Genomic DNA, 57340 nt, shown 5'->3' with positions numbered 1-57340 from the left:
AATGCCAAGTATCTGGCCGCCAGCCGGAAAGCCGGGGACGTGGCAGGTGGGCTGGGTGCCATTTCAAAGTCGCTGCGCGTGCTGCTGCAATCGGCCATTCTTGCCGTCGGCGCGTACCTTGTGATCAGGCAGGAGGCTACGGCCGGGGTCATGATTGCCAGTTCGATCATGATGGGGCGTGCGCTGGCTCCGGTCGATCTGGCCATTTCAAGCTGGAAACCCTTCCTCATGGCGCGCGAGGGTTGGGCGCGGCTGGAGGACCTCCTGGGAAAGGTTCCTGAAACCGCTCCTGTTATGCCAATGCCTGCACCTGAACGCGAACTCCGCCTCGAAGGCGTGACAATCGTTCCGCCCGGCGAAAGGAAGCCGACCGTGACCGGCCTTGCGTTTGCCGTTCAGGCGGGAAGCGCACTCGGGATCATCGGTGCATCGGGTTCGGGCAAGTCGACACTCTCGCGCGCCATCGTCGGCGCATGGACGCCGGTCGCCGGAAAGGTTCGCATCGACAGCGCAAGCCTCGATCAATGGGACCGGGAAGCGCTAGGCCGTCATATCGGCTATCTGCCGCAAGGTGTTGAACTGTTCGACGGCACCATTGCCGAAAACATCGCTCGTTTTGAAGATAATCCTGACCCTGAGGCTATTGTCACCGCGGCGAAAGCAGCGGGCACGCACGAACTGATCCTCCGATTTGAGCACGGCTACGAAACTCCGATTGGTGAGGCCGGATCGGCACTTTCCGCCGGGCAGCGCCAGCGTATCGGTCTTGCCCGTGCTCTTTATCGAGACCCTTTCCTTGTTGTGCTGGATGAACCCAATGCCAATCTCGATGCGGAAGGCGAGGCTGCGGTTGTCAAGGCGATCGCCTCCGTGCGCGAGCGCAAGGGCATTGCGGTTGTCGTTGCCCATCGGCCGAGCGCCATCCGCGCCGTGGATTTGGTGTTGGTGATGGAAGGTGGACGGCAGCGAGCATTCGGTGCGCGTGATGAGGCGCTTTCCAAAGTCTTGAAGAGGGCAGCGATGGCATCAGGCGCTGGGGTCAAGGCCATCGAGTCTACACAGGATAACGAGCGCGCTGACATGGAGGATCCCGGTGTCCGGCATTCATCAGAACAATGACGTTTCCAGGTCCATTCGCCGGCACCTGGTGGCGGGCCTGCTGGCGAGCGTGATCTTTGTGGGAGGAGCCGGAGCCTGGGCGGCCTTCACGAATCTCTCCGGCGCGGTTGTCGCGTCCGGACACTTTGTCGTCGATTCCTATGTGAAGAAGGTGCAGCACCCGACCGGCGGGGTGGTGGGAGAAATCCTGGTGAGCGAAGGTGATAAAGTAAAAGCCGGCGACATCCTCATGCGGCTCGACGCCACCCAGACGCGCGCCACTCTCGCTGTAGTCACCAAGCGGCTCGATGAGCTGGCCGCCAACCTGGCACGACTCGAAGCTGAGCGTGACGATCTGGCGGAGATCGCCTTCCCGGACTGGCTGCTCGCCCGCAGAGATGTTCCGGACGTAGCTTCGGCAGTACATGGCGAGACGCGGCTGTTCGAATTCCGCAGACAATCCCGCGACGGAAGGCAGGCGCAGCTAGCGGAACGCATCACTCAATATGAGCACGAGATCGAGGGGCTCAAGGCGCAGGCAATCGCTTGTGAGAAAAGCACCGAGATCCTCCAAAAGGAAATTGCTGCCCTGAGTGGGCTGCGCGACCAAGGCATTGTCTCGGACCAACGCTTGAACAGTCTGAAGACGCAGGTTGCCACTTTCGGCGGCGAACGCGGTGAGAAGATTGCACATCAGGCACAGACGGCAGCCCGCATAGCCGAAACGCGCCTGCAGATCCTGCAGATCGATCCGGATTTCAAGACGGAAGTCGGCCAGGAGCTCAGAGAGGTTCAGGCGCAGGTTGGGGAGTATGTTGAGCGCAAGGTGGCGGCTGAACAGGAACTGCGACGGATCGATATTGTCGCGCCGCAGTCAGGCGCCATTCAACAACTCGCAGTTCATACGGTCGGAGGAGTGATCACGCCCGCCGATCCGATTATGCTAATCGTGCCGGAAGGCGACGATCTTGCGCTTGAAGCACGAATCACCCCGAAGGACATCGACCAAATCCAGCTTGGTCACAAGGCCGTGCTGCGGATGTCAGCCTTCAATCTGAGGACCACGCCGGTATTGAACGGATATGTCAGCCGGATCGCAGCCGATCTGGCGACGGACGAAAAAAACGGCGTTTCGTATTACCTGGTGCGTCTGTCGGTTCCGCATGCGGAACTGACGAAGCTCAAGGACCTGACGCTCGTGCCCGGCATGCCGGCCGAAGCGATGATCCAGACGGGCGAGCGTACGGCGCTTTCTTATTTTGTGAAGCCGCTGTCGGACCAAATCAGTCGCGCATTCCATGAGGAATGAAAGTAACCACAGAAACATTTTGTTGGTATTCTTGTTGGTTGTTACGCATGCATGAGAGTCATAACCGTCTGAAAACACAGCCATACTTTCCTCAGTTGGATTCCGCCTCTGACTCAGATTCGTGGTTCCACGGTCATTTTGCCCTTCCAAGTCGCCGACCATTCAGTTCTTGGCCTCGAGCGCATTAAGATACCCATCATCGTACACAAAGGCTGGAAAAGAGTCCGGTGTCTTGAGCGATCCTGAGGTCTGGAGACCTAGGGTGAGCCTGCAAGCACAGGGCTAGGACATGATTGAGCGTCTGCAATATTCGGACAGGTACATAGGAAGACAGGCAGGCGTCAAAAACGCGCTTTCAACGCGCTAAACCGATGCTACGCACCCCGAGCGTCTTGCCGCCCTCGCTCCCGCCGGTAGGAATCAATCGCGAGCAGGCTGCGACGTTCATCGGCGTAAGCTCAACGACCTTTGATGAAATGGTCCAGGACGGCCGGATGCCCCAGCCACGAATGCCGAGCAAGGGGCGCATTGTTTGGGACGTCGAGGAACTTGTATTGGCCTTTCGAAAGCTCCCTCACCGCCAAATCGGAGGAGCACCAAAGCTTGACGAAGATTCGCCGCCACTAGACAATCCTTGGGATCGAAAACCACGAACATGACGGATGAGCCCGTGAAAATCGATCTTAAGGGCGTAGTGAAGGACACTGATCGCCACGGCAATGATCGGTACTATTTTCGCGCACCGGGTCGGAAGAAGGTCCGGCTCCGTGAACCGACCGGCAGCGACGAGTTCCTCGAGGAACTGCGGTGCGCGCGCGCCGAGGTCACTTATGTTCGGCCCGGCACTCTTCCCGAGATTTGCCGGCGCCTCCCCAAGGCTTCCGAGCCAGCGAAGAAAGGCACGTTGCTGTGGCTTTGCCAGGAGTATTACCGTCGGGGCGGCACGGAAATCACCCAAGACACTATGGCGCGCCGACGAGCAATTCTGGAGCGCGTATGCGAATTACCTCATCCCCTCGAAGGTGACCCGGATCCTCAGTATCCCACCAAGGGATCTCTGCCATTCGCCGGTATGAAACGGTCTCATGTTAAGGAGATCAGGGACACCAGGCTCGACGCCCTTGGCGCGGCAAACAATATCGTAAAAGCCATCAGCGCGATGTTTGAGTGGGCAAAGGACACAGAGATTCCGGGCGTCGACTCCAATCCCGCCCGCGGCATCAGACGGCTAAAGAGCGGCGACGGCTGGCACCCATGGGACGTGTCGGAGATCGTTCAATATGAGAAGCGGCATCCGCTGGGTACCGCAGCCAGACGTGCGCTCTCGACCTTCATGTTTACTGGCCTGCGGTTGTCCGACGTCGCGATCTTCGGTCGACAGCACATCACGCTCGTCTACAACGAGGAGACCGAGCAGTGGGAGAAGTGGATCAGAATTAAGCCTGGGAAGACCAGTCGTAACAAGGATGCGGTGTTGGTGGAGCTCCCGCTTCTGCCCGAACTAGAGGCGGAACTTGAGCACACGCCCTCCGACCAGATGACCTTCCTGGTCAATGAGTATGGTCGCCCGTTCTCGGAGAACGGTCTGGGCAACAAGATGCGCCAGTGGTGTGATCAAGCTGAGCTGCCGCACTGCAGTGCTCATGGAATTCGCAAGGCCGGCGCGACGATCGCCGCTGAGAACGGCGCGACGCACGAGCAGCTGAAGGCGATATATGGGTGGACTACGTACCAGCAGCCCGACCACTACATCAAGAAAGCGCGTCGCCGGAAGGTAGCGAGAGCGGCGAAATACCTGCTGGTTATCGATCGAAAAGAGAACAAAATTGTCCCACTTTCTGCGGGGGTTGAAAGAGGTGGGACAAAAATGGCCAAAAAATCCAATTAAATCAACGGCCACAAAAGCCAATGGTGGGCCCGGAGGGACTCGAACCCCCAACCAAGCGGTTATGAGCCGCCGGCTCTAACCATTGAGCTACAGGCCCCACGGCGCTGGATTAGTGTTTTTCCCTGAACCGCACAAGGCTTTCCCTGGGCTTTCCGAGCAGACGTTCCAAGGGGCTGGCAGAGATCGCCCAAATCAGCCCATATTGATAACCTATTGCACGTCGCCCATTGGACGCCGCCCAACACTCGGCCGTCTTGGGATCGCAGATCGAGGAGATTTCATGACCAGACGTATTTTGCCCCTGGCAATTGCCGCCGCAATCGCATTTCCGGCGATCGCCGGCGCCGCCGATTCACCACCGCCGCCGCGTATCGTCGTCACCGGCGAAGGCGAGGCGGCGATAGCACCCGATCTGGCTCTGCTGACGCTCAGCGTCATGCGCGAGGCCAAGACGGCACGTGCTGCGCTCGATGCCAATAACGACGCCATGGCCGCGGTGATCGCCGCGATGAAATCGTCCGGCATCAAGGAGCGCGATCTGCAGACCGCGGGCATCCAGATCAACCCGCGCTATAACTACACCAACAAGCCCGACGGCAGCCAGGAGGCCGAGCTTGTCGCCTACCAGGTGACCAACACGCTTTCGGTGCGCATCCGCGACATCGACAAGACCGGCGACATTCTCGACAAGGCGGTGTCGCTCGGCGTCAACCAGGGCGGCGGCATCTCCTTCTCCAACGACGATCCGGCGGCAGCCGTCACCGAGGCCCGCAAGAAGGCTGTCGCCAATGCCATGGCCAAGGCCAAAACGCTGGCCGAAGCGGCGGGCGTGGGCATCGGCCGGGTCCTGGAAATCACCGACCAGAATTTCGCACCACCGCCGATGCCGATCAACGCCAAGGCATTCGATGCCGCCGGTGCGTCGGTCCCGGTGCAAGCCGGCGAAAATTCCTATACCGCACAGGTGACGGTGACTTTCGAATTGAAATGATCATCGCTTGCAGCATAAAAAACCCCGGAGGATCGATCCTCCGGGGTTTTTTTGAGCCACGCTTTCCGTCCTGGCGGAAAGGGCTCCGCTACTCTACCGGCTGCAAGTCAGCCGGCCGCAGGCCCAAGACCTTAGCGATAGATGATCGGACAGCCGCGCTCATTAGCGAATACGATCACGACGCGGTCGCCATACTGGCGGCCGGCGACCTTGACCGTGCGGCGGTTGATGTCGATGATGCGGGCGCGGTGCAGGCCCATGCGTTCGGCCTTGTCGATGGCACGCTCCGGCGAACAGGACCGGCGCCAGCCGCCATGACGGCGGTGTTCGCGATAGTAACCATCATCTTCGTCGCCGGTATAGACGCCGACGCGCGGATCCTGGTTATTGCCGAAGCCGAGATAGATGCTGTCAGCATGAGCGGGGATGGCAGCAAGTGTGCCAAGGCCGACAAGAGCCGAAAGAGCAGCCGTCTTGATGGTATTGAACATTGTGTCTCTCCTTGTTGAGGGTTTCAACCCGTTTTCGTCGAACCGATGCGAGGAGAATGCACCCGTCTGTCTGAATTTTTTGCGAACCGGCCGTTCATCTCCAGTTCATGAGGCAGAACCGGAATAGTCTCTCTCGCTTCTGGAACCGGTGCGATGGACGGCGGATGGGCAACGTCCGTTTTGCCGTCGGTTCCGGATTCTCGATTTCGCGGTAAAATCCTAAGGCTCGTCTGCGAGCATATGGTCGAAATAGTCGTCCGGCTCGGCAAGGTCGGTCTCGCTGGCGCTGACCCGGCCGCGCATCGAGATGCCGGCCTCGTGCACGGTCTCGTCGCTTCCAGACACCAGCCTGTGCCACCAATAGAGATCGCGGCCCTCGGCGACCAGCCGGTAAGCGCAGGTCTTGGGCAGCCAGCTGATGGTGCGCACATTCTGCGGCGTCAGCCCGACGCAATCCGGAACACGCGCCAGCCGGTTGGCATAGTCGGAGCAGCGGCAGCTTCCAGCGTCGAACAGCCGGCAGCCGACGCTGGTCCAGTAGATCTCTCCGGTGTCCTCGTCTTCGAGTTTGGACAGGCAGCATTTACCGCAACCGTCGCAGAGTGATTCCCACTCGGCCGGGGTCATCGCCTCGAGGGTCTTGGTCTTCCAGAACGGCTTTTCCATCGGCGGCATGTGGCCCTCGGACGCTTCAAGGTCAAGCACGGCAACCGTGCACCCTCGTCCGAACGATACGCCGGGACCATACGCCGGAACATACGCCAGGACCATACGAATGACATGAAGTCGCCTTCAAAACGCCGGTCAATCGCCCTGTGCCACAGCTAGAACCTACAAACAGGAACCAAACATGGTTGCTGAAAGTTTGGGCAGGGATGGGACGCCACAAGGAGTGTTTATGATGAAACGCCAACCACGGATTCTGGCAGGCACGGCGCTTGGCCTGTTGATGGCGTCCGCGCCGTTAGGCGCGTTCCCGCTGCAAGGCAATGCCGCATTCAGCCCCGTGCAACGTACCGCAGCGCCGCTCATCCCAGTGCAATCGAGTTGCGCCGAGGGCGAGTCGGCGGAGGCCTGCGCGCAAAGCCAGCAGGCAGAGCAGCCCAGAAAGAAGAAGCGCGACCAGCAGCAGCAAACGGAATCCGCTCCGGCCGAGCAGGCGGCTCCGGCCGAGTCCGAGCAACCCCGCAAGAAGCGGCGCAATCAGCAGCAGCAAACAGAATCCGCTCCGGCCGAGCAGATCGCTCCAGCCGAGTCCGAGCAACCCCGCAAGAAGCGGCGCAATCAGCAGCAGCAAACGGAATCTGCTCCCACCGAGCAGATCGCTCCGGCCGAGACCGAGCAGCCCCGCAAGAAGCGGCACAACCAACAGCAGCAAACGGAATCTGCTCCCACCGAGCAGATCGCTCCGGCCGAGACCGAACAGCCCCGCAAGAAGCGGCGCAATCAGCAGCAGATCGAAGCGGCCCCATCGGAACAACCGGCCGAGCAGGCAGCGCCGGCAAACGACAACCAGCCCAACGTCAATCCGCGCAAGAAGAAGCAAAAACAGAACCAGCAGATCGAGGCTGCCCCGGCAGAACAGGCTCCGACTGTCGAGCCCGGACAAAAGCCGGGCAAGCGCAAGAAGCCTGCTGAATTGACCGGACCCGCCACGGAGCCGGAAGGCCAGCCGGCGCCGACCAATAAGGAAGCGACCCCACAGGCCCAACCGGCTCCGACGGAGCAGCAGGCCGCTCCCGTCCAGGACGAACAGCCCCAGGACAAGATCAAGAAACGTGGCAAGAGGCCTGTCGGCGAACAGCCGGTGACAGGAGAGCAACAGCCCTCGACCGGCGAACAGCCTTCGACTGGCCAGGCCGCGCCGGTCCAGGGTGAAAATCCGGTCCAGGGTGAAGCCCAGGCCAATCCGAACGAGGCACCTGTTCTGGACAGCCAGAAGGATGTCTTGCGCAAGCGCAAGGGTGGCAAGGAGCGCGGCCAAAATGCCGGCAAGCAGCAGGGCAACCAGCCCGCCCAGCAGGGCGAGAACCAGGCGGAAGCCCCGAAGCCGGCTCCGGTCGAGGAGGGACCGCCACCCACCGACGACCGGGCAGCCCAGCAGGAGATCAAGCCTGAAAAGATCGCTCCGGTGACCGAGGAAAAAGGCAAGCGTGTCGAGCGTGCGCCGGACATCGAGGATGTTCGCCGCCGTCCGCGCCCCCAGGGCGCCAACGTCGTCAGGGAATTCGGCGACCGCGTCATCCTCCAGTTCAACAACCAGACGTTCGTGGAAAGCAGCGATGCCCCGCGCATGCATCGTGGCGCCAGGAATGTCTATTATGAGGACCTGTCGGGCGATCGCACCCGGGAGATCGTCGAGCGCGACAACGGTGTCCGGATCGTCACTATCCGCAACCGCTACGGCGACGTCATCCAGCGTTCACGCATCGCGCCTGACGGGCGCGAATATGTGCTGAGCTATGTCGACGAGCGGAACTATGACTATGATGCAGACTGGCGCGACCCGGGCGACGACCTGCCGCCGATGCGCCTTACCATCCCGCAAGAGGAATACATTCTGGATTCCGAAGAAGTCGAGGATCCGGACGACTACTATACCTTCCTCGAACGGCCGCCGGTCGAGAGGGTCCAGCGCCTCTATTCGATCGACGAGGTCAAGCGCTCGGCCCGCGTGCGCGACATCGCCCGCCGCATCGACCTCGACACGCTCAACTTCGAATTCGGTTCGGCCTCGATTTCCGACACCGAGGTCCAGAAGCTGGAGGGTGTTGCCAACGCCATGGACAAGCTGCTGAAGCAAAACCCGGCCGAGAGCTTCCTGATCGAGGGCCATACCGACGCTGTCGGCACACCGGAAGCGAACCTTGCTCTGTCCGACCGCCGCGCCGAGGCGGTCGCCGAAGCCTTGACCAACGCCTTTGGCATCCCGCCGGAGAACCTGACGACCCAGGGCTATGGAGAGGAGTATCTCAAGGTCAACACGTCGGGACCCAACCGCGAGAACCGCCGCGTCGCCATCCGCCGGATTACCCCCCTGGTGGCGCCGGTGGCCAGCGCCCAATAAATCGGAATGTGAACCGCGCGATTTGATCAACCATTGAATCGCGCGGTCATCAATCTTGAAACGCGTGGTTACCAATCCCAGATTCTGGACAGGGCGTTCCCTGCCCTGTCCCGACTCCAGCGGGACACACGAGCCCCGCCGGTTCCCCTCCCCGGCGGGGTTTCGTTTTTTTGGAACCTTGCAAACAGCCGCAGCCTGCCCGAAATACGGCACTCCGACAACGGAGCCCGAACCGCCGCATGAAGCGCCTCGAACTCGCCATCGAATCGATCATTCTCGCCTCGCGCTGGCTGCTGGTCGCCTTCTATCTCGGACTGGGTGCGGCACTTGCCATCTATGCCGTGTCCTTCGGCAAGAAGCTGTTCGAGTTCGTTCCCGTCGCCTTCACGCTCGATGATACCGACACCATCCTGAAAATGCTCGGCCTCATCGATGCCGCGCTGGTCGCCTCACTGGTGGTGATGGTGATCATCTCGGGCTACGAAAACTTCGTCAGCCGCTTCGATGAAAATGACGGCAAGGTGCATTGGCTGGGCACGATCGATGTCGGCTCGCTGAAGGTCAAGGTCGCCTCGACAATCGTAGCGATCTCCTCGATCCACCTCTTGCAGGTGTTCCTGAACTCGGTCTCCTACACGACCGACCAGCTGATGTGGCTGACCATCATTCATCTGGCCTTCGTTCTCTCGGCACTGATGCTTGCCTATATCGACCGGCTGATGGGTCTTGGCAAAGCCAAGAAAGCCGAGGAGTGAGCACGCGTCTGTGCCGGTCTTTTAAGAGATGCTTCTGTAGCTAGATACTTTTCGTCAGTAGATACCTTTGATTTTGGTATCCGTCCGGCCGAACACCTCGTCCGGCACAAAAAAGTCGCCGGCGAGCGGGCCTGTCGCACCCGGCGCATAGGCCGAGAAATCGCTGACGCCCTCAGCGCGCAGCACTTCTTCGTCAATGTAGAAATTGCCGGTCGTCTCACGCGACGGCCTGACCAGGATGGCGTATGCCGCATCGGCCATGATGTCGGGCGAACGGCTCATCGCCGCCACCGTCGCTCCGCCCAGGAGGTTGCGCACCGCCGCCGTGTCGATGGTCGAGATCGGCCATAGCGAATTGACCGCGATGCCGTCCCTGGCGAACTCGGCGCTCATGCCCAGCGTGCACATCGACATGCCGAACTTCGCCATCGTGTAGGCGACATGGTTCTTGAACCACTTGGCCTTCATGTCGAGCGGCGGCGCCAGATTCAAGATGTGAGGATTTTCCGCTAACCTCAAGTGCGGAATGCACATTTTGGAGACGAGAAAAGTGCCGCGCGTGTTGATCTGGTGCATCAGATCGTAGCGCTTCATGTCAGTCTCCAGCGTGCCGGTGAGTTGGATGGCGCTGGCGTTGTTGATGCAGACATCGATGCCGCCGAACCTCTCCACGGTCTTGGCGACGGCTTCGGCGACCTGTGCTTCATCCCGAATGTCGCACAGCACCGGCAGCCCCTTGCCGCCGGCCTGCTCGATCTCTTGCGCCGCCGTGTAGATCGTCCCCGGCAGCTTCGGATGCGGCTCGGCGGTCTTGGCCGCGATCGTCACATTGGCGCCGTCGCGCGCGGCGCGCAGCGCAATCGCCAGCCCGATGCCGCGCGACCCGCCGGAGATGAACAGCGTCTTTCCCTTGAGCGACATCCTCGCGCCTCCCTGCAACATGAAAGACACGATCCTTGCGCGGCTGAGAACCGCCGCGCAAGGCCCAACACACCGGATGCGGGTTACGCTGCGTCGGCCTTGAGACAATCTGAGCTAGACCAGCACCAGGCCCTGCCGCATAGCGATGGCGATCGCATCGGTGCGGTTGGCGGCACCGAGCTTCGTCAGGATCGCTGCGACGTGGAATTTCGCCGTATGCACGGAGATGTTCAGCCGCCGCGCGATGACCTTGTTGGGCGCGCCTTCGGCGAGCAGTGCCAGCACCTCGCTTTCGCGCGGCGAAAGCGTCGGCCGGACGATCTGCTCGTCTGTCAGTTCCTCTTCGAACCGGTCGCTGTCATGGAAGGTCAAATCGTGATGCCGATCGGATAGAGCATGGCTGTCACGCGAAATCCGGTAGCCCGCCGCCGCCAGCCGCGCGGCGGCGGCGATCAGCAACTCGTCCGCTTGCATCGGCAGCACGGCAAACACTGTATCGGCCGGCCGTTCACGGGCCGCTCGCGGCGATAGCAGCACGCGAGGCATCGCCGCGTCGAAGAGACCGCCTTGTAGCCCATGATCATCGACGATGGCGACATCCGCCGCCCCACGCCCGTCGACTTCGCCCGCCAGAACCGGCCGCAGATCATCGGTCGCAGCGAGAGCCGCGGACAGACTTCGCGCGCGCTCGACGTCACCGAGCGCGATCAGCACCGTCAGCCGTCTGCCAGCGACCTCACCGCTTACCATCTATCCCTCAGCTCAGTGGCTTTTCACCGATAGTCAGGGAGACTTCACGGTTCTCGCCGCCGCGCACCACGCCGAGTGTCACCAAGGCACCGGCGCTGTCCGGCCCGAGCTTGCGGATCAGCTCGCGCGGGCCATGCACCGTCTCTGCGTTCCACGACACGATGATGTCGCCGAGACTGAGACCGGCTGCTTTCGCCGGCCCGTTATCGTCGAGGCTCATCACCATGGCGCCCTGTGTATCACCATTGCGGACCGGATGCAGGCCGGCGCCAAGATAGCCGCGCGCCACATGACCCTTCTCGCGCAGCGTCGTGACTGCCCGTTCGATCGTTTCGTAAGGCATCACCAGCGCCCGCCGGCGTGGCCCGAACAGCAGCATGCCGATCAGTCCACCCTTAGCGTCGAGCACAGGGCCACCCTCGAAACGGCCGCCGGCATTGACGGCAAGGTTGATGCGCCGGTCGATCGTGCCGCCGCGCATTGAACGCCAAGCCGGACCGACCTCGCCGACCGTGCCGAAGGTAGCGAGCGAGGTGCCGTCGCTATTGCCCGCGACGACCGCCAGATTGCCCGGCCGCACCGCATCCGCCTTTACCAGTGACGGCACGCTCGGCGCGCCGGCCGGCTTCAAAACGGCCGTTCCGGTGGACGGGTCGCGGCCGACCAGTTCGGCCTTGACGGCTTCGCCCGAAGAAAACGTCAGCTCGATCTCCTCGCCGGCCTCGACCGCCTCCTCGGCAGTGACGAAATAGCCGTCCCGCCAGTGGAAAGCAGTTGACGTCCGGTGGTGCGTCGCGAAGCTGGCCGTCGCTGGTGCCGCGGCTGCCGCGATGTCGGCAATGGCGTCGGAAAACGTGCTCAGATTGAAATCGCTCATGATTTGTCTCCTGGGTTCTTCGTGACCCAGATATCGCCCCGCAGAGCGTTGGCGGATACTCGCCTGACGGCTAGTTGGGCATTTGACTGGCCATCTGGTCAGGTCGCGGCCGGTCCGGCCGCTCCGCACATATAGGCATTGTTCATCTTGTTCCAAAAAAGCTACGGAGCCCTCAGATGGCCCTGCCCGCCCAGCAATTGCAATATGACGATGGCCTTCTCGATGCCTATTCGGCGACGGTCGCCGATGCCGTCGACCGTATCGGGCCCGCCGTCTGCCGCATCGAGCGCGTCGGTGGCCCGGGCGGCCATGGCTCAGGCTTCGTCATCGCGCCGGACGGGCTGGTCGTCACCAACTTCCACGTCGTCGGCGATGCGCGCAGCGTGCGCGTATCAATGCCGGACGGCGCCTCCAGGGAAGGCCGCGTGCTCGGCCGCGATCCCGACACCGACATTGCGCTGGTGCGCGCCGACGGCAACTTTGCCGACGTTGCGCCGCTTGGCGATTCCAAGCGTTTGAGGCGTGGCCAGATTGCAATTGCCATCGGCAATCCGCTCGGCTTCGAATGGACCGTCACCACTGGCGTCGTCTCGGCACTCGGCCGCTCGATGCGTGCCTCCACCGGCCGGCTGATCGACGACGTCATCCAGACCGACGCCGCGCTCAACCCCGGCAATTCCGGCGGACCGCTGGTGTCCTCGGCCGGCGAGGTGATCGGCGTTAACACCGCGATGATCCATGGTGCACAAGGCATCGCCTTCGCGGTTGCCTCCAACACGGCCAATTTCGTCATCTCGGAAATCATCCGCTTCGGCCGCGTGCGCCGTGCCTTCATCGGCGTTTCCGCCGACACCACCAACCTGCCGCGCCGCGCAGCCCTTTTGTCGCAAGTATCGAGCAGCACGGCGGTGCGCCTGCGCAGTGTCGAGAAGAACAGCCCGGCGGACAAGGCCGGCCTCAAGGAAGGCGACATTATTGCCGCTATCGACGGCCGCCCGGTCACCGGCGTCGACGATCTGGTGCGCATGCTCGACGCCGAGCGCATCGGCCACGAGACACTGTGCACGGTGGTGCGCCGCTCCGGCATCACTCAGGTCACGGTGATGCCGTTGGCGCGGGCGAGTTAGCGCGCCGCAGCACCCTGCGCATATAGCGCCAGGAATTCTGGGCTCGGCGGGATCGGCCTGATCACGTCGATCAGCACGCCGTTGGGATCCCTGGTAATGAAATGGCGCTGGCCGAAGGGTTCGTCGCACAGCGTTCGCAGGATCGGAAGGCCAGCGGCGGTGATCCGCTCATAGACGGCATCCGGATCCCTGACCTCGAAATTGATCAGCAGACCGGACGTGCGGCCCCGCGCTTCCTCCGGGATCGTCTCATGATCGCCCTGGACGATGCCGAGGTTGACGCGGCGATCTTCGGCTGAGCGCAGATGCACGTACCAGTCGGCCTCAAACAGCCGCTTGAAGCCGAAATGCGCAACATAAAAGGCCGCCGTGCCGGCAACGTCGCTCGTCATCAGCACCGGATAATAGCTCGTCGTCCTCATCTTTCCTTCTCCCGGCGAATAACATACAGTCTGCATGTAAATCGCATTAACATACAGGCTGCATGTATGCAACCGGGGTCCGCTCGTCGCTCCAACCGTGATCGCACCGAGGCGACACGCGCCGAGCTCATCGCCGCGGCGCGCAAACTGTTCACCGAAAAGTCCTATGCCGAAACCGGCACACCCGAGATCGTCGCCGCTGCCGGCGTCACACGCGGCGCGCTCTATCATCACTTTGCCGACAAGCAGGCGCTGTTTGCCGCTGTGGTCGAACAGGAGGCGCAAGCCGTCTCGGAAGAGATCGAACGCGCGTCACCGCCTTCGCTATTTGCCCGCGATGCGCTGATAGCCGGCTCGGATGCCTATCTGGCTGCCATGCGTGCGCCCGGCCGCACGCGGCTCTTGCTGCTTGATGGCCCGGCCGTGCTCGGCCGCGCCGCCATGGATGCGATCGACAATCGCCATGGCAACCGTTCGCTGCGCGAGGGCCTTGTCGCCGCAATGCGCTCGCACTCCATGACGAGACTGCCTGTGGAAACACTGACCGCTTTGCTCGCCGCCGCCTTCGACCGCGCAGCGCTCGCTATCGAAACTGGAGCATCGATCGAGGACTATCGCGCCGTTCTCATGGCGCTGATCGACGGCCTGTCTCCGGCTCCCCCTCAGGCACCTCACCCGGTTCGAACTCGTTGAAACAGCCTAGCTGGCGCTTGAACTGGTCGATCAGCCAAGCGGCCGCCGGTTTCGGGCTGCGATCGGCGCGGTGCATGGCATAAAGCGGCGAGCGGACTTCGCTGTAAGGCTCGAGATCGAGTTCGACGAGCCGGCCGTTCGCCAGATCATCGGCAATCAGCCATCGCGGCAGCCCACCCCAGCCCAGCCCCTCGCGCATCAGCACGTGCTTGGTGCGCACATCCGTCAGCCGCCAAGTGCGGTAGGCGAAGACGCCATAGTCGCGCCCGCGCGTACGCTCGGACTGGTCCGAGACGACCAGTTGGATGTGTTCGCGGACATCCTCCAGCGCAACTGGTCTTGGCAGCAGCGCCAGCGGGTGATCAGGCGCTGCGGCTGGCACCAGGGAGAAGAAACCGATGCGCAGCAGATTCACGTCCGCCTCGCCCAGAAGCCCTCCGATGCCGAGATCGGCCTGTCCGCCGACAACATGATCGAGGATAAGGCCAAGCGAGCCGATATGCAGACGCAGTGTCACTGCCGGGAACTGCGCCTCGAATGCCTTTAGCACCCGAACCAGCACCGGCGACGGTAGCGTCACGTCGACCGACAGCGCAACTTCCGCCTCCAATCCCTGCCGGTATCCGTCGACACGCGAGCGGATGCGTTGCAGCACGCCGACCATGCGCCGCGCATCTTCCAGCGTCGCCTTGCCGACATCGGTCAGTTGCGGCTCACGCGTGCCCTCACGCTCAAACAGCTTCAGCCCAAGCTGCGCTTCGAGGTTGGCAATGGCGTAGCTGATGACCGACTGCGCGCGGTTGAGCTTACGGCCGGCAGCCGAGAAGGAACCGGTGTCGGCCACCGCAACCAGGATCTGCAGTTGGTCAAGCGTCGGGTTGGGCTGCATCTTTCAATCCACAATTTAGATGGATCATATACAAAATATACCAGTTTTTCAAATGAGTCTGCGCACACATATTTGCCGGGAGATTTTAATCCAACCCTGGAGAGTCACCATGTCCATCCTTCTTGTCACATCCAGCCCACGCGGCGCCGCCTCGCACTCGACCCGCGTCGCCAACGAACTCGCCGACAAACTGCTTGCCGCCGATCCTTCGGCCAAGCTTGTCGCCCGCGACCTCGTCGCCAACCCGCTGCCGCATATCGACCCCGACTATTCGACCGGCATCTATACGCCGGCCGAAGCGCGCACCCAGCGCCAGGCTGAGGTCGTCGGCGTTTCTGATACTGTACTGGACGAGCTGTTTGCGGCCGACACCGTCATTCTCGCCACCGGCTTCATCAACTTCAACATCTCGTCGACGCTGAAATCCTGGGTCGACCACGTCGCCCGCTCCGGCAAAACCTTTGCTTATGGCGATGCTGGCCCCAAGGGCCTCGTCACCGGCAAGAAGGTCTATATCGTGCTGGCTTCGGGCGGAATCTATTCCGAAGGTGCGGCCGTGCAGTTCGATCACGCCATTCCCTACCTGCGCAGCGTGCTCGGCTTTCTCGGCATGACCGATGTCGAGGTCATCCGCATCGAAGGAGTCGGCATGGGCGCCGACGCGGTGGCAGCAGCGCTGGCCAAGGCCACGGCCAAGGTCAATGCCATTGTGGCTGCGACCGGAAATGCCGAGCGCGTCGCCACCGCGGCGTAACGCGTCAGCATCGTCTGAATTGTACAAGGGCAGGCGCCCGGCGCCTGCCCTTGTTTCTCGTTAGCGACAGCCTGTCGTGGGCCACACAACCGCCATTGGTTATTCCGCTTGTCTGCGCTATCGGTCGCTGATGTTCCTGTCTGTTGCCACAACGCACCGTCCGGCCACCGATCTCGGTTTCTTGCTGCACAAGCATCCGGATCGCCTGCACAAGACCGACCTGTCTTTCGGCAAGGCGTGGCTGTTCTATCCCGAGGCAACCGAAGACCGTTGCGAGGCTGCACTCCTGCTCGACGTTGACCCGGTGGGACTGGTGCGAGGCAAGGGCCAGGCAGATGGCTTGCTCGACCAATATGTGAACGACCGGCCTTACGCTGCATCATCCTTCCTGTCGGTGGCGCTGAACAAAATGCTGCGGCCGGCGATGACCGGTATATCGAAGGAGCGCCAGGAACTAGCCGACAGCGAACTGCCGCTGGAGGCCGTGGTTACTCCACTGCCGATGCGCGGCGGTGAGGCTCTGGTTCGAAGTTTGTTCGAACCCTTGGGCTGGACAGTCGATCTGACGCCAATCGAAGAAATCGGGACTGCAGCCGAGCCCCGATACGGCCATCTGAAGCTGACCGGCACGGGCCGGCTCAGCGCCTTGTTGAATCACCTCTATGTGCTGATCCCGGTGATGGACGATGCCAAGCATTATTGGATCGGCGAAGCAGAGATCGACAAGCTGCTGTCCAGGGGAGAGGGCTGGCTGGAAAACCATCCGGCCAAAGACCTGATCGTGCGCCGCTATCTTGGCAATCGCAGGGCTTTGGCCCGCATCGCCCTGGAGCGGCTGGCTCCCGAGACGGCTGGCGAGGCACAATCTGCCGAGCTGCGCGTTACGCCCGAGGAAGCGCTGGAGACGCCGATCCGGCTCAACGATCTGCGCATGGAAGCTGTGGTCCAGGCCATTCAGGCGACGGGGTCAACCTCGATTGCAGATTTGGGATGCGGCGAAGGCAAGCTGCTCGGTCGGCTCGTGCGCGAGCGATGGGTGCATAAGCTGTTCGGGCTCGATCCGGCGGTGCGCGAACTGGAATGGGCTGCAAAGCGTCTCAAGCTGAACGAATTAGGCGGGCCGCCCGAGGGCCGGGTCACGCTGCTGCATGGATCGCTGACCTACCGGGACAGCCGTTGGGCCGCAGCCGACGTCGCTGTTCTGGTCGAGGTTATCGAGCATCTCGACGAGGACAGGCTGCCCCTGGTCGAACGCATCGTTTTCGGTGAGAAGGCGCCCAAATCCGTCATCGTGACCACTCCGAATGCGGACTACAACGCTCTGTTTCCAAGACTGGCCCCCGGCGCATTTCGCCATCCCGATCACCGTTTCGAATGGAGCCGGGCTCAGTTCCAAGCCTGGGCGGCCAAAATCGGCGAGATCTATGGCTATGCAGCCACCTTCAGCGGTATCGGAGCCGAGGACGCTACCCTCGGCGCCCCCACACAGATGGCGGTGTTCACCCGATGAGAGAACCCGACAAGACCAACCTCACCATTCCTGACTTCGCCCTCGTCGTGCTGATCGGCTCGACCGGATCGGGCAAGTCGACTTTTGCCGCCAAGCATTTTCTGCCGACCGAGATCATCTCCTCGGACCAGTGCCGGGCGCTGATCTCCGACGACGAAACGGACCAGGACGTCTCTGCGGATGCCTTCGATCTGGTTCGCGAAATAGCCGGCAAACGGCTTAAACACCGCAGGCTGGGCGTCATCGACGCCACCAATGTGCGAGCCGCCGACCGCAAGGCCTGGATTGAGCTGGCGCGCAAGTGGCACGCTTTGCCCGTCGCCGTGGTCCTCGATCCAGGCGTCGAGGTGTGCGTCGCACGCAATGCGGTGCGGGCCGACCGGCCGTTTGGCGCCGGGGTCGCCCAGCGCATGACAACCGAGATTCGCAAGGGTCTTGGCGGCCTGCAACGCGAGGGCTTCCGCCAAGTCTGGAAGCTTACCAGCGAGGCCAGCATCGACGCGGCCGAGGTGTCGCGACAGCCGTTGTGGACCGATAAGCGCGACGACCATGGCCCCTTCGATATCATTGGTGACATCCACGGCTGTTCGGATGAGCTTCATATCCTGCTCGCTCGATTGGGCTACAGCATCGCCTGGTCCGAGCATCAGGGCGACCGAACGGTCATCGTGGTCCCACCAGAGGGCCGCAAGATCGTCTTTGTCGGCGACCTCGTCGATCGCGGCCCCAACTCGCCCGACATATTGCGCATTGCCATGAGCATGGTCGCGGCTGGAACCGCATACTGTGTCCAGGGCAATCATGAACGCAAACTCAGCCGCTGGCTAGAAGGCCGCAAGGTCACGGTCGCCCACGGCCTCCAGCAGACTGTCGATCAGCTAAGTGCACAGGACCGAGGCCTGCGCGAGGCGCTGCCGGCCTTTCTCGACGGCCTGCGCAGCCATGTCTGGCTCGATGGCGGAGGTCTCGCCGTCGCCCATGCCGGCCTCAAGGAAGAGATGGTCGGACGCGGTTCCGGCGCCGTGCGCGAGTTCGCTCTGTACGGCGAGACCACAGGCGAGACCGACGAGTTCGGGCTGCCCGTCCGCGCCGACTGGGCCGCGGCCTATCGTGGCAAGACGGCCATAATCTATGGACATACGCCCACGCTATCGGCTGAATGGGTCAACAACACCCTGTGCATCGACACCGGATGCGTATTCGGCGGCAAGCTGACGGCCTTGCGCTGGCCGGAACGCGAACTGGTCGAGGTGCCGGCAATCCAGACCTGGTCGGAGCCGATACGTCCGCTGGGCAGGCCCGGTCCGGACAAATCGGCACAGGCCGACGCCGACGGCGTGCTCGATTATCAGGACGTCTCCGGTCGCCGTTGGATCGAGACCGGACTGAGGGGCCGGATTGTCGTGGCCGAGGAGAATGCGTCGGCAGCACTGGAGGTGATGAGCCGCTTCGCGCTCTCGCCGCAATGGCTGATTTATCTGCCGCCGACCATGTCGCCGTCCGAGACCAGCAGCCAGGACGGCTGGCTGGAACGTCCGGAGGATGCCTTCGCTTACTTCCGCGAGCGCGGCGTTGCGCAGGTCGTGTGCGAGGAGAAGCATATGGGTTCGCGGGCAGTGATCGCGCTCTGCCGGAACGCGCAGGCGGCACGCAGCCGCTTCGGGGTCCCTGGCGACGAAACCGGCGCAATCTGGACCCGCACCGGACGCTCCTTTTTCAACGACAGTGCCATGACGGAGGGCCTGCTCGCCCGTCTCCGCGCCGAGGTCGACACGGCGGACCTGTGGAAGGAATTGAACAGCGACTGGCTGCTGCTGGACACCGAGATAATGCCTTGGTCGGCCAAAGCCGGCAGTCTGATCGAAAGCCAGTATGCGCCTGTGGCCACATCCTCTGCCGCCGGTCTCAAGGCCAGCAGCGAGGCGCTGGCCCGTGCGATGGCGCGCGGCGTCGATGCAGCCGGCCTGAACGCACGCCTTGAAGACCGGGCCGTCCGCGCAGCCAAATACGCCACCGCCTGGGCGCCCTACGTATGGCCAGTTTCGGGCGTCGAGGACCTCAAGGCCGCGCCTTTCCACCTGCTGGCCAGCGAGGGACGTGTTTGGTTTGACCAGGACCATGTCTGGCACATGTCGCTCGCGGACCGTCTGGCTGCCCATGGTGGCGTGGTCACGCCGACTCGATGGCGTATGGTTGATCTGGCCGACGGCAGCGCGTGTGCCGAGGCCATCGCCTGGTGGGAGACGCTGACTGGCTCAGGCGGCGAAGGCATGGTGGTCAAACCACGCGACTTCGTCAGCCGTGGCAAGAAGGGGCTCATCCAGCCTGCGTTGAAGGTCCGCGGCCCGGAATATTTGCGCATCATCTATGGTCCCGAATATGACGCGCCCGACAATCTCGTCCGCCTGCGAGAACGCGGCCTGGCCGGCAAGCGCAGCTTGGCGCTCAGAGAGTTCGCGCTTGGTCACGAAGCGCTAACGCGATTTGTCGCCAAGCAGCCGCTACGCCGGGTTCACGAGTGTGTCTTCGCCGTGCTGGCGTTGGAAAGCGAGCCAATCGACCCAAGGCTGTAGTAGTAGCCGATCTACCCGAAGATCTTTTCGCCTTGCTCGTCGACCAGTTGGATGCCCTTTTTGATCGAGATGTCGACGGCGTCATCAAGCCCGGCAAAGCGGTCGGCGCGGATGAATTTGTGCTCCTTCATCACGCCGTCGATCTCCTTTGAAACCACGCCGCAGGTCTGGTACTGGCCCTCCGCCTTGTAGGGCGTGGCGCTGATCAAAAATCCCTTGTGCTCGATCTGCTTTGCCGGCGCCGCTGTCTTTGGCTCGGCGGCTTCGTTGCCTCCGCCGAAAAGACGCTTCAGAAAAGACATGGGGTATCCTCCAACGGCAATCATCCTGCACCACATAGCGCGGTGCAGGATGATTTTCAGTACCGGTCCTTGGCCGAGCGGGCAAGGGCCGCAGCTGGTTTGGCACTCAGAGGTCAGTCGCGCGACAACGCTTCCAAGGCCTCTGCGGCAGCTTCCAATATGCTGATTGCCTCGGCCTGCTTTGCTTCAGGCGCATCGACGATTTCGCCGAGCGCGGCGCGTAGCCGGTGGCGCACGGCGCGAAACTCGTCGCGCTTTTCCGAGCGGCCGCGGCCGCGGCGGCCACCGTCGCCGTCATCGTTCCAGCCGAACCAGTCGCGCGCCTTCGCCATCTTGCGGCCGAAGCGCTCGAGATGTTCGAGCACGTGGTCGATCATCTCGCGATTTTCGTTGAGGTGCGCCTGCCCAGCCTCGGTGATTGAAAACACCTTCTTGTTGCCTTCCGCCGCAGAAACGGCGTAGCCGGCCTCTTCCAGGAAGGTCAGCGTCGGGTAGACCACGCCGGGGCTCGGGCTGTAGAAGCCGCTGGTGCGCTCCTCCAGCGCCTTGATGATGTCGTAGCCGTGCCGCGGCGCCTCGGCCAGCAGCGACAGCGTGATCAGCTTGAGGTCGCCGTCAGCCAGCATGCGCCCGGCGCGGAACATGTCGCCCGGCCCGCCGCGTCCGCCGCCTCTCATGCCATGCCCGAACGGGCCGAAGCCGCCGCGTCCGCCGAACTTGCCGGCCATATGCATGAAAACGCGCTCGGCGTGTTCGCCAAAACGATGATGCCCGAAATGATTGCCTTTGTGCATTGCCTGCTCCTTGAGTTATGTCTTAAGATATATCTCAATTAGATACCCATAGCGACCGAGTCAAGATATATCTTACGATGTATCTGAAAATAGCGCCGGCAGGATTGATTTCGCGCGAGAAGCGCAGCTAGGAAGCGCGTGAGGGCCGAAGGCCACTCCCTAAGCGTCTGACGTGAAGCAACGCATCCACCCTCGGTCGTTCCGGGCAGTGACGCCGAAGACCGGCGAATGGATGCCAAAGCGACGGACCGGATGCTTCAGGGAAAATCCCAGATGATTGTGAAAACCTCGCGCAGAAAGCTGCCAGCGCACTATGCCGCCATCGTCAGCCCGCTGGTGCTGTCGTTGCTGATGACGTTCATCGTGTCGTTTATCTCGACACTGAAAAGCCTTGGCTTCCAGCCCGATCTGCCGGCCACCTGGCTGACAGCCTGGGGCCTGTCCTGGCTGGTGGCATTTCCCACGCTGCTGCTGGTGCTGCCGGCGGTGCGCCGCATCGTTGGCTGGCTTTGCGAGCCTGTGGCTCGATAGCCGGCCATACGAAGGCTTGGAAACAATCTCGTGGCTTTTGGTGCCAAGTGAACTGGCACCGTCACCAGCGGCGTTTGCGCCGATTCCAGGCATAGAGCAGATCAGCAAAACGATCATAGGCATAGCGCGTCAACGGCAGCGCGGCGGGATTGCCGAACAGCGTCGCCAACCAGCCCTCGCCCGGCGTTATCAGCCACACCGCAACGGCAACATCGGCGCCGACCAGCAATTTGCCGTCGGCGTCGGTCGCATGCAGCCGGCGCCGGATATCCTCCAGCCCGATGCCGTAGCGGGCCAGCGCCGTCGGTTCGGCATTGATGTCGCGAAATTCGATCCGCCCGGCCTTGACCGCCTCGATCAGCCGCCGCTTCTGCCGGCTGATGCCGGCATCACAGACCGGACAGCGCGTATTATACCAGACGGTCAGCAGAGGCTTGCTCATGTTTCGAAACGGCACCAGAGGGACGCGCACCGACTATCCGGCAAACGCCGTTGCGCCGCAACGCAACACGACACCCGCGAAATGGCCAGGCCTGGAGTGCAACCTACCCGAGCGAGGTGATGATCTCGCGATAGGCATCCTCCGGGAAAGCCTTGAGCGTCCGCGTCCTGACGTTGCCGCCCGTCGCCAGCATCAGCGAGAAACGGGCGAGCACCGCATCGTCGGGCGCTTCGACCACCGCCACCATGTCGCAATCCCCCATGGTGAGATAAAATGCCTTGAAGGACCCGCCCATGTCTCCCAACAGCTTTTTGGCGGCATCGAGCCGCTTCGGCGACTCGCGCACATTTTTGGCGCCTTGCTCCGTCCAGTTGATCAGCACGATGTAAGTTGTCATGGCACACCTCCCTCCGGAGCCACGGAGCACGGCGTCCAACCGCCGGGGCGGGCATCCGGGGTTGTCGCCCAGAGAATGCATCCGTCGCGGAATTATCCTCCCACGACCGGTGCACCGCAAGAACAACCGGCCGGATGATAAAATTAAAAAGGCGCCGGATGGCGCCCTCTGAATCGTTCGGTCATTCTTGAGTGTCAGCTCCTCAGACGGTTCCGAGCATGCTCGAGCACGACGTCAGCTATCGACCGTCCTGATCAAGCCCTGCTCTGACAGATCGATTTTGTCCTTCAGAATGTATCTGTGGCCAAGGCCAACCGAATTTTCCGGAAGTCCCAGATAGGCGGCGAGTTCCTCATGGAGGTCGAGCGGAGCCATGTACTCTTTCGCTCCATCCATTCCCAATATCTGAAGCAAATCGTCAGGCGCGGCCTGCTTGCCGATCATAGCCAGCAAGGCGGGAGCGTCTTCCAGCCGAGGACGCATGTCCTCATCGTCAGGGTCACTCATCTCCATGCCCGGACAGGAATTGTAGCGCGATTGGAGAACACCGTGCTTTGCCGCCCAGAGGTTTAGCTGTTCCTCATCATAGACGGCAATCGCGATGCCGATGCAGGTCAGATCGAGGGTCAGGCTCTGAAGCAAGGATTCAATCCAGCGCGGGTCGAGCTGGTCTGTGTAACGGTCGGAGAAAGTGGTCCAACCATTCTGTTCGGTTGTGACGAAGGCGTCGATGGTCTTCGTCCTCAGCCAGTTGACCAACGCTTCTTGCGTTGGCCCCTTTATGCTGACGGTTCCGTAGGTCGCGCCCACCTAAAAATCCTCAGCTGTCGAGGAAGCTTCTGAGCTTGCGCGAGCGGCTCGGATGCTTGAGCTTGCGCAGCGCCTTGGCTTCGATCTGGCGGATACGCTCGCGGGTGACCGAGAACTGCTGGCCGACCTCTTCAAGCGTGTGATCGGTGTTCATGCCGATGCCGAAGCGCATTCTGAGCACGCGCTCTTCGCGCGGCGTCAGTGAGGCCAGCACGCGCGTCGTCGTCTCGCGCAAATTGGCCTGGATCGCCGCGTCGATCGGCAGGATCGCCATCTTGTCCTCGATGAAATCGCCGAGATGCGAATCCTCCTCGTCGCCGACCGGCGTTTCGAGCGAGATCGGCTCCTTGGCGATCTTCAGCACCTTGCGCACTTTTTCCAGCGGCATGGCGAGCTTTTCCGCCAGTTCTTCCGGCGTCGGCTCGCGGCCGATCTCATGCAGCATCTGGCGCGAGGTGCGCACGATCTTGTTGATCGTTTCGATCATGTGCACCGGAATGCGGATGGTACGCGCCTGGTCGGCGATCGAACGGGTGATCGCCTGCCGGATCCACCATGTCGCGTAGGTCGAGAACTTGTAGCCGCGGCGGTATTCGAATTTGTCGACCGCCTTCATCAGGCCGATATTGCCTTCCTGGATCAGGTCGAGGAACTGCAGGCCGCGATTGGTGTATTTCTTGGCGATGGAGATGACGAGGCGCAGATTGGCCTCGACCATTTCCTTCTTGGCGATCGCGGCTTCGCGCTCGCCCTTCTGCACCTGGTTGACGATCTTGCGGAATTCCTGGATCGAAATCGCCGTCTCGGTGGCGAGGTTCTGGATCTCGGCGCGCAGGTCGCGGATGGCGTCCTTCTCGTTCTTGGTGAATTCCTTCCAGCCGCGCGAGGTCAAATTGCCGATCGAGCGGGTCCAGTTCGGATCGAGCTCCGAGCCCTGATATTCCTTGAGGAATTCCTCGCGGCGCACACCATAGCTTTCGGCCAGCCTGAGCAGCTTGCCTTCGTTCTGCACCAGGCGCTTGTTGATGTCGTAGAGCTGCTCGACCAGCGCCTCGATGCGCGCCGTGTTCAAGGACAGCGACTTCACCGCCTTGATCAGTTGGTCCTTCAGCTCCTTGAGCCGGCGGTCCTGACTGGGGGACAGCGTGCCGGCGGCGGCCAGCCGGTTCTCGACCTGCTGGTCCTGCAGCTTGCGCAGTTTCTTGTAGGTGTCGGCAATGACGTCGAGCGTCTCCATCACCTGCGGGCGCAGTTCCGCTTCCATCGCCGCCAGCGACAGGCTCGCCTCGTCATAGTCTTCCTCGTCGTCGTCCACCAGGCCACGGGTGTCGCCGCCGACATTGGTGATGTCGTCCTCGTCCTCGCGCGAACGGCGCGACTTTTCCTCGGTCTTGGCTTCCTCGATACGCTCGACAACCGGCGCCTGCTTGGCCTCCGGCCCGGCATAGGTCGCCTCGAGGTCGATGATCTCGCGCAGCAAGATCTTCGATTCGTTGAGCTCGTCACGCCAGATGATGATGGCCTGGAAGGTCAGCGGGCTTTCGCACAGGCCCGCGATCATCGTCTCGCGGCCGGCCTCGATGCGCTTGGCGATCGCGATTTCGCCCTCGCGCGACAGAAGCTCGACTGAGCCCATCTCGCGCAGATACATGCGGACCGGATCGTCGGTGCGGTCGGTCGGCTCTTTCTTGGTCGTGGTGGCAGCGACGGCGGTGCCGGTCTGCTCGGCCAGCTCGTTGGCGTCTTCCTCGGCGTCAGCGGCGGTATCGGCGGCTTCGGGCTCCTCGCCCTGCTCGTCGTCCTCGACCACGTTGATGCCCATGTCGGAAAGCATGGCCATCGTGTCCTCGATCTGCTCGGAGGTCACTTCCTCCGAGGGCAGCACCGAATTCAGCTCGTCCATGGTGACATAGCCGCGCTTCTTGGCGGCCTTGATCATCTTCTTGACAGCATCGTCGGAAAGGTCGAGCAGAGGGCCATCAGTCGCGGCCTCGCGTTCGGTCTCGACTTCTTCCTTTTCTTTTGTCGCCATAGTCTTTATTTTCTCCAAGCGGCTGAGTATCAAAGCCGCGTAAGCTGCCGGTCCGGTCAAATTGGATGCGCTCCTTCCAGAACGCGCTTTACCGGGCCAGTAACTGCATCTCTCGTTAAGTCCAGATTAACCCTGATATCTGTGGCAAGCTGACTGCCTGTCCAGTGATCAGTACCTTACATCGCTGCATTCCCGTCGATGCCGGGGCGGGTTAACGTTTCGAATCGACCTGATTCCGCCATTCTGCCGGAAGGTCAAGCGCCTCTCGCATGATTCGCATGAAAAAAGCGAATCAATTACCCGACTTAGAGCACCGCACGCTTGATTCAACGCGCAAGCACGTCCTTACATTTCAGTCTTCTGGACATTTCAGTCTTCTGGAGGCTTCGATCTAAACGCGCCCAGCCCTGCCCGACGATACGCCAAACCCTTCGATCAGCGCTTCCGTTGCCTGCACATCACGAAATTGCGCCTGGATTTCGACCAGGTGCCGGTAGTTTTCGTCCGTGGGATCGCTGGCGAGCGCTGCTTCCGCCTGCTTCAGCTCCTTATGTAAGGTGCGCGCGCTGCGCTGCAAGTGGAGAGCCTGGCTGAACGCGTCGCGAGCATCGTCGAGTGCTGCCGTTTCCAGCGCCGGCCATTGCCGCGCACGTTTGATCAGCGCCACCGCGCGCTGCCAGATCTCACCGCAGCCGGCCCGCTCGATCGTCGCGATCACTGCGTTGCGGTCGTTGGCCATATCATGCGCCATGGCGTCGAGGATGGCCGCATGCAGCCGCTTCAGATCGGAATTGGCGAGATCGAGGAACTCGACATGGGCGAAATTCTCGTCGATCAGCACGGGATGGTTGACGAGGGCCGCAATGATCGTCGCCTCGCGCACCGACATGCCCTCGCCGCCGCGTTTGACCAGCGCCGAGCGGCCGAGGCTTTCGGTGATCGCGGTGCGCCCACCGGCACCGCCGCCACGTGCAAACTGCCCGCCGGGTGCTGAGGCCCTGCCCTGAAAGCGCTCACCGGGCCGTCCGTCCTGACGTCCCTGGCGTCCGCGCTGGGTCCCGAAGAAGCTCTGTACCCGCTCGCGCATTTCCTGTTGGTAATGATAGCGAAGGCTCTCGTCGCGGATGCGGCTGGTCAGTTCGCGCAGCGTCTTTTCGAGCTCCGCCCGCCGTTCCGGCGTGTCGAAGATGCCGCCGGCGGTCTCGCGCATCCACAAGAGGTCGGCCAGCGGCCGCGCCTCGGAAAGCACGGCGCGGAATGCGTCCGGCCCTTCGGCCTTGACCAGATCGTCGGGATCCTTGCCCTCCGGCAGCAGGGCGAAGCGCACGGAGCGGCCTGCCTGGACCGCCGGTAGCGCCATGTCGGCGGCGCGCCACGCTGCCTTCAACCCGGCCTGGTCGCCGTCGAAGCACAGCACCGGCTCGCCAGCCATGCGCCATAGAAGTTCGAGCTGGTTTTCAGTCAATGCGGTGCCGAGCGGCGCCACCACGTTTTCGAAGCCGGCCTGCGCCAGCGCGATCACATCCATGTAGCCTTCGACCGCAATGACCGTGCCGCCCTTGGCCAGCGTCCCCTTTCCCAGCGCCGCCTTTCCCAGCGCTTGGCGCGCACGGGCGAAATTGTAAAGGACGTTGCCCTTGTGGAAGAGCTCCGTATCGGGCGAGTTCATGTATTTGGCCAGCGCATCCGGCGCCAGTGCCCGCCCGCCGAAGGCGATGATCTTGCCCCTGGAATCCGGGATCGGGAACATGATGCGGTCGCGGAACCAATCGTAGGAAACCGGAACGTCGTCGCCACGGCGCACCAGCCCGCACGCCTCGATGTCGGCCTTGGGGACACCCTTGGCGGCAAGGTGCTCCTTCAGCGCGTTGCGGCTGTCGGGGGCATAGCCGAGGCGGAAAGACTGCTGCGTCGCCGGTGTCAGCCCACGGTCGCGCAGATAGGCGCGGGCCTTTGCCCCTTCCGGTCCCTGTAGCCGTTCCTGGAAGAACACCGTCGCCATCTCCATGACATCGGTCAGGCTGGCGCGTTCCTTTTCGCGCCGTTCCTCATCGGCGTCGCGAACCGGCATCGGCACGCCGGCCATGTCGGCGATCTTCTCGACTGCCTCGGGAAAGCTCATCCCATCGAGTTCGGTCAAGAACTTGAAATGGTCGCCCGAAACCGAGCAGCCGAAACAGTGATAACGGCCCTTCTTGTCCTCGCAGTGGAAGGACGGGCTCTTCTCGCCATGGAACGGACAGCACGCCCAATAATCGCCGCGTGGCGCGTTGGTCTTCTTCCTGTCCCACGCGACGCGCTGGCCGATCACCGAAGAAATCGGTACGCGGTCGCGGATCTCGTCGAGGAAAGCAGGCGGAAAGCGCATGGGGGACAGCTCGTTTGGCCTCCATATAATCACACGGGCGAAGCCCGACGACTCCTAATGGCGACCATACCCGGTTTTCACAGGCCAAAAGAGAAGGCGGGCCGCGGGCCGCCTTGTCGATCTAATCCGGCGCAGCGCCGGTCAGCCGTTCCGCACCTACTGCGCGGCGATGGCGCCGAAGATCAGGCCGGAGAGAACGCTGACCAGCAGATAGTCATTGCCGACCCGGATCCATTCCTGGCCGGGACCCGGACGGCGCAGGCCATAGTGGCGATAGTCGCGGATCGGCTGGTGACGCTTCCAGCTCGAATATCTCTGGCCGTTGCGCCAATGGCTGCGCTTCACCACGATCTTCTTCTTCACTATGACGCGCCTGTTCACGTCGACATGCTTGTTCACGTCGACATGCCTGCCGGGCCTTTGCCAGTCGACCTGGCTGTAGTTCGACTGCGGCGCGTTTGGTGTGTTCAGTGGTGCAGCCTGGTTGCAGCCAGCATCGAGAAGGCAACGGCGGAAAGAACGATACGTTTCATAGCGGGTACTCCTTGGTTGTCGATGCCTACGGAATAGAGCCGGAAGAATGAACCGAAACTGAACACAGAGATTACGTTTTCGTAATCATTTCTTACATTTAGCACGACTAATTCAGCGCTACCTTTAAAGCGGCCGTCCGAGAATGGACGCATGACCCTCCGCAACTCGGCAGTCTATGCAACCATTTTGTCAGCCATCCATTTCCGACACGCTCCGTCGCGTGCCAACAGGCGTCCGAACCGCGCAAAATTTATTATTCGGCTAAAATAAATCGGAGTTATATTAACCTCTGCAATGTCCACGATTCGCGCCCACTTTTGCCCCTTTGACGTCACGGCGCCCGCGTCGCTGATACCGGTCGGGTTGCGGGGTCGGGCATGAGTGGCTCCGTCGTTTTGCTGCACCTTGCCGGTGCGGTCGCACTGATGCTGTTTGCCACCCGTTTGGTGAAGACCGGCGTCGAGCGCGCCTATGGCGATGTGCTGCGCCACAAACTGCGCGCCACAATGCGCAATCCGTTCATGGCGGTTCTGGCCGGCTGCGGCCTAGCTGTCGCACTGCAAAGCTCGACCGCCGTCACCTTGCTGGTCGGCTCATTCGCCGGCTCCGGTATTGTCAGCGGCATGTCGGGCCAGCTTGCGGTGCGCGGTGCCGAGATCGGCTCGGCCCTGGTGGTCAAGCTGCTTACCTTCGATCTGTCGCTGCTGGTGCCGGTCTGCCTTGTCGCCGGCACGGTGATGTTCATGGCCACCGAGCGGCGCGACTGGCGCCAGTTCGGCCGCATCCTGGTCGGCATCGGCCTGCTGCTTTTGTCGCTGGAGATGATCGGCCAGGCGTCGGAGCCGCTACGCCAGAGCACGCTGATGCCACTCATCGTCGATTACTTCTCTGGCGATCCGGTCACCGCCTACCTTCTGGCGGCGTTGGTCACCTGGCTGTTCCATTCCTCGATCGCCGCGGTGCTGCTGATGGTGACGCTGGCCGGCCGCGGCTTCATCCCGCCCGAACTCGGCATCGTGCTGGTGCTCGGTGTCAATCTCGGCTCTTCGATCATCGCGCCGCTTCTAACCCGCAACGCAGAACCCGGCGTTCGTATCGTGCCGATCGGCAATCTCCTGATGCGCGGCATGGGTTCGCTGATCATGCTGATCCTGTTCCTGACGTTCAGGCCGCCGGTCGCCTTCTTGGGCAGCACCGTGCCCGAGCAGATCGTCAATGCCCACATCGTCTTCAACATCCTGATCCTGATCGCCGGCCTGCCGCTGGCGAGCCTGGTCTATCGTGCCTCGGAAAAGATCGTGGCGCTGGGCACCAAGCCGCAGCCCGCCAACGCGCTCGACGTCGTCGAGCTTTCGGCGCTCAACGAAAGTGCGCTCGACGTGCCGAGCCAGGCTTTGGCCAACGCCACCCGCGAGGTGGTGCGGGTCTGCGAGACGGTCGAGATCATGCTGAAACGGATCATCGAACTCTATGAGAGCGCCGACGCCGACAAGATCAGCGCGCTGGCCGCGCTCGACGACCGTGTCGACAGGAAGCACGCGGCGATAAAGCTCTATCTGGCCAAGGTCACCAAGAACCCGCTGAGCGAGGACGAGGCGCTGCGTTGCCAGGAGCTGATCGGCGCCTGCGTCAAGCTGGAGCAGGTCGGCGACATCATCGTGCGCAACATGCTGGTCCACGTGAAGAAGAAATTCGAGCGCGGGCTGGAGTTCACGCCGGAAGGCTGGCGCGAGCTTTGCGCCTTCCATGCCTTGGTGCTTGCCAATGCCAGGCTTGCCTTCAACGTGCTGGTGTCTCGCGATCCGGAGACCGCTCGCCAGTTGGTGCTGGAAAAGGACCGGCTGCGCGACCGCGAGAAGGAAACCAGCCAGAGCCATTTCGTGCGGCTGCGCGACGGCACCGCCAAGAGCGTCGAGACCAGCTCCATCCATCTCGACACCATTCGTGACCTCAAGCAGATCAACTCGCTGCTCGCCTCGATGGCCTATCCCGTGCTCGAGGAGCGCGGCCTGCTCACCGGTTCGCGGCTGAAGGCTGGATAGATTGCGTCCACAAGCCGGGTAGCTTCAGAACATCGCCTATGAAAATTGCTGTGGGCCAATGCGCAAAAATTATCTTTGCGCCACCTCCTGTCTGTCGGCTAAAGATCGCCGCATCTACCGGAAGGAAAGTCGATGGACACCCATTCTCGCAGCTTCGCCAAAGCGCTTTCCTGGCGCGTCACCGGTACCATCGACACGATGATCATTTCGCTCGTCGTGACCGGAAGCATCAAGCTCGCCGCGGCCATCGGCCTGACCGAGGTCGTCACCAAGTCGCTACTCTACTATCTTCACGAGCGGGCGTGGCTGAAAATTCCTTATGGAAGGAAGGCAGCCGCCTAGCTCTTGCCTCCGCGGCGGGCGCCTGACCGGCGATCAAGAAAAGCTAAAGCGGCGTCGACAATTTCTGGATTGCCCGCCGCCCTCATCCGTGGTTTGAGGCCACCTTATCCGAGGATCGCCTTTCCGCCATGCTCCCCCTCATTGCCCTGTTCATTGCCGCCTTCGCCTTCGGCACCACCGAATTCGTCATAGCCGGCGTGCTGCCGCAGGTGGCGGATGGCCTTGGCGTCGCGATCCCGACCGCCGGTTATCTCGTTTCCGGCTATGCCGGCGGCATTGCAGTCGGCGGCCCGCTGCTGGCGCTCGCTACCAAAAGGTTCTCCCGCAAGGCTCTGCTGCTTGGACTGACTGCGGCTTTTACCATCGGCCAGGCGGCCTGCGCGCTGGCGCCCGACTTCGCCTCGATGCTGCTGTTGCGGATAGCGGTGGCCGTCGCGCATGGTGCCTATTTCGGCGTTGCCATGGTGGTGGCCGTCGGCCTGGTGCGCGAAGACCAGCGCGGCATGGCGGTAGCGCTGATCCTGTCCGGCCTCACCGTATCGAACGTAATCGGCGTTCCGGCCGGCACAGCAATCGGCAACATCTGGGGATGGCGTGCGACATTCTGGGTGATGTGCGCGCTCGGCGTGGTGGCCTTCGCGGCAATCGGCGCCCTGCTGCCGCGCAAGACGGGATCGTCGAACCCGTCCGTCAGTCTTGGCAGTGAGGTCCGCGTACTCGCACGCCAGCAGGTCTGGACCTCGCTCATCATCATGCTGATGCTGATGATCGGCCAGTTCGGCCTGTTCACCTACATCACGCCGACGCTGCTTGAGGTCACCGGCCTCGACGAGAAATGGATACCTTGGGTGCTCCTGCTCAACGGTGTCGGCGCAACGATCGGCGTCTTTGTCGGCGGGCGGCTCGCTGACTGGAAGCTGATGCCGTCGCTTATCGCCATGCTTTTCCTGCAGGCGGTGATGCTCGCCTTGATCTACGCCGTCAGTTCTTACCCGCTGCCGATGGTGATAGCGATCTTCGTCTGGGGCGGCCTCAACTTCGCCATCGGCACGCCGATCCAGACCCGCATCCTGACCTGGACCGCGGACGCCTCCAACCTTGCCTCGTCACTCATTCCGTCGGGCTTCAACGTCGGCATCGCACTCGCCGCATCGCTCGGCGCGGCCATGCTCAATGCCGGCTATGGCTATCGCAGCCTGCCGGTGGTTGGCGCGATCGCCATGCTGGTCGCGGTCGCGGTCGCGCTTGCCTCGCATGTCTGGGAATGGCGCAGCCGGGCTGCGCCGCCGCTGCCGGCTGCCGCCGAATAGGACTACAGATCGATCCGGTAGCGCAGGCTTTCTACGCCGCCATAGGCAGCGTCTTCGAAGAAACGCCCGACAAGCCGGCCGCCATTGGCCAGAACGACCTTCTGCGAGGGCACATTGTGAGGCTTGCAGGTGATTTCGACGAAGGGCAGGCCAACCGCCCTCGCCTCCTCCAGCATCAGCCGCAGCGCCTCGGTCGCATAGCCACGTCCCTGTTTCCACGGCACCACCGCATAGCCGATGTGGCCGAGCACGTGCGACGGCAGCGCCGCGGTGCCGGGCTGCCAGCGCAAGCCGATCGAGCCTAAGACTTCCCCGTCCCAGATCCAGCGCCGGAATCCGGGCAGCCGCGGCACCGTCGAACCGTCCGGCAAGGCAATCGGCGGTCCCTTGCCATCGGAATCGTCGAGATCGGCAAGGAAAGTCGCTGGATCCTTTTCGATAGCCGCAAGCTGCTCGCGCGTCGCGTCGAGCAGCCGCACATTGTCCGGCGACCAGCCGCGCTCGAGGGCCGCCTTGTAGGACGGCAGGTGTTCAAACGCCGGTTTGACGAGTTCGATCATGAGCGCGAGCTTTTGGCTGTCCGCCAGGATTGCGGGCGCGACGGCAAGGGCCTTCCACAGCAGTCTACTGAAGCAGGCTCTTGACGATGCCGCTCGCCTTGGAGAAATCCATCTGCCCGGCGTATTTTTCCTTGAGCGCCGCCATCACCTTGCCCATGTCCTTGACGCCGCTGGCGCCTGTCTCGGCGATGGCGGAACGGACGGCGCTTTCCGTCTCGGCCTGGCCCAGTTGCGTCGGCAGGAAGTCGCGGATGATCGCCATCTCGTCGCGCTCCTGCGCTGCAAGCTCCGGCCGCTTGCCGTCATCGAACGCCTTGGCCGATTCCTCGCGCTGCTTCACCATCTTGGCAAGGATCTGCAGGATTTCGTCGTCGCTGGCCGGCTCCTTCCCGGCGCCGCGATTGGCGATGTCGCGATCATGAATGGCCGCCTGGATCAGCCGCAATGTGGGCAGCCGGCGCTTGTCCTGCGCCTTCATCGCGCTCTTCAGGGATTCGGCGATTTTTCCTCGCATAGTGCTTTCTCCTTCGAATGCGGCGGACAATAGTCGTGCCGATAGCTCAAGGCAAACTCGATGGCGTCCGGCAAACCGCTGATATTGTTCGACGAAATAAATCCAGGCTCGCACGGCGCGGCATCATTGACCGCCTTGGCGCCTTCCCCTATGTACTGGGCCTTGCATGAATTAAATTCTAGTGCACGTCGCCCAAAAGTGCGTAGCGGTTTTGGGGCCACGACATGCACAAGTGAAAAGTTAGCGCGCCGAGGCTGTGAGATTGCCGCTTCGCGCCTTTTGTTGCGCCGATTGAGGGGCGCAGCCTTTAGGAGTGCCGCCATGGCAACGATGACCGCCGCGTCGACCCCCCCTTGGGCCACCGAGAGGCCGACAGCCCTGCTGGTGCTGGCCGACGGCACCGTCATCGAGGGCCGCGGTCTGGGCGCTTCCGGCTCCGCCGTGGCTGAGGTCTGCTTCAACACCGCGCTGACCGGCTACCAGGAAATCCTCACTGACCCATCCTATGCCGGCCAGATCGTCACTTTCACCTTTCCGCATATCGGCAATATCGGCACCAATGACGAAGACATCGAGGACCTCAATCCGCTGGCCCGCGCCGGCGCCGTCGGCGCCGTGTTCAAGGCCGATGTCACCAACCCGTCGAACTACCGCGCCGGAGCCGGCCTCGACCAGTGGCTGAAGAAGCGCGGCATCGTCGCACTTTCGGGCATCGACACGCGGGCGCTGACCGCGCTGATCCGCGAAAAGGGCATGCCCAATGCCGTCATCGCGCACGCCCCAGACGGTACCTTCGACATCGATGACCTCAAGCGCCGCGCCGCCGCCTGGTCCGGGCTCATCGGGCTTGATCTGGCCAAGGAGGTCACCTCCGGCCAGTCCTCGGTCTGGCGCGAGACGCCCTGGGTCTGGAACGAGGGCTTTGGCGAACAGGCCGACCCGTCGATGCACGTCGTCGCCATCGACTACGGCGTCAAGCGCAACATATTGCGCCTGCTGGCCGGCCTCGGCGCCAAGGTCACCGTGGTGCCGGCCAAGACCGGCGCCGAGGAGATCATGGCGATGCGGCCGGACGGCATTTTTCTGTCCAACGGCCCCGGCGATCCGGAAGCCACCGGCGACTACGCCGTGCCGGTCATCCAGGATCTGTTGAAGACCGAAATCCCGCTGTTCGGCATCTGCCTCGGCCACCAGATGCTGGCGCTGGCGCTGGGCGGCAAGACCGCAAAAATGCATCAGGGCCACCACGGCGCCAACCATCCGGTCAAGGACCACACCACCGGCAAGGTCGAGATCGTCTCGATGAACCACGGCTTTGCCGTCGACGCCGACTCGTTGCCGAGCGGCGTCGAGGAAACCCATGTCTCGCTGTTCGACGGTTCGAATTGCGGCATTGCGCTGACCGGCAAGCCGGTCTTCTCGGTCCAGCATCATCCGGAAGCCTCGCCCGGCCCGCAGGATTCGCATTATCTGTTCCGCCGTTTCGTCAATCTGATCCGCGAAAAGCGCGGCGAGCCGGCACTGGCCGAGCGTGTCTAGCGCATTGCGTAAAAACGGATTTGACTGACGGCGCCGGCCGGGCTCCCGGCGCCGATCAAGCCCCGTCCGTCACCGCTTGCTGCGCGTGCATGCGTTTGACTTCCTTCGGCGTCGGCTTGGCCACCCTACTGACGAAGACGACGAGCGCCAGCGTGAGGAAAATCGCGCCGAGCAGATACGGGGCACCGCCGAAAACTATGGGCGCGCTCGGCCCCGTGAACCAGGAAAAGATCGCCGTATAAAACAGCGGTGTGATGATTGAGGTGATCGAGAAGATCGAGGTCATCGCGCCCTGGAGTTCGCCCTGGGCGGAGGGTGGCACCTTGGCGGCCGCCAGGCTTCTGAGCGGCGGGTCGGCCAACGCCTCGAGACATCCGACGACGATCACTGCATAGACCATCCAGCCTTGTGACGCGAAGGCGTAGCCGAAGGCGCTGAGTGCGGTAAATGCCAGACCGATTACCGCCGTCTTCCACTCGCCAAGTGTAGGGATCACGCGCGGCAGGACTGTCGCCATGACGATCGCGCCGCACAGGCCAAAGGCTCCGAGCGAGAAGCCGATCTGTTGTTCGCTCCAGCCATAGCGATAACTGGAGACGAACGACCAGACCGCAGGATACATCATGTGCCCGAGCGTCATCAGAAAGAAGACAAGTCCGATCCAGCCGATACCTTCATAGTTGCGCATCTGGACGAGCGTGCCGACCGGGTTCGCGCGTTTCCACGCGAAGCGGCGACGGTGCTTGTTATCAAGCGTTTCCGGCAACAGAAACAGCGCGATCAGAAAGTTTGCGAAAGCAAGCCCTGCAGCGAAATAGAACGGAACGCGCGGCCCGAACGTGCCGAGCAACCCGCCCAGGACCGGCCCGATGACGAAGCCGACGCCGAAAGCAATGCCGAGCAGCCCGAAATTCTTCGCACGATTTTCGTCGGTCGAGATATCGGCAATGAATGCCGATGTCGTTGAATAGCTGGCGCCGGAAATGCCGGCCAGCACGCGGCCAATGAACAGCATCGGATAGGACCAGGCGATAGCGCAGATCAGATTGTCGATAGCGAACGTCAGCACCGAGGCGAGCAGAATCGGCCGCCGCCCGAACCGGTCGCTCAACCCGCCCATCACTGGTGCGAAAACGAACTGCATCGCCGCATAGACGAAGAACAGCCAGCCGCCCTCGATAGCCGCCTCACTGATGCCGACGCCGGTCAATTCCCTGAGATAGGCCGGCAGCACCGGCATAATGATACCGAAGCCAATGACGTCGAGCAGCAGGGTGGTGAAAACAAGCGCAAGGCCCCGCCTGGCGGTTTTGGGGTCTATCATGATGGTATCTCCTCGGGCCGCCCGAGCGAACGGGAACACACCTTATAGGCGAGCACATCGCTGGGAACAATGAGGGAACGGGCAGAGTGTTTTCATCCTGACATCCCCCTGACTGCGATCCAGTCTCTCGGATTACGAGAAAACCGTCGGCTCAGATCGGGTTGTTGAACGTGTCGCAGTCCGATAGCTTGCCGTTCTGGAAGCCGCGCGCCAGCCAGGTCTGCCGCTGCTGAGACGTGCCGTGGTTGAAACTTTCCGGCACGACGTAGCCCTGCATCTTCTTCTGCAGCGTGTCGTCGCCGATCTGCTTGGCGGCGTTCAGTGCCTCCGCCATGTCGCCCTGTTCCAAAATGCCCTTCTGACCGGTGAAATGTGCCCAGATGCCGGCAAAGCAGTCGGCCTGGAGCTCGACCTGCACCGACATCTGGTTGGCGTCGCCCTCGCTCATATTCTGCCGCATCTGGTTGAATTTGGGCAGGATGCCGGTCAGGTTCTGCACGTGATGGCCGACCTCGTGCGCGATAACATAGGCCTGTGCGAAATCGCCCGAGGCGCCGAACTGCTGGTCGAGTTGCTGGAAGAAGGTGGTATCGAGATAGACCTTGCGATCGTTGGGACAGTAGAATGGTCCGGCCGCTGACGAGGCAGAACCGCAGGCGGAGCGGATCTGACCGCTGAACAGGACCAGTTTTGGATCTTGATAGGTCAGACCTTCGGATTGGAAAATACCGGTCCACGTATCCTCGGTCTCGGCCAGCACGGTCGACACGAACTGCTTCATCTCGTCGGACGCCGGCGCACCGGTGCCGCCGCCCTGCCCGCCGCTATTGTCGGTGATCTGGCCGCCGCCGCCAGGCTGCAAGCCGCTGTCATCGAGAATTTGGCTCGGGTCGAAGCCGAAATACCACCCTGCCAGGAAAATCAACGCTACGATGATAATGCCCGACATGCCGCCGCCGCCGGCGCGACCGCCGATCGGGATGCGAAACTGCCCCGGACTGCCGCCAAGCCCGCCACTCTGGCCGCGCTCGTCCTCGACATTGTCACTTTGACGGCGGCCTCTCCAGAGCATGACAACTCCCCGTGATGCACGTTTGCACTCAACCCGCCGATGTCCTGGCCGGTTCCAACCCAGCAAACAATTATCCCAATGGTTACGCCAAGTCACAGTATTTTTCGCGCTAACGAGCAATGCCTGCTGACGCGGGTCTGCTCTGGCTTAGACGTCGCAAGGTCTGTAGCATCCACCGTGGCTGTGGAAGCGAGGGGGCGCTTGCGGATGCTCGGGCGGGTTCTGTTGCTGTTTGCGGCATTGTCTTGCCTAGGCCCCGCGCCGGCCAGCGCCGTCACTCTCGATTCCAGTGTCGCAATCACCGATCCCGAGACCTTGCAGGCGCTCGAGCGCGGCGGGCTATCGATCAGCCGTCTGCTTGGGCCAGCGCTCGGACTGACACGCGACGTCGACAATCGCGGGCTGTTTTCGGTGCGCGCGCTGAGCCCGGTCCGCAACGCCGTCAAACAGCAGATCTTAGACGAACCAAGGAACAGCCCCGACTCCTATGTAGCCGCTCTGGCAAAGTCGAAAGACATCAACCAGAAGTTCAATCCGAAATACATCGACGACGACGGTTCGACGCTGGACCTGACCGGCATCGTCAATCGCATGGATCGCGGCTATCTCGGCCACACCGAATGCGGCGAGATCAGGCTGATCTACCGCTTCCACTATTCGGTCGAGGAGAAGCCTGGGCAACGCATTTCGTCGCGCCTGCCGCTGACCCTGAGCCTGGTCTTCAACGCCATACCGGCTTCGGCACAGACTCGCGCCTCGAAGGACCGTCCGCGCTCGGCTAACGGTTCCTGCGCGGACGTGGCGAAGCGCTGGCTTGTCGCCGGGCAGAAGAATCTGGAGCCGGATCAACTGGCGGCCTGGCTGCGCTCGGAAGAAGGCCCGCTTTCCAGCGCGATGTTGAATTCTTCGCAGACCATGCGGCTCGAGCTCAACATGCAGGTCGTGCGCCTATCGGCTTCGAGCCGGCGAGATTTCGGCGGCCACGCCGAGTATCTGTTGAAGGTATTCAAGTGGGACCCTGCCAAAGCCATTTTCCAGGAAGCGAAAATGGAGAACCAGATCGACCGCAAGCTGGTGCTGGCCGACAGGCAAACCTTCGAAAGATGGCTGCTCACCGACCGCAACATCTATGATCTCGACCGTGGCCGTCTGGTGATCGACGAAAAATTCCTCGCGACCACCGCGGTTTCGGTGGCACCCGGCGGTATGAACCGGTCGCAAAACAATTTGGCTTTTGGGCTGCTCGACGACGATGCTATCGACAAAGCGCTCAGGGACTATGTCGCCAAGGGCAATACGCTTCGCACCGTCAAATCGGTGGCCGGCTTCAATCTGCGCCTCAACGAGATGACCTGCACCGGCTGTCACCAGACGCACGGCATCGCCGGGTTCCATTACACCGGCGCCGACCCGGCCAACGAACCGCGCCGCAACGCGGTGTTCGTGCCGGGCTCGGCTGTGTTTTTTGCCGACCTGCCGCGCCGCCGCGCCATTGTCGAGTCGTTCGCCGCTGGCAGACACCCGGATTTCAGCCGCGGCTTTGCCGGCCGTCCGGAGGCAAAATACGCCGAAGCGCTGGAAGGCACCGATCTCTACAATGGATGGGGCTCGATCTGCTATCGCGGCGCCGACCCAAGTTTCGTGGACTGGACCTGCGACGAAGGCCTGCGTTGCGCCGGGGTCCACGAGAGCGCCATCCATCCGGGCTTTGGTACCTGCGTCAGCGAGGCCGGCACCGCGGTCGGCGATCCGGTGGAGTTCGGCGAGATCAGGATGTCGAAATGGGGCAACGACCAATATTGCCGTCTGTCACCGGCAACCGCGAAGGCCTGCGCCATCGACCCGGCCAGGGACAGAAAACCGCCGATAAAGCTCGCCGGCTACGGCGCGGCGCGCCAGCGTTACGATAATCCCGAGCAGAAGACTGGCGGCTTTCCCGGCGGCATGCTGCGCAAGGCGACCTGCGAAAAGCTGCCCGACGAGGCAAGCTGCGGCCGCCTCGCCAAGACCGGCTTCAACGACTGCATAGGCTCCGGCAAGGACCACAAATTCTGCACCAGGGAATTCACCAAGACCGCTGGCCTGCGTGCTTGCGACAAGGCCCATCCCTGCCGCGAGGACTATATCTGCACCGCCGGTTTTGACGATCTGCCGGAAGCAAAGCCCGGCAAGGGCACTTGCATCCCACCCTATTTCATCTTCCAGTTTCGCGTCGATGGTCACCCGCGCAACTGGGTGCAGGATACGAACGAGTGAGCAGGTCAGTCGCACTGCATATCGCTTCGATCAATCAGCGCGCGGCGATTATTGCCTTGCGAAAGGCTTCGAGCGTCTCGGCGCTGACATGGTGCTCGATGCCTTCGGCGTCGATGCGCGCCGTCTCGGCGCTGACCCCGAGCGAGCGCAGGAAGGCCTCGACCGTCTGGTGGCGAATGCGGCTCTCTTCCGCAACCTTGCGGCCGGCATCGGTCAGGAACACGCCGCGATAGGGCTTCCGGGAGACCAGCCCGTCGGCGCACAGCCGCGTCAGCATTTTCGCCACCGTCGGCTGGGCGACGCCGAGCCGTGCCGCGATGTCGACCTGGCGCGCCTCGTTGCCATCCTCGATCAGGTCGGCGATGAGCTCGACATAATCCTCGACCAGCGCACTGCGGCGCGCTTCACGCGTCTGCCTGAAGCCTTCCGAGTGGATTTCTGCGTCAGGCAGCGGCTTTTCGCGAGGAACCGGTCTTTTCTTCAGCGCCAATACGCGCTCCTCCCGGCAGTTTGAATCGACATTGCAGTCATAACACGGAACCCTATTGGTTCTGGCCGTTTATTTCCATTCGGTGGCCGGTGCAACCGGCGTTCACTGCCGTTCCGGCCGCACGGCCAAGCGGCCACACGAAAAAGCTCCGACAATGAAATATAGCATATTGCATAATGTTCAGCCGTGGCATAGATAAGGAGGCAACATCTATCGCGCGAGTGGAAAGCCAGTTCATGTCGGAAGCCGAAGCCACCTCAGCCCCCCGGTCCATGTGGCGATTTGCCCGCCCGGAGGACGGCGAGCAGCCCAGCCTTCGCGAAGTCAACGCCACGATCGCCGTGCCGCACTCGGGGATTTGGCTTCGCCGGCTGTTCGCCTTCATGGGGCCGGGCTACATGGTTTCGGTCGGCTACATGGATCCGGGCAATTGGGCGACCGACCTCGCCGGCGGGGCCCAGTTCGGTTACACGCTGCTGTTCATCATCATGTTGTCGAACCTGATGGCGATCCTGCTGCAGGCGCTCGCCGCCCGGCTCGGCATCGCCACCGGCCGCGACCTCGCGCAGGCGTGCCGCGCCTATTATCCGCGACCGGTCAATTTCATGCTTTGGGTCGCTTGCGAATTGGCCATCATCGCCTGCGACCTGGCCGAGGTCATTGGTACGGCGATCGCCTTGCAACTGCTGTTCGGGATTCCGCTGATCGGCGGCGCCATCATCACCGCGCTCGATGCCTTCCTGCTGTTGTTGCTGATGAACAAGGGCTTCCGTTTCCTCGAGGCCTTCATCATAGCGCTTTTGATCATCATCTTCGGCTGCTTCGCCATCCAGATCTTTGCCGCCGCGCCGCCGGTCGGCTCCATCCTGCATGCGATGTTCGTGCCGTCGTCCGAGATCGTCACCAATCCGGCCATGCTTTACATCGCCATCGGCATCATCGGCGCCACGGTGATGCCGCACAATCTCTACCTGCACTCCTCGATCGTGCAGACCCGCGCCTATGAGCGCACCGATCGCGGCAAGCGCGACGCCATCAAATGGGCGACGACCGACTCTACCATCGCGCTGATACTGGCGCTGTTCGTCAATGCCTCCATCCTGATCGTATCGGCGGTGGCGTTCCACGGCACCGGTCATCATGACGTTGCCGAGATCGGCCAGGCCTTCCAGCTTCTGTCGCCGCTGCTCGGCCTCGGCATCGCTTCGATCCTGTTTGCCGTAGCGCTGCTTGCCTCCGGCCTGAACTCGACGGTCACGGCGACGCTGGCCGGCCAGATCGTGATGGAAGGCTTCCTGCGGCTGCGCATCCCGCAATGGGCGCGCCGCCTGCTGACGCGCGGCATCGCCATCATCCCGGTGGTGGTGGTCACTGCGCTCTATGGCGAGAAGGGAACCGGCCAGTTGCTGGTCTTCAGCCAGGTAATCCTGTCGATGCAGCTTCCCTTCGCTGTCGTACCGCTGGTGCAGTTCGTCTCGGACAAGCGCAAGATGGGTAATTTCGCCATTTCCCGCGCTGTTGCCGTGCTGGCCTGGGTGGTCGCCGCGCTCATCCTGGTGCTCAACTTCAAGCTGCTCTACGATACGGTCGTCGGTCTGGGCTGAGCGTTTCTCTGCTCCAAGCCGACGCAACAAGGTCGGCAGTCATCTGCCCTTCCAGCCCTGGAAATTTGCCGACCGCTGTCGGACAAATGTCCGTTCGCCCGTCCTTGGCCCGAAGTCCGGCCATGACGGCACGGATCAGGGAAAGGGAGCTCCAATGAGGAAGATCATCGCCGCAACATTCGTCAGCCTCGACGGCGTCATGCAGGCACCCGGCGGCCCGCAAGAGGACCCTGTCGGCGGCTTCAAATTCGGCGGCTGGACGTTTCACTACTGGGACGATGTGATGGGCGCCGCCATGGGCGAGACGTTTTCAAAACCGTTCGCGCTGCTTCTCGGCCGCAAGACCTACGACATCTTCGCCGCCCACTGGCCGTACCAGAAGAGCGGTCCGATCGCCGACAGCTTCAACGCCGTCACGAAATATGTGGCGACGCACAGGCCAGATACGCTGTCCTGGCAAAACAGCCAGCCGCTCGGCAGCGATGTCGTGGCGACGTTGCGCCGGATGAAGCAGGAGGACGGCCCGGACCTGCTCATTCAGGGATCGAGCGAGTTGATCCAGACCTTGCTCGCCAATGACCTGATCGACGAGATCAGCCTGCTGATTTTCCCGCTGGTGCTGGGCAAGGGCAAAAAACTGTTCGGCAGGGGCACGATACCTGCCGCCTTCAAGCTGACCCGTTCGCAGGTATCGACCACTGGCGTGCTGATGGCGAGCTATGAACGCTCCGGCGAGATCAAGACCGGGTCTTTGCTCCGGAACAGCCGTCCGAAGCCGAGATCGAGCGGCGCAAGAACTGGAAATAGAGGCTGCGGGGCGATCAAGGACGGCTGAACACCGGCCGTCCTTTTTGCTGTTTTCTAAGCCGCCTCTCGCCGCCGTGCCAACCCATCGCGGAGGTGGCCCGCGAATGCCAATGCAGCCGGCGCGACGCCGTGCTTCGGCAAATGCAGATTGATTGAAAAATTCGGCAGCGACGGCAGTTCCGGATCGTTGGCCAAAATATCGAGGTCGGCAGGCACGGTTGACGCCAACCAGGTGGTGACGGCCAAGTCCGAACGTACCGTCGCCGTCGTCACGTCGATGCTGCCGTTTTCGAAGACGGTGCGCCATTCCAGCCCGTGCTCGTTAAGCGCCTCCAGCACCACCGGGCGGAACGCGCAGGTCTCGGCGACCATCGAAACCGGCAAGGGTCGCTTGCGGCGGGCGCCACCGCCTTTGGCGCCGACCCAGACCAGCCGGTCGACAACAAGGCATTCGCCGGGCGACCGACCGATCGGCTCCTCGATCACCGCGAGCTCAATCGTGCCCGCCGCCAAGGCCGCAGCCAACTCCGGCGACGAGGCGCAAACAAGCGAGATCTCGACCTGCGGATAGGCCTCGGCATAGGCCTTGAGCACCGGCGCAAGCAAGGTGCCGACAAGGTCGTAGGGCACGCCAAGCCGCACCTGACCGGCAACCGCATCACCCGCCATCTCCGCCAGGATCTCGTCATTGAGGGAAAGCAGGCGCTTGCCCTTGCCGAACAATCGCTCGCCGGAGCGGGTCAATCGCAATCCGCGCCGATCGCGGTCGAACAGGCTGCAGCCGAGAACCTCTTCCAGACGCTTGATCTGCTGGCTGACGGCACCTTGCGTCAAATGCAGCGCGTTGGCCGCCGCCGTCATGCTGGCCTTGTCGGCAACGGTGACGAAGGTTCGAACCAGGGCAGTATCGAGGTTGCGGAGCATCTGGTCATTATATTTGCTAATGCACATCATGGCAAACATTGCATTTACTGATGGGCCAAACAGCCTACGGTGCAGGCTTCAAAGGAAGCCGCATGTTTGAAACCGTCCTTCCCCTCCTCCTGTTCGCGCTGGTCTCAACCTCAACCCCAGGAATGGCCACGACCTTGTCGACGGCGTCCGGGGCGCAGTTCGGCTTTCGCCGCTCTATCCCGCTGATGGCCGGGAGTGCGGCCGGCCTGGCCACGGTGGCTGCGGCAGGTGCTGCTGGGCTCGCTGGTCTGCTGGCCGCCGCTCCTTCGCTGCAACTGGCAATGAAAATAGCCGGCACCCTCTATCTGGTATGGCTTGCCCTCAAGATCGGCCGCAGCGGCCCGCCCAATCTGGACGTGGCTATGGCAAAGCCGAACAGCTTTTTCGGTGGCGCCGGCCTGCAATGGATGAACCCCAAGGGCTGGGCCATGGGGCTGGGAGCGGCGGCATCCTTTGCCGCGCTCGCCAACGGGCCGCTGCAGCTCGCCGTGCTGCTCGGCACGGTCTTCGGTCTTGCCGCGGCCCTATCGCTGGCGGCGTGGTGCGTGGCCGGCACGCTGCTCGCCCGGTTGCTGCGAACCGAGCGGCAATGGCGCATGCTCAACATCATGCTTGGCCTGCTGCTGGCCGCCTCGATCATTCCGATGTGGCGGACAGCGTAAGACCAAGCTGTGGCGCGTCGCTCAGCAGCGCTTCAAACAGGTGTTTGGAAAGAGCAGGCGGCAAGCCTGCGAGCGGCGCTGGACGAAATCGCCGCGTTGGATTTCGACGCAGCGCCGGCCGCGAGTTGAATTATCGGCGGCCGGCAGCCAAGCTTTGCTAACAAGCCTTATTCGGCCGGCATCGCCACCGGTCGCGCCGCCAGATGGCCCGCCAGCACCACGCCCAGACCAATGATCGGGAATGCCGCCGCGACCACACCGAGGTCGGCCGGTGCGCCATAGCGCAGCACCGCAGCGCCAACCACCGCACCCAGTGCGACGCCGAGATAGAGTGCCGAAGCGTTCAGCGACAGCACGATGGGGGCGGCATCGGGCGCCAGCTTGATGATGCGGCTGGCCTGCGCCGGCGGGAATGCCCAGCCGACGATGCCCCACGGCACCATCATGGCCATCAGCGCCGGCCCGGCGATCTCGCGCGGCAGGAACATCGGGATCAGCGAAAACGTGACCAGCATGGCGGCACTCAGCGCCAGCGACCAGCAGACGGTGCGCGTCGCGCCGAAACGATCGGCGGCCTGCCCGCCGCCGATATTGCCGATGACCGCGCCAACGCCGAAAGCGAGCAGCATTCCGGGAAGCGCGATCGGGTTCAGTCCGCCACCTTCGATGGCGAGCGGCGCGACAAAGGCAAAGACGGTGAAGGCGCCGATCAGGGCCAGGATGGTCGTCACCAGGATAGGCATGACGCCGGGGCGAAGTGCCGCTGCCAGCCGCATCCGGAGCGGAAGCCTGGTGCCGACGATGCCGCGCGGCAGCCGGTACCACAGGATCGCGCCGGCGAGCGCGCCAAGGCCGGCAATGGCAAAGAAGGTGCCGCGCCAGCCGGCAACCGTCGCAACAAGCGCGCCAAGCGGCGCGCCGACCGCGACCGCCACGGTGGTGCCGCCGACGACCACGGCAATGGCGCGGGCGCGGTGATGATCGTCGACAAGCGCAACGGCCGTTCCCTGCGCGGTCGCCGCGAACAGGCCTGACGATAGCGCCATGACGATGCGCGCGATCAACAGCAATTCGAAGGAGGAGCTCAGCGCCGCGGCGACGTTGCCCAACACGAAGAACACCAGCGTCCACAGGATGACGCGGCGACGATCCCATTCGCCGGTCAGCGTTGCCAGGATCGGCGTGCCGATCGCATAGGCGAGCGCAAACGCCGTGATCAGCGTGCCGGCGAGCGGAACGGAGATGGCGGCATCCTTTGCAATGTCGGGCAAAAGGCTGGAGATGACGAAACCTTCGGTCGAAATCGTGAACGATCCGAGCGCAAGCCAGATGAGGCGCTTATCCATGGCAATTTCCTTAGTTCAAAGGTTATTGAACAATTGGACATAACAGGGCATGATGTCAATAAAGCCGCTGCAAAATAGCCGAACCATCCTGACAGCCCGGTGTCAGGATGGGGCGACGGGGCGAAACTATGTGTCCATCAGCCACGAGAGGAGATGCGTTGAAATCGGCCCCGAATGTGCTTAATTCCTGGGCATGACCTTGCCCCATCCCACCGCCGACCAGATCAGCCTGCCGAATGTGCTTGCCGTGCTCGGCGACCCGACGCGGTTGGCCATCGTGCGCTATCTCGCCAGCAAAGAGGGCGTGCCGCTGAATTGCAGCCGGTTCCTCGATCTCTGCTCGAAGACCAATCTGAGCTACCATTTGGCCAAGCTGCGCGAGGCCGGCGTCACCCGCACCGAAGCGGTTGGCACCAGCCGGCTGATCACGCTGCGCCGTGACGATCTCGACCGCCGCTTCCCGGGCCTGCTCGACAGCGTCATTGCCGCGGCCGGCGACGACGCATCGTTGCCGGCGGTCGGCGGCCACGAGATCGAAGTCCGCGCCTGAGCACCAACAGGGAAGCGTCCTTCCAGAACTTGGGTTCCTCGCCCCCACGAGAGTGGGGGAGAGGTGGCCCGGCGAAGCCGGGACGGAGAGGGGGCCTTGACGCACCCAGAACGTTCAAGCACGCTGCATTGTCCTCGCCGCGCCGGTTTGCGCAGAGCCCCCTGTCCGGCCGGTGCGCGGCCCCCTCTCCCCCGCTTCGCGGAGGCGAGGAAACGCTGCCTCAGCCACGGAGCTTCCCCATGCGCATTGCCGTCCTCGCCGACATCCACGGCAATGTCCTGGCGCTCGAAGCCGTGCTCGACGATCTGCGGCGACGCGGCGGCGCCGACCTCATCGTCAATCTCGGCGATTGCGTTTCCGGCCCGCTCTGGCCGCGCGAGACCATGGAGCGGCTCGAGGCGCTCGACCTGCCGACGGTACGCGGCAATCACGACCGCCGCGTTGCCCGCGACACCGGCGACGAGACCATGTGGCCGTCCGACCGCTACGCGCACGAACGGCTGACAGAGGCCCAGCGCGAGGCGCTGTTCGCGCTGCCCGTCACGCTGGAGGTGGCGCCCGGCATACTCGCCTTCCACGCCCGGCCCGACCACGACGAAAAATACCTGACTGACGCGATAGTCGACGGCCGGCTGGTGCGCGCGCCGCTGGCCGCCATCGAACGGCGCCTCGGCGCGATCGATCCCGCTTGCCGCATCATGCTTTGCGGCCACAGCCATCGTAGCGAGCTGGTCCGCATACCCGGCGGTCCGGTCATCTTCAACCCGGGCAGCATCGGCTGCCCGGCCTATGACGATTCGACCCCGCCGGCGCATGTCTCCGAGCAAGGTTCGCCGCACGCCCGCTATGGCATCCTCGACTTGCACCCTGATCGTTTCGAGGCCATCGCCGTCGATTATGACCACGAGGCGGCGGCGCGTCAGGCCGAGCAGGCGGCACGGCCCGAATGGGCTCACGCGCTGCGCACCGGCTTCATGCCGGGTTGAACCGCGGTTATACCCGGTCCGAACGGATGACCGCCTTCGAGCGGCAGAAGCTGCGGCCGGTCCAATCTTCAGTTGTCCGACGCGGATCGCTTCGATCGCTTGGCAGGACGTCGGGTGCTGGCCGCCGAAGTCTTGGGCGTCGAAGTCTTGGGCGATGAAGCCTTTGGCCGTGTCGGCTTGGGCGCCAGTTGCGTTGGGTTGAAAGTCTGTGCTGGGGCGGATTCGGAACCCGCCCGAATGTCGGCGTCGCGCACCTGCTGGCCAAAGTTCAGGCCGGTCAGCTGTTCGATCTCAGCCACCGTCGAAAGAAACTCCGATACCCTGGCAATTTCAAGCGGGTCATCGAATGCCTCGGCACGCTCGCCGAACGCTTCGGGCATTACTTCCAAAACCGGCTTTTGATCCGCCAGCAGCGCGATGGCGCGCAGGCCAGCTTGATCGGACCACAGTGCGATCTTCCAGAACTTCAGCGGAACATGGCTGTCGAAGCGGTAGCGAGGATCGTCCTCGCCGAACACTGGCCCGGCAAACACCGTGACACGGCCTCGCGTCGTATAGGCGTTGCGCAGCACATAGGTTTCCACCGCGCGCCATCTCAGCTTCCCCTTGGAGCCGGGATGGTTAAGCGAGCTTCCCTGATTGAAGAAGCCGACTTGCGGCGCAGCATTGGTATAAAAGAACGTGTCGCGTTCTGCCGCGACCGCCTCCTGATCCACGCCCCATGCAGGGTCGCCGCGAAGCGTAATATGGCCCTTCTGGAACATTCGAGCGATTCGTTCCTTGGATTTTGCGACGGGAAATCCAGGCACATTCTGGCTCGAATAGAATTCCTGGGTCATCTGCTCGCCAAGATCGATACGGCGATCGGGCCGGAAAGCATCGCTGGCTTCCGAACCGGAAATCGACTCCACCCCCAATTCGACAAGCGACGGCTTGTCGATGACCGTCTTGTCCTCACGATTGACCGCCTTGGTGCGGGATCCATCGATATTGCAGGCGGTGACGAAGGCAAGCCTGCGATCGGCGTTCATCAAGATCGAAAAATGATGGTAGCGCAATTCGTGTGGGTCCTCGCCCGGTTTGGCAAGAAGGTTTTTGGCCAACCGGAAGGGTGAATCGGCAACCGTCGGCATTGGCAGGACAAAGCCCGGTATGAAGCCGGGCTCATACCCTCCACGATCGTCGAAGTCCTCTGTTTTCCAACCCGCTGCCTCGGCGATGGCTACCTTCGCGGGTTCGCTTGCCGGGCTCTTGCCGTCGTTTCGTCTTGCATCGCCTCCGTCGCCGTCGATCAACGGCGCCCGGACATTTATCTCGACGGGAAAAGTCCAGGTGACCGAGCCATCGGCATTGTGTCTCGTCGCCGGCGGATTGCGATCGGGTTCCGGCCGCTGCACCGGCTTGTCCGGCACATCTTCGCGAATGTCGGCGTTCAGCCGAACTGTCTCGTCCATCATGCGCGGCGTGCCGGCCCAAATCGCCAGTGCTTGCGAAACCGCCGATGCCGAGGAGCCCGGTAGCCTGGTCTTTCTAGTGCTGAGATCGTCAACGATGGCGCTGATCCGTATGCCTTCGTTGATCTCGCGCGCAAGCGCATAGCCACCTATGCCCGTCACCTCGTGGAACGGGCCGGCCCAATGGTGCAGGGCAATAGGCTCCCATTCATTGTTGAAGACCGGTGAACCGGACGAACCCTGTTCGGTGTCGGCGACATAGTGCAGCACTTGAACCGTTTCGTCGCGGGCCACCAGCCGGTTTTCACGCAGCACCAGTTCCTTGAAGCGGCCATCGGGATGCTGAACGATGTTGGCGATTTCGCCAAGCATATGCTTGTCGCGCGCGTCCGACAGCGAGATAAAACCGAACTCCCCCAGTTCCTTTGGACCGGAGCGCCGCTCGCCGACCCCGATCAGCGTATAGTCCAGACCCTCTATGCTATCGGTCACGAAACAGGATTCAGGATCGAACAGGAACGTCGTCGGCGTACGCACGGCATTCGCACCGTCCTGCTCATAATCGAACTGGACCTGGAAGCGCCGGGAATCCGCCGGTGACGAAATCACATGGTTGTTTGTGAGGAACAGCCGTGGCCCGACCAGAAAACCCGATCCTTGTGGATTGCCGTTGAAAAAGGCAACGCGGCCGACCGCATCGGCCGCACGGCGCCCACGCTCCAGAAATGCGACCCCGATGAAATCGAGCGTTGGGCCGAGAATTGCCTCCGGCCCTGGCTGTTTGGCGGCGGCCTTTCTTTCCCCGGCAGACCTCATGTCGATCGCTGCCGATATCATCTCCGCTTCGGTGCGGCTGAGCGACGCCTTTACCTGCAACCTGTCGAGGCGCCTGGAGAGGGTCTGTTCGGCGGCCAGCGGATTGCCGTTGGCAATGTGACCAAGTGAAGCCTCAATTTCGGGGCGCGTTTTCTTGATACGCTGGCGAACTATGTTTTCCACCTGCGCAAATATTTCAAGGTCGACCATATTGTCCTCCTCAACCTTACTTGAGAGAGTGCATATTTACATGAAATGTGCAATATTTTGCCGGCTGTTAGTTCACGGAAGTGGCTTGGGCGCGATTCAACACGCGGCCCCTTTTCGGGCTTACACAGCGCCGCCTCGTCGCCTATAAAAACCGGCTGGCGTGCAATGGCGCTTTCGTGCCTGGCCGCGCCTTCGGCAATTGAACCTACCGCCCATGGCAGATGATTAGGCGCACAGTAACACTCCCGACGACGCTGCTTGCGGTGATTGCCGCTCCGCTGATGCTGGCGGAGTTGCCGGCCAACGGCCAGGAGCCGGAGCCCATCATCTCGATTGTGACGGGTCTCGCTCCGGATGACCTCCTCAACGTGCGCGCCACGGCATCGGCCATGGGCAAGATCGAGGCACGGCTGCCGAGTGGTTCGAGCGTGAAGAATCTCGGCTGCGGCGACGTCAGCGGCTACAAGTGGTGCAAAGTCCAAGACATTGACGACCCGAAGCTGAGCGGATGGGCTCCGGCGCGCTATCTCGACCCCATCAATCCCCGGCAAGTGACACCGCAGGCAGCGGCCAATACGGAGAACCCTGCGTCTCAACCGCTGCCCGATCTGACAACGCGCCTGGGCGCAACCGGCGGTCCCGAAACGACGCTGAACTCCGCTGATGCGATCGGCAGGGCGGCGATCGAGGATGCTTACCGCCTGGCCCTGGCCGGTGGAAACCCCTCGACTGGACAGGTTGATGGATCGCCGCCCGCAACAGTGGGTCCCGTGCAGAATTTCGGCGCGGCCAACGCGGCGCCTCCGCCCGACGCACAGACCGTTGCGCGGCTTCAGCCGCCGGGGACACCGGTCCCCGGTGCCGGTAACGCCATCCCTTGCGCGCGCTATCTCGGCCAGCCGATGACCAACTGCAAGGCAAATGTCGTGCGCACCGGCGACAAGACCGACGTGACCGTTACCTGGCCCGACGGCGGCACGCGCATCATCAGTTTCAAGGCCGGCAAGCCGGCCGGTTCGAACGGACCCGGCGAATTCCGCTTCACCCGCGAGGGCAGCCTGAACATGATCCGTGTCGGTGCTTCCGAGCGTTTCGAGATCACGGATGCCTTGGCGTCGGGAGGCTAGATAGATTCGAGACGCCGGCGGGACAGCGCCCCCTCTGTCCTGCCGGACATCTCCCCTACGAGGGGGGAGATTGGCTGTTTCGCTGACAGCGCCTCCTTTTTCGAGGTTAGCGATTGGCGAAATCAAAGGTGAAGGCCGATCTCCCCCCGCGTGGGGGAGATGTCCGGCAGGACAGAGGGGGGGCGCGACGGAACGAGACGCTTGTTTGCTCAGGCAGCCCCGCACAAAGCCGCATTTTCGGGGTTACATCCGGCAAAACTCTTCCCTATAAGGCCCTCCTAGCCTGATACCAGAATCGCGAGCACAACCGGCCGGGTCATCCCGTCCGGCTTTTTGTGCAAGCCGCCTGCCGAACGGACCCTCGACATGCCAAGACGCACCGACATCAAGTCGATCCTGATCATCGGGGCCGGCCCCATCGTCATCGGCCAGGCCTGCGAGTTCGACTATTCCGGCACCCAGGCCTGCAAGGCGCTCAAGGAAGAGGGTTTTCGCGTCATCCTGGTCAATTCCAATCCGGCCACCATCATGACCGATCCGGAGCTGGCCGACGCCACCTATATCGAGCCGATCACGCCGGAAGTTGTCGCCAAGATCATCGCCAAGGAGCGGCCCGACGCGCTGCTGCCGACCATGGGCGGCCAGACCGCGCTCAACACCGCTTTGTCGCTGCGCCGCATGGGCGTGCTCGACCGCTATCAAGTCGAGATGATCGGCGCCGACGCCACGGCCATCGACAAGGCCGAGGACCGCGCGCTGTTTCGCGAGGCGATGAACAAGATCGGCCTGGAAACGCCGAAGTCGATGCTGGCCAACGCCACCGACGTCAAGAATGCCGACCGCAAGACGCACGAGGCCGAGCGCGCCGCGCTGAAGGCGGAAAAGCCCGAAAATCTCGACGCCGCGCTCGATGCACTGGAAACGCGCTGGAACCTCGGCGAAGGCGACCGCAAGCAGCGCTACATCAGCCACGGCATGGCGATCGCAGCACAAGCGCTCGACCATGTCGGCCTGCCGGCAATTATTCGCCCCTCCTTCACCATGGGCGGCACCGGCGGCGGCATCGCCTACAACCGCGCCGAATTTTACGAGATCGTCCAGTCCGGCCTCGACGCCTCGCCGACCACCGAAGTGCTGATCGAGGAGAGCGTGCTCGGCTGGAAGGAGTACGAGATGGAGGTCGTCCGCGACAAGGCCGACAACTGCATCATCATCTGCTCGATCGAGAACATCGACCCGATGGGCGTGCATACGGGAGACTCGATCACCGTCGCCCCTGCCCTGACGCTGACCGACAAAGAATACCAGATGATGCGCAACGCCTCGATCGCGGTGCTGCGCGAGATCGGCGTCGAGACCGGCGGCTCCAACGTGCAGTTCGCCGTCAACCCGGCAGACGGCCGCCTGGTGGTGATCGAGATGAACCCGCGCGTCTCGCGCAGCTCCGCGCTGGCCTCCAAGGCGACCGGCTTCCCGATCGCCAAGATCGCTGCCAAACTCGCCGTCGGCTATACGCTGGACGAGTTGGAGAACGACATCACAGGCGGAGCAACGCCGGCCTCGTTCGAGCCGAGCATCGACTATGTCGTGACCAAAATCCCGCGCTTTGCCTTCGAGAAATTCCCCGGCGCCGAACCGGTGCTGACCACTTCGATGAAGTCGGTCGGCGAGGTCATGGCCATCGGCCGCACCTTCCAGGAGTCGCTGCAGAAGGCTTTGCGCGGGCTGGAGACCGGCCTGACCGGTCTGGACGAAATCGAGATCCCAGGCATCGGCCACGGCAGCGCGCCGGCCAGCCATGTCGATGACCGCAATGCCATCCGCGCAGCGCTCGGCACGCCGACGCCCGACCGGCTGCGCATGGTGGCGCAGGCGATCCGCATGGGCACCTCGCTGGAAGACGTGCACGCCATGTGCAAGATCGACCCGTGGTTCCTCGAACAGATCGCCGGCATCCTCGCCATGGAGGATCGCATCCGCGAGCACGGCATCCCTGAGGACGCCGCCAATCTGCGCATGCTGAAGGCGATGGGTTTTTCCGACGCGCGCCTCGCCTCGCTGGTCAGGAAGGACGTCGAAGAGATCCAGAAGATACGCGACAAGCTCGACGTTCATCCCGTCTACAAGCGTATCGACACGTGCGCCGCCGAGTTCGCCTCGCCCACCGCCTACATGTACTCGACCTATGAGGTGCCGTTCGCCGGTGCGCTCGCCAACGAGGCGCAGGTCTCGTCGCGCAAAAAGGTCGTCATCCTCGGCGGCGGCCCCAACCGCATCGGCCAGGGCATCGAGTTCGACTATTGCTGCTGCCACGCCGCCTTTGCGCTGCGCGACGCCGGCTTCGAGGCGATCATGGTCAACTGCAACCCCGAGACCGTCTCGACCGACTACGACACCTCCGACCGGCTCTATTTCGAGCCGCTGACGCCGGAGGATGTCTTGGAGATCCTGCGCGCCGAACAGGCCTCGGGCGAGCTGGTCGGCGTCATCGTACAGTTCGGCGGCCAGACGCCGCTGAAGCTGGCCGACGCGCTGGAGAAGGCCGGCATCCCGATCCTCGGCACCTCGCCCGACATGATCGATCTGGCCGAGGACCGCGACCGCTTCCAGAAGCTTTTGCACAAGCTCGGCCTCAGCCAGCCGAAGAACGGCATCGCCTATTCGGTCGAGCAGGCCCGCCTCGTCGCCGGCGAGCTCGGCTTCCCGCTGGTCGTGCGCCCGTCCTATGTGCTCGGCGGCCGCGCCATGCAGATCATCCACGACGAGAGCATGCTGCAATCCTACCTGCTCGACACCGTGCCCGGCCTGGTACCGGAGGACATCAAGCAGAAATATCCCAACGACAAGACCGGTCAAATCAACACGCTGCTCGGCAAGAACCCGCTGCTGTTCGACACCTATCTCTCCGGCGCCATCGAGGTCGATGTGGATTGCCTCTGCGACGGCAGGTCGACCTACGTCTCCGGCATCTTGGAACACATCGAGGAGGCCGGCATCCATTCGGGCGACTCGGCCTGCTCGCTGCCGGTGCACTCGCTGCCCTCGGAGCTTGTCGACGAGCTCGAGCGGCAGACGGCGGCCCTTGCCCGCGCGCTCAATGTCGGCGGCCTGATGAACGTGCAATATGCTATCAAGGACGGCACGGTCTATGTGCTGGAGGTCAACCCGCGCGCGTCGCGCACCGTGCCCTTCGTCGCCAAGACCATCGGCCGGCCGATCGCCAAGATCGCTGCGCGCATCATGGCCGGCGAAAGCCTGGAAGACGCCTTCGCCCATTACGGCGCCATGCCCGACCCGCGCAACCCCGGTCACATCGCGGTCAAGGAAGCGGTGTTCCCCTTCGCCCGCTTCCCCGGCGTCGACATCTTGCTCGGCCCGGAAATGCGCTCGACCGGCGAGGTGATGGGCCTCGACCGCGACTTCGCGCTGGCCTTTGCCAAGAGCCAGCTAGGCGCCGGCGTCGACCTGCCGCGCTCCGGCACCCTGTTCGTCTCGGTGCGCGACGAAGACAAGAAAGGCATCCTCCCGGCGGTCAAGCGCCTCGCCGGCCAGGGTTTCAAGGTGCTCGCCACTTCAGGCACCGCCCGCTTCCTCGCCGAAAACGGCGTCGCGGCGGAGAAGATAAACAAGGTGCTGGAAGGCCGCCCGCACATCGAAGACGCCATCCGCAACCGCCAGGTGCAGATCGTCTTCAACACAACGGACGGCCAGAAGGCGGTGTCGGACTCAAAATCGCTGCGCAGGGCGACGCTGATGCAAAAGGTGCCGTATTACACCACGCTGTCGGGTGCGGCTGCGGTGGCGGAGGCTATTGCGGCGCTACGGGCGGGGAGTTTGGAAGTGCGGCCGCTGCAGGAGTATTTTGCGTAGGCGATTAGCCAATCTCCCTCCTTGTGGGGGAGATGGCCGGCAGGCCAGAGGGGGGCGCTGTCCCGCCGGCGCTGGAATCCTGCCAACGCTTCTCTCGGAGCGGAAGGCTCGCACCTATGCAAGCAGGTCGGACGAGAACTGCCCCAACTTACTGATTCACCATCGGATAGGCTGTCCCAATTTACGGCGATTGCCCTAGTTAGGAACCGACCGTCTTCTTTTCCTTCTTAAGGAAGATATCGAGGTATTGGCCGAGTTCCTCTAAGCCATCCTTCGAAAGACCTTCCGGGAAAATCATCGTGACATCGCCGCCAGTGACCGGAAAAACGGCCTTACGCGTTCCCTGTATGACTACGTCATCCTTTTTGGGATCGGCCGGCGGCGGAGTAAATTGATTGCTTCCTGCAGGGGCGGCTGCTTGACGCTGAATAGCTTGTTCCACCGGAATCCATCCGATCTGGCCCGCAAGTTCGCCAAGGCCATCGACCTTGTAGAAGAACAGGCCATCTTTCTCGTCAATCGAGACGATCCGCCGAGGTGCTTTCCACTGTACCTGCCCACCAGAATCCCAGTTGACCAGATCTCCAACCTTGAATTCTAGGGGTGGTTCGGCGTCCTCTACGTCGTCCCCTATTACCGTATCAGAATTTGAGAGTCCTGCATAGGCATTTGAGAGTCCTGCATAGGCAACAGTGTCATCGTACACCTTGAGAAAGGTGTGGGCGGCGTTGTCAGTAAAGGCGTGCTGAAGGATCAGTTGATCAAGGCAAACCGGGTCTGGCGGGCGGTCTGCTCCCCAAATTCCCCAAAATTTCTGAAGCTGTGCCGGCTTTAGAGCAAGCTGCTTTAAAAGCTCCTTTTTCGTCATTTCCATGTTAGCTCGAAGATAGATTCGAGCGTCATCCGTGAGCGTCGCCTTCAGGTCTTTGCCACTGCCTTCGTAGCGCACGAGGCCGAACGCCTTCAGAGCTGCCAGAATCTGGTACGCTTGGCTGCTCCTGTCCTTCATGCCCCAAGCTAGGCCGACTTTGACACCCGGGGCTGCGTGACGACCGAAGGTCTGTTCGAATGCCTGCAGACGCTTGACCGCCTCAGGAAGCGAAATGAACGGGAACGATGGGCTCCGGTCCTTCTTCGGCCTGTCGTCATTCGGTTGAGTGTCGGCCATAGTCAGACCTCCTTCTTGTCCGTCGCAAATATGACATCTGCCTCGATTTCCGTCAACAGGATGCCCGTATAATTTTACGGCTGTATCGAACAATTTTATTGACGTATGGAGTGGCGTCGGTAGGATGAGCTATCGAATCGAGGGATGACGATGACAACAGTCAGAGCCCCGGCACGGTAGCCGACGCTGCCGGGGCAAGGATGAAACAGGGGCCGCCGCCTCGATCCCCGCGAAGGTGAAGGCGAACGGCCCCGAAATAGGCTCTTTACTCTTTCCCCGGTCGTCTAATGGAAGGACGCCCGCTCTTACAGGTGAGGCAATCCAGGTCCGAATCCTGGTCGGGGAACCAAGAATCGTCGGGGTCGACGCTGCGCTAACAGCCAGCCCCAGATCATTTATCAGTAACCTGCGTCATGACCTTCCGCCTCTATAGCGGAATCGTGGTCGATCCGCCAGCGGCCGACGCATGCCCCTTGCCGCTGAACAAGGACTTTCACGGCCAGCAAATCACAGTTATCAGGCCCTTACGCCACCGCCACCCACTCGGTCTCGATATCCAATTCTATCGGCCATGACGCCACCGGCACGAAGCTGTGCGCCAGCGGTTTCACGTTGAAATACTTGGCATAAATCCGGTTGATGGCGTTATAGAAGTCGGAATTGACGGCGTAGATGCGCACCGTCACCACGTTCTCCAGCGAGGTGCCCGCCGTTTCCGGCAATATTTCAGCGCCTTCAGCGATGCCTCGGTCTGCGTTTCGATATCGCCGCGCACCATCCCGCACCTTGCGAACACCATTGCCGACACTCGCCTCATCCGAGAAACCCAATAAACCGTCCGGCGAACAACACCGACGTCCACAAAACCAGCGAGAGCACCGCCAGCATGGTGACGGTGCCACCGGCCGGCTCGTCACCGCCTTTTGCGCGGCGCATGAAGACGAGGAAATTGGTGCCGGCGAGAAGTATCAGTGTCATCTTGGCGAGGAAGATCGGCATCGCCGCATACTCCCTCGCCCTCACCGAAAACAGCAGCGCCCCGGTGACAAGCGCCCCGGCGAACGCGCTCAACGCCGTGCCGCGCAGCAACGCCACGAACGCCGCCTGCGGCAGCGAGCGGAAGGCGCCCAGGATCCTGAGGTCCATCAGCCAGACGCTGGTCAGCAGCGCGCCGATCGACATGATGTGCAGCGCGTTGACGAGGGGGTAGGCGACGAAGGAGGCCTTCAGTCCCCGGACAAGCGCGAGTTGCTCGATGCCAGCAAAAAAACCGTCCATTCAGACCGGCGGCACGCGGTCGGGATAGACGTCATAGGACTTGCCGCCGACGATGATGCGGACTGCCTTCATGCGCTTTTCGCTCTCGTCGCGCGAGCGGTGGCCGATCGCGGTCACCTCGTCGCCGACCTTGGCAACACCTTCCGTGAAGCCGGCAGCGATCGTGCGAGACGGCGGCGCCATCTCCACCCGCCACACCTCTCCGTCGGCGTCGACACCAGCGTGGCGTGCGGATTGCCGATATAGATGGCCGTGATCCTGCCCTTGAGTTCGAAGAACCCGTCCTGCGTCCACGACCAGCCATGATGGGCATAGGCTGCTGTTGTGGCGGCAAGGATCACCGCCGCCGCCAGCGTGTCGCTCCGGTTGAAAGGTGACAGCATCGCTCGTCTCCTCGGTTCCGGCATTAGAGGGTAGGTCAGCGCGCTGCAGCGTCAAATCACATGAGGGCCTTTTGGGTCGCTGCGCTCCACAGCCATGGTAACGGCATGGATCCTAGGGTCTGCGCTCCGCTTCGCGTTCGCTCCGCCCTAGGATGACGATGCGAGGGGAGGTTTCCAGCCAATCTCCAACGACCGCGATTGGCCTTATACCACTGTACCTTCGTCATCCTAGGGCGGAGCAGGAGCGAAGCGACGTCGCGGGGACCCTAGAGCGGTTCCCCCTTTGACGGAATCAAAGGGGATTCCAGATTTATCTGTTTTGTGATTCAAGATGCTGGCTGGAGTGGAGGC

49 protein-coding genes, 2 tRNA genes and 3 pseudogenes (1 of these 54 cut by a window edge) are annotated in these 57340 nt (G+C 62.5%); 25 read left to right on the top strand and 29 right to left on the bottom strand.

Annotated features, from left to right (window positions below):
• From NKH70_RS25975 to NKH70_RS25965, 3 genes are all read left to right on the top strand, one after another.
• Window positions 1-1119 carry the 3' portion of a type I secretion system permease/ATPase gene (locus tag NKH70_RS25975; RefSeq protein WP_353026417.1) on the top strand. 651 nt of this gene lie to the left of the window's left edge, so only the last 1119 of its 1770 coding nucleotides appear in the window; its start codon lies off the left edge, out of view; it ends in the stop codon at window positions 1117-1119.
• A complete protein-coding gene (locus NKH70_RS25970) occupies window positions 1094-2407 on the top strand; it encodes an HlyD family type I secretion periplasmic adaptor subunit (RefSeq protein WP_352548197.1) in 1314 nt (437 codons plus the stop codon). The genes NKH70_RS25975 and NKH70_RS25970 overlap by 26 nt, the downstream gene beginning before the upstream one ends.
• A 670-nt stretch (window positions 2408-3077) precedes the next feature.
• Window positions 3078-4295 carry a tyrosine-type recombinase/integrase gene (locus tag NKH70_RS25965; RefSeq protein WP_353026394.1) on the top strand — a complete coding sequence of 406 codons (1218 nt, stop codon included), beginning with the start codon at window positions 3078-3080 and terminating at the stop codon, window positions 4293-4295.
• A gap of 21 nt (window positions 4296-4316) precedes the next feature.
• Here NKH70_RS25965 and NKH70_RS25960 read toward each other — a convergent pair.
• Window positions 4317-4392 (bottom strand) — tRNA-Ile (locus NKH70_RS25960).
• A gap of 183 nt (window positions 4393-4575) precedes the next feature.
• On the opposite strand from NKH70_RS25960, the gene NKH70_RS25955 reads away from it, so the two are divergent.
• Window positions 4576-5286, top strand: a complete 711-nt coding sequence (locus NKH70_RS25955) for an SIMPL domain-containing protein (protein WP_023719319.1) — start codon at window positions 4576-4578, stop codon at window positions 5284-5286.
• A gap of 131 nt (window positions 5287-5417) precedes the next feature.
• Here the strand turns inward: NKH70_RS25955 and NKH70_RS25950 are convergent, their stop codons facing one another.
• From NKH70_RS25950 to NKH70_RS25940, 3 genes are all read right to left on the bottom strand, one after another.
• Window positions 5418-5777: a hypothetical protein gene (locus tag NKH70_RS25950; RefSeq protein WP_023678277.1), complete on the bottom strand. Its 360-nt coding sequence runs from the start codon at window positions 5775-5777 to the stop codon at window positions 5418-5420.
• Between the two features lie 219 nt (window positions 5778-5996).
• Entirely contained in the window at window positions 5997-6443 is a 447-nt protein-coding gene (locus tag NKH70_RS25945) for a YcgN family cysteine cluster protein (RefSeq protein WP_023678278.1), read from the bottom strand.
• Window positions 6444-6741: 298 nt separating this feature from the next.
• Complete coding sequence (locus NKH70_RS25940) at window positions 6742-7386, bottom strand: hypothetical protein (protein ID WP_352720842.1); 645 nt, start codon at window positions 7384-7386, stop codon at window positions 6742-6744.
• Between the two features lie 30 nt (window positions 7387-7416).
• Here NKH70_RS25940 and NKH70_RS25935 point away from each other — a divergent pair, with 30 nt between their 5' ends.
• Window positions 7417-8844 (top strand): OmpA family protein, encoded by a 1428-nt coding sequence (locus tag NKH70_RS25935; protein WP_353026393.1) that lies wholly within the window; start codon window positions 7417-7419, stop codon window positions 8842-8844.
• Window positions 8845-9083: 239 nt separating this feature from the next.
• Window positions 9084-9599: a TIGR00645 family protein gene (locus NKH70_RS25930; RefSeq protein ID WP_352915456.1), complete on the top strand. Its 516-nt coding sequence runs from the start codon at window positions 9084-9086 to the stop codon at window positions 9597-9599.
• 54 nt (window positions 9600-9653) lie between these two features.
• On the opposite strand, the gene NKH70_RS25925 is transcribed toward NKH70_RS25930, so the two are convergent.
• The 3 genes from NKH70_RS25925 to NKH70_RS25915 all read right to left on the bottom strand — a co-directional run bounded on the left by NKH70_RS25925 (window position 9654) and on the right by NKH70_RS25915 (window position 12147).
• Window positions 9654-10520: an SDR family oxidoreductase gene (locus tag NKH70_RS25925; protein ID WP_352720846.1), complete on the bottom strand. Its 867-nt coding sequence runs from the start codon at window positions 10518-10520 to the stop codon at window positions 9654-9656.
• 114 nt (window positions 10521-10634) lie between these two features.
• Entirely contained in the window at window positions 10635-11270 is a 636-nt protein-coding gene (locus NKH70_RS25920; RefSeq protein WP_352720848.1) for a helix-turn-helix transcriptional regulator, read from the bottom strand.
• A gap of 7 nt (window positions 11271-11277) precedes the next feature.
• Window positions 11278-12147 carry a S1C family serine protease gene (locus NKH70_RS25915; RefSeq protein WP_352720850.1) on the bottom strand — a complete coding sequence of 290 codons (870 nt, stop codon included), beginning with the start codon at window positions 12145-12147 and terminating at the stop codon, window positions 11278-11280.
• 176 nt (window positions 12148-12323) lie between these two features.
• Between NKH70_RS25915 and NKH70_RS25910 the strand changes: the two genes are divergently transcribed.
• Entirely contained in the window at window positions 12324-13274 is a 951-nt protein-coding gene (locus NKH70_RS25910; RefSeq protein WP_352720851.1) for a S1C family serine protease, read from the top strand.
• Here NKH70_RS25910 and NKH70_RS25905 read toward each other — a convergent pair.
• Entirely contained in the window at window positions 13271-13696 is a 426-nt protein-coding gene (locus NKH70_RS25905; RefSeq protein WP_352915471.1) for a VOC family protein, read from the bottom strand. The two genes, NKH70_RS25910 and NKH70_RS25905, sit on opposite strands and share 4 nt — an antisense overlap.
• Before the next feature lie 66 nt (window positions 13697-13762).
• Here NKH70_RS25905 and NKH70_RS25900 point away from each other — a divergent pair, with 66 nt between their 5' ends.
• A complete protein-coding gene (locus NKH70_RS25900; protein ID WP_352720855.1) occupies window positions 13763-14389 on the top strand; it encodes a TetR/AcrR family transcriptional regulator in 627 nt (208 codons plus the stop codon).
• On the opposite strand, the gene NKH70_RS25895 is transcribed toward NKH70_RS25900, so the two are convergent.
• Window positions 14322-15278, bottom strand: a complete 957-nt coding sequence (locus tag NKH70_RS25895; protein WP_352720857.1) for a LysR family transcriptional regulator — start codon at window positions 15276-15278, stop codon at window positions 14322-14324. The genes NKH70_RS25900 and NKH70_RS25895 overlap by 68 nt on opposite strands.
• Window positions 15279-15387: 109 nt before the next feature.
• On the opposite strand from NKH70_RS25895, the gene NKH70_RS25890 reads away from it, so the two are divergent.
• From NKH70_RS25890 to NKH70_RS25880, 3 genes are all read left to right on the top strand, one after another.
• Entirely contained in the window at window positions 15388-16032 is a 645-nt protein-coding gene (locus NKH70_RS25890) for an FMN-dependent NADH-azoreductase (RefSeq protein WP_352466683.1), read from the top strand.
• A gap of 76 nt (window positions 16033-16108) precedes the next feature.
• Window positions 16109-17542 (top strand): 3' terminal RNA ribose 2'-O-methyltransferase Hen1, encoded by a 1434-nt coding sequence (locus tag NKH70_RS25885; RefSeq protein ID WP_352855085.1) that lies wholly within the window; start codon window positions 16109-16111, stop codon window positions 17540-17542.
• Entirely contained in the window at window positions 17539-20115 is a 2577-nt protein-coding gene (locus NKH70_RS25880) for a polynucleotide kinase-phosphatase (RefSeq protein WP_352855084.1), read from the top strand. Before NKH70_RS25885 ends, NKH70_RS25880 begins: the two co-directional genes overlap by 4 nt.
• Window positions 20116-20126: 11 nt before the next feature.
• On the opposite strand, the gene NKH70_RS25875 is transcribed toward NKH70_RS25880, so the two are convergent.
• Both NKH70_RS25875 and NKH70_RS25870 read right to left on the bottom strand, forming a co-directional pair.
• A complete protein-coding gene (locus tag NKH70_RS25875; RefSeq protein ID WP_023678291.1) occupies window positions 20127-20417 on the bottom strand; it encodes an HlyU family transcriptional regulator in 291 nt (96 codons plus the stop codon).
• A 113-nt stretch (window positions 20418-20530) separates the two neighbouring features.
• Window positions 20531-21211, bottom strand: a complete 681-nt coding sequence (locus NKH70_RS25870; protein ID WP_352720861.1) for a PadR family transcriptional regulator — start codon at window positions 21209-21211, stop codon at window positions 20531-20533.
• A gap of 273 nt (window positions 21212-21484) precedes the next feature.
• Between NKH70_RS25870 and NKH70_RS25865 the strand changes: the two genes are divergently transcribed.
• The gene (locus NKH70_RS25865; RefSeq protein WP_352720862.1) at window positions 21485-21742 is read left to right on the top strand and encodes a DUF2798 domain-containing protein; all 258 of its coding nucleotides are present in this window, start codon (window positions 21485-21487) and stop codon (window positions 21740-21742) included.
• Window positions 21743-21803: 61 nt separating this feature from the next.
• Here NKH70_RS25865 and NKH70_RS25860 read toward each other — a convergent pair whose 3' ends face one another.
• The 6 genes and pseudogenes from NKH70_RS25860 to NKH70_RS25835 all read right to left on the bottom strand — a co-directional run bounded on the left by NKH70_RS25860 (window position 21804) and on the right by NKH70_RS25835 (window position 28324).
• The gene (locus NKH70_RS25860) at window positions 21804-22184 is read right to left on the bottom strand and encodes a thiol-disulfide oxidoreductase DCC family protein (protein ID WP_352720863.1); all 381 of its coding nucleotides are present in this window, start codon (window positions 22182-22184) and stop codon (window positions 21804-21806) included.
• 103 nt (window positions 22185-22287) lie between these two features.
• The gene (locus NKH70_RS25855) at window positions 22288-22581 is read right to left on the bottom strand and encodes a GYD domain-containing protein (protein WP_352720864.1); all 294 of its coding nucleotides are present in this window, start codon (window positions 22579-22581) and stop codon (window positions 22288-22290) included.
• Between the two features lie 234 nt (window positions 22582-22815).
• The gene (locus NKH70_RS25850; RefSeq protein WP_352720865.1) at window positions 22816-23391 is read right to left on the bottom strand and encodes a hypothetical protein; all 576 of its coding nucleotides are present in this window, start codon (window positions 23389-23391) and stop codon (window positions 22816-22818) included.
• 10 nt (window positions 23392-23401) lie between these two features.
• Window positions 23402-25423, bottom strand: coding sequence for an RNA polymerase sigma factor RpoD (rpoD, locus tag NKH70_RS25845; protein ID WP_353026390.1), 2022 nt, complete (start codon window positions 25421-25423; stop codon window positions 23402-23404).
• A gap of 391 nt (window positions 25424-25814) precedes the next feature.
• Window positions 25815-27791: a DNA primase gene (gene dnaG / locus NKH70_RS25840; RefSeq protein ID WP_352855083.1), complete on the bottom strand. Its 1977-nt coding sequence runs from the start codon at window positions 27789-27791 to the stop codon at window positions 25815-25817.
• A gap of 156 nt (window positions 27792-27947) precedes the next feature.
• A pseudogene (locus NKH70_RS25835) lies at window positions 27948-28324 on the bottom strand (RcnB family protein).
• A 378-nt stretch (window positions 28325-28702) separates the two neighbouring features.
• Here NKH70_RS25835 and NKH70_RS25830 point away from each other — a divergent pair.
• The 3 genes from NKH70_RS25830 (at window position 28703) to NKH70_RS25820 (ending at window position 32019) form a co-directional block, all read left to right on the top strand.
• A complete protein-coding gene (locus tag NKH70_RS25830; RefSeq protein ID WP_352720871.1) occupies window positions 28703-30367 on the top strand; it encodes a Na/Pi cotransporter family protein in 1665 nt (554 codons plus the stop codon).
• A gap of 132 nt (window positions 30368-30499) precedes the next feature.
• Window positions 30500-30709: a DUF2061 domain-containing protein gene (locus NKH70_RS25825; protein WP_023678301.1), complete on the top strand. Its 210-nt coding sequence runs from the start codon at window positions 30500-30502 to the stop codon at window positions 30707-30709.
• Window positions 30710-30837: 128 nt separating this feature from the next.
• The gene (locus NKH70_RS25820; RefSeq protein WP_352720873.1) at window positions 30838-32019 is read left to right on the top strand and encodes an MFS transporter; all 1182 of its coding nucleotides are present in this window, start codon (window positions 30838-30840) and stop codon (window positions 32017-32019) included.
• 2 nt (window positions 32020-32021) lie between these two features.
• Here the strand turns inward: NKH70_RS25820 and NKH70_RS25815 are convergent, their stop codons facing one another.
• Both NKH70_RS25815 and NKH70_RS25810 read right to left on the bottom strand, forming a co-directional pair.
• Window positions 32022-32579 (bottom strand): GNAT family N-acetyltransferase, encoded by a 558-nt coding sequence (locus NKH70_RS25815; RefSeq protein WP_352720874.1) that lies wholly within the window; start codon window positions 32577-32579, stop codon window positions 32022-32024.
• Between the two features lie 64 nt (window positions 32580-32643).
• Entirely contained in the window at window positions 32644-33093 is a 450-nt protein-coding gene (locus NKH70_RS25810) for a GatB/YqeY domain-containing protein (RefSeq protein ID WP_023678304.1), read from the bottom strand.
• A 321-nt stretch (window positions 33094-33414) separates the two neighbouring features.
• Between NKH70_RS25810 and carA the strand changes: the two genes are divergently transcribed.
• Window positions 33415-34632, top strand: a complete 1218-nt coding sequence (gene carA, locus NKH70_RS25805; protein WP_352720876.1) for a glutamine-hydrolyzing carbamoyl-phosphate synthase small subunit — start codon at window positions 33415-33417, stop codon at window positions 34630-34632.
• Between the two features lie 55 nt (window positions 34633-34687).
• Here carA and NKH70_RS25800 read toward each other — a convergent pair whose 3' ends face one another.
• Both NKH70_RS25800 and ypfJ read right to left on the bottom strand, forming a co-directional pair.
• The gene (locus NKH70_RS25800; RefSeq protein WP_352720878.1) at window positions 34688-35956 is read right to left on the bottom strand and encodes a TCR/Tet family MFS transporter; all 1269 of its coding nucleotides are present in this window, start codon (window positions 35954-35956) and stop codon (window positions 34688-34690) included.
• 151 nt (window positions 35957-36107) lie between these two features.
• A complete protein-coding gene (gene ypfJ, locus NKH70_RS25795) occupies window positions 36108-37028 on the bottom strand; it encodes a KPN_02809 family neutral zinc metallopeptidase (RefSeq protein ID WP_353026387.1) in 921 nt (306 codons plus the stop codon).
• Window positions 37029-37235: 207 nt separating this feature from the next.
• Between ypfJ and NKH70_RS25790 the strand changes: the two genes are divergently transcribed.
• A complete protein-coding gene (locus NKH70_RS25790; protein ID WP_353026386.1) occupies window positions 37236-39284 on the top strand; it encodes a hypothetical protein in 2049 nt (682 codons plus the stop codon).
• Between the two features lie 34 nt (window positions 39285-39318).
• Here NKH70_RS25790 and mntR read toward each other — a convergent pair whose 3' ends face one another.
• Window positions 39319-39774 (bottom strand): manganese-binding transcriptional regulator MntR, encoded by a 456-nt coding sequence (mntR, locus tag NKH70_RS25785; RefSeq protein ID WP_023678308.1) that lies wholly within the window; start codon window positions 39772-39774, stop codon window positions 39319-39321.
• A gap of 236 nt (window positions 39775-40010) precedes the next feature.
• On the opposite strand from mntR, the gene NKH70_RS25780 reads away from it, so the two are divergent.
• Window positions 40011-41378, top strand: coding sequence for an Nramp family divalent metal transporter (locus NKH70_RS25780; protein WP_352855082.1), 1368 nt, complete (start codon window positions 40011-40013; stop codon window positions 41376-41378).
• A gap of 154 nt (window positions 41379-41532) precedes the next feature.
• Window positions 41533-42185: pseudogene (locus NKH70_RS25775) on the top strand (dihydrofolate reductase family protein).
• A gap of 54 nt (window positions 42186-42239) precedes the next feature.
• Here the strand turns inward: NKH70_RS25775 and NKH70_RS25770 are convergent.
• Complete coding sequence (locus tag NKH70_RS25770) at window positions 42240-43109, bottom strand: LysR family transcriptional regulator (RefSeq protein WP_352720884.1); 870 nt, start codon at window positions 43107-43109, stop codon at window positions 42240-42242.
• Window positions 43110-43201: 92 nt separating this feature from the next.
• On the opposite strand from NKH70_RS25770, the gene NKH70_RS25765 reads away from it, so the two are divergent.
• Window positions 43202-43801, top strand: a complete 600-nt coding sequence (locus NKH70_RS25765) for a LysE family translocator (RefSeq protein WP_352720886.1) — start codon at window positions 43202-43204, stop codon at window positions 43799-43801.
• A gap of 167 nt (window positions 43802-43968) precedes the next feature.
• Here NKH70_RS25765 and NKH70_RS25760 read toward each other — a convergent pair whose 3' ends face one another.
• Window positions 43969-45147, bottom strand: a complete 1179-nt coding sequence (locus NKH70_RS25760) for an MFS transporter (protein ID WP_254820339.1) — start codon at window positions 45145-45147, stop codon at window positions 43969-43971.
• 193 nt (window positions 45148-45340) lie between these two features.
• Between NKH70_RS25760 and NKH70_RS25755 the strand changes: the two genes are divergently transcribed.
• Window positions 45341-45697: an ArsR/SmtB family transcription factor gene (locus tag NKH70_RS25755; protein WP_023719360.1), complete on the top strand. Its 357-nt coding sequence runs from the start codon at window positions 45341-45343 to the stop codon at window positions 45695-45697.
• A 239-nt stretch (window positions 45698-45936) separates the two neighbouring features.
• A complete protein-coding gene (locus NKH70_RS25750) occupies window positions 45937-46683 on the top strand; it encodes a metallophosphoesterase family protein (RefSeq protein ID WP_352720888.1) in 747 nt (248 codons plus the stop codon).
• Window positions 46684-46751: 68 nt separating this feature from the next.
• Here NKH70_RS25750 and NKH70_RS25745 read toward each other — a convergent pair whose 3' ends face one another.
• Complete coding sequence (locus tag NKH70_RS25745; protein ID WP_352720890.1) at window positions 46752-49163, bottom strand: DNA/RNA non-specific endonuclease; 2412 nt, start codon at window positions 49161-49163, stop codon at window positions 46752-46754.
• Window positions 49164-49456: 293 nt separating this feature from the next.
• Between NKH70_RS25745 and NKH70_RS25740 the strand changes: the two genes are divergently transcribed.
• Together NKH70_RS25740 and carB are read left to right on the top strand one after the other, a co-directional pair.
• Window positions 49457-50290, top strand: a complete 834-nt coding sequence (locus tag NKH70_RS25740) for an SH3 domain-containing protein (protein ID WP_353026385.1) — start codon at window positions 49457-49459, stop codon at window positions 50288-50290.
• 366 nt (window positions 50291-50656) lie between these two features.
• Window positions 50657-54160: a carbamoyl-phosphate synthase large subunit gene (gene carB, locus NKH70_RS25735; RefSeq protein ID WP_352720894.1), complete on the top strand. Its 3504-nt coding sequence runs from the start codon at window positions 50657-50659 to the stop codon at window positions 54158-54160.
• 199 nt (window positions 54161-54359) lie between these two features.
• Here carB and NKH70_RS25730 read toward each other — a convergent pair whose 3' ends face one another.
• On the bottom strand, window positions 54360-55328 hold the full coding sequence (locus NKH70_RS25730) for a hypothetical protein (protein WP_352720896.1): 969 nt from the start codon (window positions 55326-55328) through the stop codon (window positions 54360-54362).
• 273 nt (window positions 55329-55601) lie between these two features.
• Between NKH70_RS25730 and NKH70_RS25725 the strand changes: the two genes are divergently transcribed.
• Window positions 55602-55677 (top strand) — tRNA-Lys (locus NKH70_RS25725).
• Window positions 55678-55852: 175 nt separating this feature from the next.
• Here NKH70_RS25725 and NKH70_RS25720 read toward each other — a convergent pair.
• The 3 genes and pseudogenes from NKH70_RS25720 to NKH70_RS25710 all read right to left on the bottom strand — a co-directional run bounded on the left by NKH70_RS25720 (window position 55853) and on the right by NKH70_RS25710 (window position 56989).
• Complete coding sequence (locus tag NKH70_RS25720) at window positions 55853-56050, bottom strand: RidA family protein (protein ID WP_352855902.1); 198 nt, start codon at window positions 56048-56050, stop codon at window positions 55853-55855.
• 91 nt (window positions 56051-56141) lie between these two features.
• Window positions 56142-56606, bottom strand: coding sequence for a DUF6644 family protein (locus tag NKH70_RS25715; RefSeq protein ID WP_352720900.1), 465 nt, complete (start codon window positions 56604-56606; stop codon window positions 56142-56144).
• Window positions 56607-56989: pseudogene (locus tag NKH70_RS25710) on the bottom strand (DUF6152 family protein).
• Window positions 56990-57340: the final 351 nt, after the last annotated feature.

Source organism: Mesorhizobium sp. M0991, assembly GCF_040318915.1.
Taxonomy (GTDB): Bacteria; Pseudomonadota; Alphaproteobacteria; order Rhizobiales; family Rhizobiaceae; genus Mesorhizobium.
This window is presented reverse-complemented; position numbering and strand designations above follow the sequence as displayed.

Coding starts and splice junctions, on each gene's coding strand:
- NKH70_RS25955 (WP_023719319.1), top strand. CDS start 4,576: ATGACCAGACGTATTTTGCCCCTGGCAATTGCCGCCGCAATCGCATTT.
- NKH70_RS25950 (WP_023678277.1), bottom strand. CDS start 5,777: ATGTTCAATACCATCAAGACGGCTGCTCTTTCGGCTCTTGTCGGCCTT.
- NKH70_RS25945 (WP_023678278.1), bottom strand. CDS start 6,443: ATGGAAAAGCCGTTCTGGAAGACCAAGACCCTCGAGGCGATGACCCCG.
- NKH70_RS25930 (WP_352915456.1), top strand. CDS start 9,084: ATGAAGCGCCTCGAACTCGCCATCGAATCGATCATTCTCGCCTCGCGC.
- NKH70_RS25925 (WP_352720846.1), bottom strand. CDS start 10,520: ATGTCGCTCAAGGGAAAGACGCTGTTCATCTCCGGCGGGTCGCGCGGC.
- NKH70_RS25920 (WP_352720848.1), bottom strand. CDS start 11,270: ATGGTAAGCGGTGAGGTCGCTGGCAGACGGCTGACGGTGCTGATCGCG.
- NKH70_RS25915 (WP_352720850.1), bottom strand. CDS start 12,147: ATGAGCGATTTCAATCTGAGCACGTTTTCCGACGCCATTGCCGACATC.
- NKH70_RS25910 (WP_352720851.1), top strand. CDS start 12,324: ATGGCCCTGCCCGCCCAGCAATTGCAATATGACGATGGCCTTCTCGAT.
- NKH70_RS25905 (WP_352915471.1), bottom strand. CDS start 13,696: ATGAGGACGACGAGCTATTATCCGGTGCTGATGACGAGCGACGTTGCC.
- NKH70_RS25900 (WP_352720855.1), top strand. CDS start 13,763: ATGCAACCGGGGTCCGCTCGTCGCTCCAACCGTGATCGCACCGAGGCG.
- NKH70_RS25895 (WP_352720857.1), bottom strand. CDS start 15,278: ATGCAGCCCAACCCGACGCTTGACCAACTGCAGATCCTGGTTGCGGTG.
- NKH70_RS25890 (WP_352466683.1), top strand. CDS start 15,388: ATGTCCATCCTTCTTGTCACATCCAGCCCACGCGGCGCCGCCTCGCAC.
- NKH70_RS25880 (WP_352855084.1), top strand. CDS start 17,539: ATGAGAGAACCCGACAAGACCAACCTCACCATTCCTGACTTCGCCCTC.
- NKH70_RS25875 (WP_023678291.1), bottom strand. CDS start 20,417: ATGTCTTTTCTGAAGCGTCTTTTCGGCGGAGGCAACGAAGCCGCCGAG.
- NKH70_RS25870 (WP_352720861.1), bottom strand. CDS start 21,211: ATGCACAAAGGCAATCATTTCGGGCATCATCGTTTTGGCGAACACGCC.
- NKH70_RS25865 (WP_352720862.1), top strand. CDS start 21,485: ATGATTGTGAAAACCTCGCGCAGAAAGCTGCCAGCGCACTATGCCGCC.
- NKH70_RS25860 (WP_352720863.1), bottom strand. CDS start 22,184: ATGAGCAAGCCTCTGCTGACCGTCTGGTATAATACGCGCTGTCCGGTC.
- NKH70_RS25855 (WP_352720864.1), bottom strand. CDS start 22,581: ATGACAACTTACATCGTGCTGATCAACTGGACGGAGCAAGGCGCCAAA.
- rpoD (WP_353026390.1), bottom strand. CDS start 25,423: ATGGCGACAAAAGAAAAGGAAGAAGTCGAGACCGAACGCGAGGCCGCG.
- dnaG (WP_352855083.1), bottom strand. CDS start 27,791: ATGCGCTTTCCGCCTGCTTTCCTCGACGAGATCCGCGACCGCGTACCG.
- NKH70_RS25830 (WP_352720871.1), top strand. CDS start 28,703: ATGAGTGGCTCCGTCGTTTTGCTGCACCTTGCCGGTGCGGTCGCACTG.
- NKH70_RS25825 (WP_023678301.1), top strand. CDS start 30,500: ATGGACACCCATTCTCGCAGCTTCGCCAAAGCGCTTTCCTGGCGCGTC.
- NKH70_RS25820 (WP_352720873.1), top strand. CDS start 30,838: ATGCTCCCCCTCATTGCCCTGTTCATTGCCGCCTTCGCCTTCGGCACC.
- NKH70_RS25815 (WP_352720874.1), bottom strand. CDS start 32,579: ATGATCGAACTCGTCAAACCGGCGTTTGAACACCTGCCGTCCTACAAG.
- NKH70_RS25810 (WP_023678304.1), bottom strand. CDS start 33,093: ATGCGAGGAAAAATCGCCGAATCCCTGAAGAGCGCGATGAAGGCGCAG.
- carA (WP_352720876.1), top strand. CDS start 33,415: ATGGCAACGATGACCGCCGCGTCGACCCCCCCTTGGGCCACCGAGAGG.
- NKH70_RS25800 (WP_352720878.1), bottom strand. CDS start 35,956: ATGATAGACCCCAAAACCGCCAGGCGGGGCCTTGCGCTTGTTTTCACC.
- ypfJ (WP_353026387.1), bottom strand. CDS start 37,028: ATGCTCTGGAGAGGCCGCCGTCAAAGTGACAATGTCGAGGACGAGCGC.
- NKH70_RS25790 (WP_353026386.1), top strand. CDS start 37,236: ATGCTCGGGCGGGTTCTGTTGCTGTTTGCGGCATTGTCTTGCCTAGGC.
- NKH70_RS25780 (WP_352855082.1), top strand. CDS start 40,011: ATGTCGGAAGCCGAAGCCACCTCAGCCCCCCGGTCCATGTGGCGATTT.
- NKH70_RS25770 (WP_352720884.1), bottom strand. CDS start 43,109: ATGCTCCGCAACCTCGATACTGCCCTGGTTCGAACCTTCGTCACCGTT.
- NKH70_RS25765 (WP_352720886.1), top strand. CDS start 43,202: ATGTTTGAAACCGTCCTTCCCCTCCTCCTGTTCGCGCTGGTCTCAACC.
- NKH70_RS25760 (WP_254820339.1), bottom strand. CDS start 45,147: ATGGATAAGCGCCTCATCTGGCTTGCGCTCGGATCGTTCACGATTTCG.
- NKH70_RS25755 (WP_023719360.1), top strand. CDS start 45,341: ATGACCTTGCCCCATCCCACCGCCGACCAGATCAGCCTGCCGAATGTG.
- NKH70_RS25750 (WP_352720888.1), top strand. CDS start 45,937: ATGCGCATTGCCGTCCTCGCCGACATCCACGGCAATGTCCTGGCGCTC.
- NKH70_RS25745 (WP_352720890.1), bottom strand. CDS start 49,163: ATGGTCGACCTTGAAATATTTGCGCAGGTGGAAAACATAGTTCGCCAG.
- carB (WP_352720894.1), top strand. CDS start 50,657: ATGCCAAGACGCACCGACATCAAGTCGATCCTGATCATCGGGGCCGGC.
- NKH70_RS25730 (WP_352720896.1), bottom strand. CDS start 55,328: ATGGCCGACACTCAACCGAATGACGACAGGCCGAAGAAGGACCGGAGC.
- NKH70_RS25715 (WP_352720900.1), bottom strand. CDS start 56,606: ATGGACGGTTTTTTTGCTGGCATCGAGCAACTCGCGCTTGTCCGGGGA.